Annotated in this window: 66 protein-coding genes and 1 pseudogene (1 of these 67 running past the window's edge); 29 read left to right on the plus strand and 38 right to left on the minus strand. The window is 64.7% G+C overall.

All coding sequences use genetic code 11. The features are described from left to right. Positions 1-455, plus strand: a 455-nt coding sequence (locus C8J45_RS19430) for a hypothetical protein (RefSeq protein ID WP_219907398.1), incomplete at its 5' end; no start/stop codon positions are given. On the opposite strand, the gene C8J45_RS17215 is transcribed toward C8J45_RS19430, so the two are convergent. The 3 genes and pseudogenes from C8J45_RS17215 to C8J45_RS17225 form a co-directional block, all read right to left on the minus strand. Continuing rightward, complete coding sequence (locus tag C8J45_RS17215; RefSeq protein WP_146168641.1) at positions 387-1052, minus strand: hypothetical protein; 666 nt, start codon at positions 1050-1052, stop codon at positions 387-389. The two genes, C8J45_RS19430 and C8J45_RS17215, sit on opposite strands and share 69 nt — an antisense overlap. A gap of 107 nt (positions 1053-1159) precedes the next feature. Then, complete coding sequence (locus tag C8J45_RS17220; protein ID WP_107964340.1) at positions 1160-1834, minus strand: DUF3601 domain-containing protein; 675 nt, start codon at positions 1832-1834, stop codon at positions 1160-1162. Positions 1835-2633: 799 nt separating this feature from the next. Next, positions 2634-3263, minus strand: a pseudogene (locus tag C8J45_RS17225) (integrase core domain-containing protein); the annotation flags it as partial. Between the two features lie 289 nt (positions 3264-3552). Between C8J45_RS17225 and C8J45_RS17235 the strand changes: the two are divergent. Continuing rightward, positions 3553-4119 (plus strand): DUF5991 domain-containing protein, encoded by a 567-nt coding sequence (locus tag C8J45_RS17235; protein WP_181321264.1) that lies wholly within the window; start codon positions 3553-3555, stop codon positions 4117-4119. Between the two features lie 952 nt (positions 4120-5071). Here C8J45_RS17235 and C8J45_RS17245 read toward each other — a convergent pair. The 3 genes from C8J45_RS17245 to C8J45_RS17255 all read right to left on the minus strand — a co-directional run bounded on the left by C8J45_RS17245 (position 5072) and on the right by C8J45_RS17255 (position 6906). Continuing rightward, positions 5072-5569 carry an IS6 family transposase gene (locus C8J45_RS17245; RefSeq protein ID WP_374956452.1) on the minus strand — a complete coding sequence of 166 codons (498 nt, stop codon included), beginning with the start codon at positions 5567-5569 and terminating at the stop codon, positions 5072-5074. A gap of 277 nt (positions 5570-5846) precedes the next feature. After that, a complete protein-coding gene (locus C8J45_RS17250) occupies positions 5847-6344 on the minus strand; it encodes a hypothetical protein (RefSeq protein WP_107964344.1) in 498 nt (165 codons plus the stop codon). A gap of 10 nt (positions 6345-6354) precedes the next feature. After that, a complete protein-coding gene (locus C8J45_RS17255; RefSeq protein ID WP_146168644.1) occupies positions 6355-6906 on the minus strand; it encodes an alpha/beta hydrolase in 552 nt (183 codons plus the stop codon). 547 nt (positions 6907-7453) lie between these two features. Between C8J45_RS17255 and C8J45_RS17265 the strand changes: the two genes are divergently transcribed. Then, complete coding sequence (locus C8J45_RS17265; RefSeq protein WP_107964347.1) at positions 7454-7687, plus strand: hypothetical protein; 234 nt, start codon at positions 7454-7456, stop codon at positions 7685-7687. A gap of 93 nt (positions 7688-7780) precedes the next feature. Here the strand turns inward: C8J45_RS17265 and C8J45_RS17270 are convergent, their stop codons facing one another. Further along, the gene (locus C8J45_RS17270; RefSeq protein WP_107964348.1) at positions 7781-8392 is read right to left on the minus strand and encodes a hypothetical protein; all 612 of its coding nucleotides are present in this window, start codon (positions 8390-8392) and stop codon (positions 7781-7783) included. Between the two features lie 221 nt (positions 8393-8613). On the opposite strand from C8J45_RS17270, the gene C8J45_RS19315 reads away from it, so the two are divergent. Beyond that, positions 8614-9342 carry a DUF3601 domain-containing protein gene (locus C8J45_RS19315; RefSeq protein WP_181321265.1) on the plus strand — a complete coding sequence of 243 codons (729 nt, stop codon included), beginning with the start codon at positions 8614-8616 and terminating at the stop codon, positions 9340-9342. Between the two features lie 60 nt (positions 9343-9402). Here the strand turns inward: C8J45_RS19315 and C8J45_RS17285 are convergent, their stop codons facing one another. The 4 genes from C8J45_RS17285 to C8J45_RS17300 form a co-directional block, all read right to left on the minus strand. After that, a complete protein-coding gene (locus C8J45_RS17285; protein ID WP_107964431.1) occupies positions 9403-10011 on the minus strand; it encodes a hypothetical protein in 609 nt (202 codons plus the stop codon). A 173-nt stretch (positions 10012-10184) separates the two neighbouring features. After that, positions 10185-10775, minus strand: a complete 591-nt coding sequence (locus C8J45_RS17290) for a DUF3592 domain-containing protein (RefSeq protein WP_107964349.1) — start codon at positions 10773-10775, stop codon at positions 10185-10187. Then, the gene (locus C8J45_RS17295; protein WP_107964350.1) at positions 10772-11059 is read right to left on the minus strand and encodes a hypothetical protein; all 288 of its coding nucleotides are present in this window, start codon (positions 11057-11059) and stop codon (positions 10772-10774) included. The genes C8J45_RS17290 and C8J45_RS17295 overlap by 4 nt, the downstream gene beginning before the upstream one ends. 198 nt (positions 11060-11257) lie before the next feature. After that, positions 11258-11755 (minus strand): hypothetical protein, encoded by a 498-nt coding sequence (locus C8J45_RS17300; RefSeq protein ID WP_146168645.1) that lies wholly within the window; start codon positions 11753-11755, stop codon positions 11258-11260. Between the two features lie 277 nt (positions 11756-12032). Here C8J45_RS17300 and C8J45_RS17305 point away from each other — a divergent pair, with 277 nt between their 5' ends. Continuing rightward, a complete protein-coding gene (locus C8J45_RS17305; RefSeq protein WP_107964433.1) occupies positions 12033-13130 on the plus strand; it encodes a DUF4272 domain-containing protein in 1098 nt (365 codons plus the stop codon). A gap of 49 nt (positions 13131-13179) precedes the next feature. Here C8J45_RS17305 and C8J45_RS17310 read toward each other — a convergent pair whose 3' ends face one another. From C8J45_RS17310 to C8J45_RS17320, 3 genes are read right to left on the minus strand one after another with little or no spacing between them, the layout of a single operon-like run. After that, positions 13180-14079 carry a DUF6999 family protein gene (locus C8J45_RS17310; RefSeq protein WP_107964352.1) on the minus strand — a complete coding sequence of 300 codons (900 nt, stop codon included), beginning with the start codon at positions 14077-14079 and terminating at the stop codon, positions 13180-13182. After that, positions 14072-14752, minus strand: coding sequence for an iron-containing redox enzyme family protein (locus C8J45_RS17315; protein WP_107964353.1), 681 nt, complete (start codon positions 14750-14752; stop codon positions 14072-14074). Before C8J45_RS17315 ends, C8J45_RS17310 begins: the two co-directional genes overlap by 8 nt. Beyond that, entirely contained in the window at positions 14749-15822 is a 1074-nt protein-coding gene (locus C8J45_RS17320; RefSeq protein ID WP_219907399.1) for a 3-oxoacyl-[acyl-carrier-protein] synthase III C-terminal domain-containing protein, read from the minus strand. The genes C8J45_RS17315 and C8J45_RS17320 overlap by 4 nt, the downstream gene beginning before the upstream one ends. Positions 15823-15923: 101 nt before the next feature. Between C8J45_RS17320 and C8J45_RS17325 the strand changes: the two genes are divergently transcribed. Continuing rightward, positions 15924-16703, plus strand: a complete 780-nt coding sequence (locus C8J45_RS17325) for a hypothetical protein (RefSeq protein ID WP_146168646.1) — start codon at positions 15924-15926, stop codon at positions 16701-16703. A 6-nt stretch (positions 16704-16709) separates the two neighbouring features. On the opposite strand, the gene C8J45_RS17330 is transcribed toward C8J45_RS17325, so the two are convergent. Continuing rightward, positions 16710-18257 (minus strand): M48 family metallopeptidase, encoded by a 1548-nt coding sequence (locus C8J45_RS17330; RefSeq protein WP_181321266.1) that lies wholly within the window; start codon positions 18255-18257, stop codon positions 16710-16712. Between the two features lie 242 nt (positions 18258-18499). On the opposite strand from C8J45_RS17330, the gene C8J45_RS17335 reads away from it, so the two are divergent. The 5 genes from C8J45_RS17335 (at position 18500) to C8J45_RS17355 (ending at position 21459) form a co-directional block, all read left to right on the plus strand. Next, positions 18500-18757: a hypothetical protein gene (locus tag C8J45_RS17335; protein WP_107964357.1), complete on the plus strand. Its 258-nt coding sequence runs from the start codon at positions 18500-18502 to the stop codon at positions 18755-18757. 241 nt (positions 18758-18998) lie between these two features. Further along, positions 18999-19835 (plus strand): hypothetical protein, encoded by an 837-nt coding sequence (locus tag C8J45_RS17340; protein WP_146168647.1) that lies wholly within the window; start codon positions 18999-19001, stop codon positions 19833-19835. Then, entirely contained in the window at positions 19832-20350 is a 519-nt protein-coding gene (locus tag C8J45_RS17345) for a hypothetical protein (protein WP_107964359.1), read from the plus strand. The genes C8J45_RS17340 and C8J45_RS17345 overlap by 4 nt, the downstream gene beginning before the upstream one ends. A 231-nt stretch (positions 20351-20581) precedes the next feature. Then, entirely contained in the window at positions 20582-21073 is a 492-nt protein-coding gene (locus C8J45_RS17350) for a hypothetical protein (protein WP_107964360.1), read from the plus strand. Further along, positions 21052-21459 carry a hypothetical protein gene (locus C8J45_RS17355; protein ID WP_146168648.1) on the plus strand — a complete coding sequence of 136 codons (408 nt, stop codon included), beginning with the start codon at positions 21052-21054 and terminating at the stop codon, positions 21457-21459. The genes C8J45_RS17350 and C8J45_RS17355 overlap by 22 nt, the downstream gene beginning before the upstream one ends. Before the next feature lie 12 nt (positions 21460-21471). On the opposite strand, the gene C8J45_RS17360 is transcribed toward C8J45_RS17355, so the two are convergent. From C8J45_RS17360 to C8J45_RS17435, 16 genes are all read right to left on the minus strand, one after another. After that, positions 21472-22488 (minus strand): hypothetical protein, encoded by a 1017-nt coding sequence (locus C8J45_RS17360; protein WP_107964362.1) that lies wholly within the window; start codon positions 22486-22488, stop codon positions 21472-21474. Positions 22489-22512: 24 nt separating this feature from the next. Beyond that, the gene (locus C8J45_RS17365; RefSeq protein ID WP_107964363.1) at positions 22513-22821 is read right to left on the minus strand and encodes a hypothetical protein; all 309 of its coding nucleotides are present in this window, start codon (positions 22819-22821) and stop codon (positions 22513-22515) included. Continuing rightward, on the minus strand, positions 22822-23049 hold the full coding sequence (locus C8J45_RS17370; RefSeq protein WP_107964364.1) for a DUF2628 domain-containing protein: 228 nt from the start codon (positions 23047-23049) through the stop codon (positions 22822-22824). Positions 23050-23088: 39 nt separating this feature from the next. Then, positions 23089-23499 (minus strand): hypothetical protein, encoded by a 411-nt coding sequence (locus C8J45_RS17375; protein WP_181321267.1) that lies wholly within the window; start codon positions 23497-23499, stop codon positions 23089-23091. Beyond that, positions 23499-23798 carry a hypothetical protein gene (locus tag C8J45_RS17380; protein WP_181321268.1) on the minus strand — a complete coding sequence of 100 codons (300 nt, stop codon included), beginning with the start codon at positions 23796-23798 and terminating at the stop codon, positions 23499-23501. Before C8J45_RS17380 ends, C8J45_RS17375 begins: the two co-directional genes overlap by 1 nt. 124 nt (positions 23799-23922) lie before the next feature. Beyond that, positions 23923-24414, minus strand: a complete 492-nt coding sequence (locus tag C8J45_RS17385; RefSeq protein WP_146168650.1) for a hypothetical protein — start codon at positions 24412-24414, stop codon at positions 23923-23925. Between the two features lie 23 nt (positions 24415-24437). Next, entirely contained in the window at positions 24438-25952 is a 1515-nt protein-coding gene (locus tag C8J45_RS17390) for a class I adenylate-forming enzyme family protein (RefSeq protein WP_107964371.1), read from the minus strand. After that, entirely contained in the window at positions 25952-26809 is an 858-nt protein-coding gene (locus C8J45_RS17395; protein ID WP_219907400.1) for an SDR family NAD(P)-dependent oxidoreductase, read from the minus strand. Before C8J45_RS17395 ends, C8J45_RS17390 begins: the two co-directional genes overlap by 1 nt. Positions 26810-26836: 27 nt before the next feature. Further along, positions 26837-27664 (minus strand): hypothetical protein, encoded by an 828-nt coding sequence (locus tag C8J45_RS17400; protein ID WP_219907401.1) that lies wholly within the window; start codon positions 27662-27664, stop codon positions 26837-26839. Positions 27665-27706: 42 nt separating this feature from the next. Further along, complete coding sequence (locus tag C8J45_RS17405; protein WP_181321269.1) at positions 27707-28753, minus strand: DUF1176 domain-containing protein; 1047 nt, start codon at positions 28751-28753, stop codon at positions 27707-27709. A gap of 66 nt (positions 28754-28819) precedes the next feature. After that, a complete protein-coding gene (locus C8J45_RS17410) occupies positions 28820-30991 on the minus strand; it encodes a M48 family metallopeptidase (RefSeq protein WP_107964375.1) in 2172 nt (723 codons plus the stop codon). Further along, positions 30988-31656 (minus strand): hypothetical protein, encoded by a 669-nt coding sequence (locus C8J45_RS19320; RefSeq protein WP_181321270.1) that lies wholly within the window; start codon positions 31654-31656, stop codon positions 30988-30990. Before C8J45_RS19320 ends, C8J45_RS17410 begins: the two co-directional genes overlap by 4 nt. A gap of 338 nt (positions 31657-31994) precedes the next feature. Further along, on the minus strand, positions 31995-32558 hold the full coding sequence (locus C8J45_RS17420) for a hypothetical protein (protein ID WP_107964377.1): 564 nt from the start codon (positions 32556-32558) through the stop codon (positions 31995-31997). 40 nt (positions 32559-32598) lie between these two features. After that, the gene (locus C8J45_RS19435) at positions 32599-33006 is read right to left on the minus strand and encodes a hypothetical protein (RefSeq protein ID WP_107964379.1); all 408 of its coding nucleotides are present in this window, start codon (positions 33004-33006) and stop codon (positions 32599-32601) included. Between the two features lie 219 nt (positions 33007-33225). Further along, a complete protein-coding gene (locus tag C8J45_RS17430) occupies positions 33226-33975 on the minus strand; it encodes a serine protease (RefSeq protein WP_181321271.1) in 750 nt (249 codons plus the stop codon). Between the two features lie 136 nt (positions 33976-34111). Then, positions 34112-34567 carry a hypothetical protein gene (locus tag C8J45_RS17435; protein ID WP_107964382.1) on the minus strand — a complete coding sequence of 152 codons (456 nt, stop codon included), beginning with the start codon at positions 34565-34567 and terminating at the stop codon, positions 34112-34114. A 214-nt stretch (positions 34568-34781) separates the two neighbouring features. On the opposite strand from C8J45_RS17435, the gene C8J45_RS17440 reads away from it, so the two are divergent. Both C8J45_RS17440 and C8J45_RS17445 read left to right on the plus strand, forming a co-directional pair. Next, positions 34782-35516: an SIMPL domain-containing protein gene (locus C8J45_RS17440; protein ID WP_107964383.1), complete on the plus strand. Its 735-nt coding sequence runs from the start codon at positions 34782-34784 to the stop codon at positions 35514-35516. Positions 35517-35568: 52 nt separating this feature from the next. After that, entirely contained in the window at positions 35569-35979 is a 411-nt protein-coding gene (locus tag C8J45_RS17445; RefSeq protein WP_107964385.1) for a hypothetical protein, read from the plus strand. Here the strand turns inward: C8J45_RS17445 and C8J45_RS17450 are convergent. Then, a complete protein-coding gene (locus C8J45_RS17450; RefSeq protein ID WP_146168653.1) occupies positions 35957-36253 on the minus strand; it encodes a hypothetical protein in 297 nt (98 codons plus the stop codon). The genes C8J45_RS17445 and C8J45_RS17450 overlap by 23 nt on opposite strands. Positions 36254-36364: 111 nt before the next feature. Here C8J45_RS17450 and C8J45_RS17455 point away from each other — a divergent pair, with 111 nt between their 5' ends. Continuing rightward, complete coding sequence (locus C8J45_RS17455; RefSeq protein WP_107964389.1) at positions 36365-36757, plus strand: hypothetical protein; 393 nt, start codon at positions 36365-36367, stop codon at positions 36755-36757. A gap of 459 nt (positions 36758-37216) precedes the next feature. Here C8J45_RS17455 and C8J45_RS17460 read toward each other — a convergent pair whose 3' ends face one another. Beyond that, entirely contained in the window at positions 37217-37645 is a 429-nt protein-coding gene (locus tag C8J45_RS17460) for a hypothetical protein (RefSeq protein ID WP_107964391.1), read from the minus strand. A 230-nt stretch (positions 37646-37875) separates the two neighbouring features. Between C8J45_RS17460 and C8J45_RS17465 the strand changes: the two genes are divergently transcribed. Both C8J45_RS17465 and C8J45_RS17470 read left to right on the plus strand, forming a co-directional pair. Continuing rightward, positions 37876-38277, plus strand: a complete 402-nt coding sequence (locus tag C8J45_RS17465) for an integron (protein WP_107964392.1) — start codon at positions 37876-37878, stop codon at positions 38275-38277. Positions 38278-38308: 31 nt separating this feature from the next. Beyond that, the gene (locus C8J45_RS17470; RefSeq protein ID WP_107964394.1) at positions 38309-38890 is read left to right on the plus strand and encodes a hypothetical protein; all 582 of its coding nucleotides are present in this window, start codon (positions 38309-38311) and stop codon (positions 38888-38890) included. Between the two features lie 165 nt (positions 38891-39055). On the opposite strand, the gene C8J45_RS17475 is transcribed toward C8J45_RS17470, so the two are convergent. Together C8J45_RS17475 and C8J45_RS17480 are read right to left on the minus strand one after the other, a co-directional pair. Next, complete coding sequence (locus tag C8J45_RS17475; protein WP_107964395.1) at positions 39056-39277, minus strand: hypothetical protein; 222 nt, start codon at positions 39275-39277, stop codon at positions 39056-39058. Positions 39278-39286: 9 nt separating this feature from the next. Then, a complete protein-coding gene (locus tag C8J45_RS17480; RefSeq protein WP_107964396.1) occupies positions 39287-39616 on the minus strand; it encodes a hypothetical protein in 330 nt (109 codons plus the stop codon). A gap of 714 nt (positions 39617-40330) precedes the next feature. Between C8J45_RS17480 and C8J45_RS17485 the strand changes: the two genes are divergently transcribed. Further along, the gene (locus C8J45_RS17485; protein ID WP_146168654.1) at positions 40331-40645 is read left to right on the plus strand and encodes a hypothetical protein; all 315 of its coding nucleotides are present in this window, start codon (positions 40331-40333) and stop codon (positions 40643-40645) included. Between the two features lie 434 nt (positions 40646-41079). Then, positions 41080-41949 carry a hypothetical protein gene (locus C8J45_RS17490; RefSeq protein WP_107964400.1) on the plus strand — a complete coding sequence of 290 codons (870 nt, stop codon included), beginning with the start codon at positions 41080-41082 and terminating at the stop codon, positions 41947-41949. 369 nt (positions 41950-42318) lie between these two features. On the opposite strand, the gene C8J45_RS19325 is transcribed toward C8J45_RS17490, so the two are convergent. Then, positions 42319-42618, minus strand: coding sequence for a hypothetical protein (locus C8J45_RS19325; protein WP_107964401.1), 300 nt, complete (start codon positions 42616-42618; stop codon positions 42319-42321). Between the two features lie 453 nt (positions 42619-43071). Here C8J45_RS19325 and C8J45_RS19330 point away from each other — a divergent pair, with 453 nt between their 5' ends. The 5 genes from C8J45_RS19330 to C8J45_RS17520 all read left to right on the plus strand — a co-directional run bounded on the left by C8J45_RS19330 (position 43072) and on the right by C8J45_RS17520 (position 45486). After that, on the plus strand, positions 43072-43218 hold the full coding sequence (locus C8J45_RS19330; RefSeq protein WP_181321272.1) for a hypothetical protein: 147 nt from the start codon (positions 43072-43074) through the stop codon (positions 43216-43218). A gap of 238 nt (positions 43219-43456) precedes the next feature. Beyond that, positions 43457-43666: a hypothetical protein gene (locus tag C8J45_RS17505; RefSeq protein ID WP_181321273.1), complete on the plus strand. Its 210-nt coding sequence runs from the start codon at positions 43457-43459 to the stop codon at positions 43664-43666. A gap of 17 nt (positions 43667-43683) precedes the next feature. After that, a complete protein-coding gene (locus C8J45_RS17510; protein ID WP_107964407.1) occupies positions 43684-44190 on the plus strand; it encodes a hypothetical protein in 507 nt (168 codons plus the stop codon). Positions 44191-44213: 23 nt separating this feature from the next. After that, positions 44214-44663 (plus strand): hypothetical protein, encoded by a 450-nt coding sequence (locus C8J45_RS17515; RefSeq protein ID WP_146168656.1) that lies wholly within the window; start codon positions 44214-44216, stop codon positions 44661-44663. A 25-nt stretch (positions 44664-44688) separates the two neighbouring features. Then, positions 44689-45486, plus strand: coding sequence for a DUF4303 domain-containing protein (locus C8J45_RS17520; protein WP_107964411.1), 798 nt, complete (start codon positions 44689-44691; stop codon positions 45484-45486). Positions 45487-46010: 524 nt separating this feature from the next. On the opposite strand, the gene C8J45_RS17525 is transcribed toward C8J45_RS17520, so the two are convergent. Beyond that, positions 46011-48908: a Tn3 family transposase gene (locus tag C8J45_RS17525; RefSeq protein ID WP_107964412.1), complete on the minus strand. Its 2898-nt coding sequence runs from the start codon at positions 48906-48908 to the stop codon at positions 46011-46013. Between the two features lie 94 nt (positions 48909-49002). Between C8J45_RS17525 and C8J45_RS17530 the strand changes: the two genes are divergently transcribed. The 3 genes from C8J45_RS17530 to C8J45_RS17540 all read left to right on the plus strand — a co-directional run bounded on the left by C8J45_RS17530 (position 49003) and on the right by C8J45_RS17540 (position 51935). Further along, a complete protein-coding gene (locus tag C8J45_RS17530; protein WP_107964413.1) occupies positions 49003-49632 on the plus strand; it encodes a recombinase family protein in 630 nt (209 codons plus the stop codon). A 290-nt stretch (positions 49633-49922) separates the two neighbouring features. Further along, on the plus strand, positions 49923-51089 hold the full coding sequence (locus tag C8J45_RS17535) for a hypothetical protein (protein WP_107964414.1): 1167 nt from the start codon (positions 49923-49925) through the stop codon (positions 51087-51089). A 132-nt stretch (positions 51090-51221) separates the two neighbouring features. After that, complete coding sequence (locus tag C8J45_RS17540) at positions 51222-51935, plus strand: MobA/MobL family protein (protein ID WP_107964415.1); 714 nt, start codon at positions 51222-51224, stop codon at positions 51933-51935. Between the two features lie 9 nt (positions 51936-51944). Here C8J45_RS17540 and C8J45_RS17545 read toward each other — a convergent pair whose 3' ends face one another. After that, positions 51945-52202 carry a helix-turn-helix domain-containing protein gene (locus C8J45_RS17545; RefSeq protein WP_258191515.1) on the minus strand — a complete coding sequence of 86 codons (258 nt, stop codon included), beginning with the start codon at positions 52200-52202 and terminating at the stop codon, positions 51945-51947. Positions 52203-52525: 323 nt separating this feature from the next. Between C8J45_RS17545 and C8J45_RS18985 the strand changes: the two genes are divergently transcribed. The 3 genes from C8J45_RS18985 to C8J45_RS17550 form a co-directional block, all read left to right on the plus strand. Then, positions 52526-53143, plus strand: coding sequence for a hypothetical protein (locus C8J45_RS18985; protein WP_146168657.1), 618 nt, complete (start codon positions 52526-52528; stop codon positions 53141-53143). A 27-nt stretch (positions 53144-53170) separates the two neighbouring features. Beyond that, the gene (locus C8J45_RS18990) at positions 53171-53584 is read left to right on the plus strand and encodes a hypothetical protein (protein WP_146168658.1); all 414 of its coding nucleotides are present in this window, start codon (positions 53171-53173) and stop codon (positions 53582-53584) included. A gap of 315 nt (positions 53585-53899) precedes the next feature. Then, positions 53900-53993, plus strand: partial view of a hypothetical protein gene (locus C8J45_RS17550; RefSeq protein ID WP_258191516.1) — the 5' portion only. 158 nt of this gene lie beyond the right edge of the window; 94 of the gene's 252 nt are visible here — the first part of the coding sequence; it begins with the start codon at positions 53900-53902; the stop codon falls past the right edge of the window.

The following is a 53993-nucleotide window of genomic DNA, read 5'->3' on the forward strand; positions in this document are numbered from 1 at the left end:
GCAATAATGCGCAAGCTCATCATCCTGGCAAATACGTTGCTCAAAGCCGACCGCAAATGGATCGAGAAGCCCGCTTGATCACAACGGATACTCTAGAAGGCAGTTTGGTAGCGGCAGACGATGCGCCCGGATATGAGGAAGCGACTGGTGCCGTAGCGACCGAAGCTTCTCTCGCTGTCGAAAGAACTACAGAATTTGTCGATTCGACGGTGGAAGAACTGCCACACGCGCATGGTAGAAGAGCAAGCGGCAGGATGAGGCAGAACGCACGGATCATCTATAAACTCCATAAAAGAACAACCCTGATTCCGCTTGCGTCGGGCTGCGAGGCTATGCACAACCTTGGGAACGTAAGCATTTTTTTCTCGGGCTATCAACAAGCTTGGTCAGTCTGGAGTACCGTTGATCTGGCATACAAGCGTAACGTTATCGCCACCTCTGTCGTCCAGATATAATTGAGTAGATGGGTTGCCAGCAACTCGCTTACTGTAGTGCCGTATCTTGTACTTCTTATAGGATTCAAAATCCGCCTGCAGACGGGCGGCCTTGACGACCTGTTTCACAGTAACGCCGTTGCCGAAAACCGTGACGTACATCGCGTTCGCATCGCCGATCATGCCATTCAACTCCGCCGATTCCGTGGGCAAGCCGAGAACCGTTAGGCCGGAGGGTGCCGTGATCTTGCCCCCCACGCTCTCAAGATCGCCGTCGCGTCCTTCCCGCGTGAAGCCAAGCGACTTGAGCAGCGTTACGTCGCGTGCGCGCTCGGCTCGGCCCGCTGCCGTCTTGTGATAGCTCTGCACGGCAGAGGTAGGCTTCTCGTCGAAGTCGCACGACAAGGCCTTCACGTATTTCGTCGGGAGGTTCTTGCTGGCTACGGCCAACGCTCGGATCGTATCCTTGCCCGGTCGCGAACTCGCTGCATCTGGGCTCGCCGCTTTGGTGGGAAGGTCCACGTCGGGTCGGTCCTTAGTTGAGCCGCACGCGGTCAGCGCGATCGTGCACAGCAGGAAAACCTTCATCGCCGGTGTGTCCTTCATCGCGAGCAGCAAATGGTCATCCAATACGGCTGAAACAGCCTCGCTTCCAAGCCCATAGCATCGTAAGCCAATAGGATACCGATCCACGCCTTTCCAATCAGCCGTTTCAGGAAGCAGAACTACTCCGACGAAAGTCTATCCGGCTGACCCAATTTGCGTTCCTTGAGCATCTGAATGACTTCTTCTGGATCACTTTGCGCGTGATAGAAAACATGGACCTCACGTAAGTCTTGCGCGCGGACATAGCCGGACCACGGTTCAGCAACCTGTATAAAGCGGCGCAAGTTCCGCCGTCCGAAAACAACATGGTCGGCACCAATGCTGATCCGCCATGTCATTCTCGTCCCTACCGACACGAGGCCGCTCGAGGCCATGATAACGCGCGCGATGTCCCGGGCATCTGCATCCCCATCAATCTTGATTATGCTAGCGTGTGGGGCGTACACATCATCAGCGAGACAGATGCTGTCACGCGTGATGGCAAGCGATAGCCTTGAATTGGCGGGCGAATCCTCGGCGATATGGCTTTCGATCGCGTCAATCATAGGGCCTTCAGCATCGGGCCTCCTTTGTAGCCGGATCGTCCGTTGCAGGCCGTCTGCCCAAACGACGTCAAGAGTCAGTCCGTCCTCATAGGGCAGGAAGGCCGATCCCACGAACGTCCACATCTCACCGTTTGAGTGGCAAATCCCATCATGGTCGATAAACGGTTTTACGACGTGGTAGCGGTGTCCGGGGCGCAGATGCGCAAACGCTCTAGCCGGCTCGACGCGTTTACCCGAAAATGGCCACATCTGCGATCCTGTTTTCTGACCTTGGCAACCAGTGTCCCAGATCGCGTACGTGTGTGCAATTACGCTCCAACTACGGCAATATCATCAAGGTCAGGTGTCCTGTCCATCGAGTCCTATTCGATATGAGGATCGTATACGGCGAGCGCCTGCATCGCGCCCCGATCGCGGTGATATGCTCGCTTCAGTCGGGCCAACTCCGCATCGGTACCATCGCACGAAGCATCTAGTTGGCAATCACGGTCAGCTGCGCGCGTCGCATTATAGGACTCCTCACCTCTGAAATGGTCGCACTGCGTCCGTCGGACAACAAACATTTGGAAGTCTGCAGGCACATCCGCGCCCGCCTTTACATGCTTGCCCACAGCAGTGGCTCGTGTCCGTCCGCGGCATTCCGTGGCAAAAACTGCAGTAGTAACACTAAACAAAATCGAAGCCTGGATCATGCGTCTCAACCTCTCCTACAGAATTGTAATTTTATCTACGCGTTCGCCGGCTGCGCGGTGAGATAAAACAGACACGGCCTGCCCGTGAAATGCAATGTGATCGCCGCTACCCAACTCGTGGGGCAGATGCTGGGATACGCAGCTCTAGGCTGAATGTTAACACAGCACGTTCTCCGCAAGCCTCCGCAGGCCTATCAGCGACCAAGTTTAGGATCGGCATAATGAAACTGGAAACACACGAAGGCGGCAAGCAAAGGCGTACGTTTCGGCTACTTGGCACTTTCACCGCCGCGTCATTAGCGCTGTCAGTCATATCGCAAGGCTACATGGTACCGTTGGGCTAATGTTGTTGCCCCCTAAAGGCCTGACAGAGCCTCGCAGGTTTGCGCGATGAACTCGCGGGGTGATCGATAGCGCAAAGCGCGGTGGGGACGCACGTCGTTATAATGGGCGAACCAGCCGGGCAGCTGGTCGATGACACTCTGCGCATCTGGCCTTGGGTTCACGCGGACATAATCGCGCTTGAGGGAGCGAACGAACGCCTCCGCCATGCCGTTCGATTGAGGACTGCTCACTGGGGTCTTGCATGGGATCAGTCCAATGCCGCGGCCGCAGGCGCGTGTGTTGCGAGCGGCGTAGCAGCTGCCGTTATCGGTGAGCCACTCGATCGGTTCGGGTACGCGGTTCACCTGTCCGTAGCGATGCTCGACCGTGGCAACCATCGAGTCCAGGACGTCCTCGGCGGTGATGCCGCCCGTTGTCGCCACGTGTCCCATTGCCTCGCGGTCGCAGCAGTCGAGTGCGAAGGCGACACGCACTTTCTCACCGTTGTCACAGGTGATCTCCAACCCGTCGGAGCACCAGCGGGTGTTGTGGAGGTCGACGGCAACCCGGCCATCGTGACGCCGTTCCTCACGGCGTTCGCCGTCCCGCTGCAGCAGCAGCCCGTGCACTTTCATGACGCGGTAGACGCGTTTCGGATTGGGCGCTTCGCACCCGCAAGCGACTGCACCGATGAGGAATGGGCTGTCGTCCGGCCGTTATTGAGGCGAACCTCCAGGGTAGGACGCCCCCGCAAGCACAATGCGCGGACCCTTTGGGTTGCGATCCAGTATATCGCATCGACAGGGTGCTTATAGCTCACTACATATCGCGGCATCACGCGACGGATGTCACAGGGATCGGCATTTGCACCTTAGTGGCCTCTGGCGTATTGAAGGAAAGCTTCCAGAAATTCTGTTCTTTGGCACTTTATTGAGAAGGGCGCCTGCGGGGATGGTTATTAAGAAACGGTTCACCGCCTCGGCGTCGTTAATGCTGCTCGGCGGAACCGCAGCTTGTAGTCGATTGCAGGATGCTGGGGCGTCGCCAATGGTCTCGGCAAACTCGGCTGCCGCCGTCTCAGATGCTTTACCAAAAACTCAAGCTTCGCCTACGACGGTTGCGACTTCAGACGCCGTCACAAAGACGGTTGAACCTTCGTCCGACTGGAACGGCAGGTACTCGTACGAGTTCGGAGGCTGGGCCAATGCCGCGGGGACCGCCGCTACCGTTGCTTACACTCTTACTCTCACAGCATTGTCCTGCAAATTTTCCGCAGAAGGGTATCAGATCGACGAGACGATCGCGTGCACTACCAAGCGAGGTGCGAGAGGCATCGACATAGCATTCAAGAGCTATTCCGATGGCGGCACGACGGACAAGTACGGCAATGCCGTCTACGCAGTAGGAGATCCGCTGTTCTCCTTGGAGAATAAGGAGGGGAAGTTGATCACACGCTGGAAAGGGTACGTCCTACCGGACGACAAGCCGCATGGCCCCGCCGTTTATTTCACTCGCTGACAAAGTAGCTCGCATGTCGATACTGCAGCATTCGGTAGGACGGAACGGCGTCAACCACAGGCGGAATACTCGACTGATACACAACCGGCTCAATCGGCATCTGCCACCCAGAGCGGTACTGCTAAAGTTGGATGGTGTCGTGGCGCCGAAGACGCTAGCGACGTTCACAAAAGGGAACGATTCCGAGACGAGGATGGCCGTCTCGATCGTCGTTCCTTGGGAGAAAGCCGGATCGGACAAGAACGCCCATTTCCGCTTTCCGCTTTCTACGCTAGTATCAACTTCATGAGGTTCATCGACAGCAAGGTGTCGCGAGAACACCGATATTCGTTGGGGACAAATAGCGAAAGCTGGCGACCATATTTAAGCATCCTGTCAGCAATTGAACTGTCGATTAGGAGGATTTTTACTTGGTCACAGATCCCGAATATAATGCGTTTACTGCAGGCCCGATGCTAGCGGCTAAGTTTGCAGCACGGTGTGGATGCAGGGCATTAGACAAGCGTTTGATAATTGTCCCTGGAGCGGACCGAGGCAGTTGCTGACCGCGTGAACGGTTTCCTTCCCCCAACCCGGACATTTCCGAAATTCGATCGTTGATTGAGAACGCGACCCGCTTCCCACAACCCGTTGAACGATAGGAGAAACGGGAAACGACAGGTGTCGATCTCGACATGCAAACAATGGTAAGTCTGCGGTCCGCTCCCGGCGATCTTTTCGAGAGGCACGCCTTTGGCCGTCACTCCGCTGACATCGGACCCTTAAAATAGTGAAAGGGCAACCAACTCGATACATAGGTCCAGCCAGCCTTTTTCATCTCGGTCGTCACTGCGACCGCAATGATCCCTCGCCGATATTCCCAAGGATAGCTGGTGGGGCGGAATGCCATCTTGAGGGCGCCCGTCGCGATCATTTCGTTGCCCTTGCTGCCCTCCACGCGCAGTATGGCCCTCTAGTCAAATGCGGTTGCGCCAAGCCGGACAATCGTCTCACCTTCGTAGCCGGGTAGGTCATCGCTCGTTTCCGCTGGCTTGAAACGTTGCTGAGCAGCTTGCTTGGAAATGCCAAGTGCGTTCCCGATGTCAGTCCAGTCGGTTGTGATCGCCTCGGGCGAGCCATGGCGCTTGAGCGCCTTCTTCATGAACCTGAGTGCAGCGTCCTTGTCGCGAGTCCTGGTTATGTAGCTCTCGAGGATCTCGCCTTCCTGGTCGACCGCTCGCCACAGGTAGACCATCTCTCCGTTCGGCTTCACGTACATCTCGTCCAGGTGCCATCGCCACTGGCGAGGGCCCCGCATGCGGCTCACACGCTGGCGACGGATGTCACCTGCGAACATCGGGCCGAAGCTGTTCCACCAGTGACGTACCGTCTCATGACAGATGTCGATCCCGCGCTCGAATAGCAGGTCCTCCACGTTCCGAAGCGATAGCGGGAAGCGGACGTACATCATCACTGCCAACCGGATCACCTCAGGCGAAGAGTTGAAGTAGCGGAACGGGCTGCAGGCTTGCGGGGGCGGGGCATCGGGGCCGCCTACCCGCCCCTGCCCTAACGAGCCGTGCATTTGGTCTGACAGGACCCTCCGAAGGGCTGCGGCCCGCGACCTGAGCCGCTCTGTTCGCCGACATTGATGGTCAGTGGACCCTAGCCCGGGGCGCGCGGGCGAAATCGGGTGGTGTGTCCTACTGGGGCCCGACACGGACCGTGTCGGACCAGAGCTTTCCCGCTCACATGCTGCCGCCGTCTAGCGCGAAGCAGAGGTTCTCAACTTGGCGCGGGGTATCCGATGACCGATGCTGGCCTGCCGGCATTGCCTCACGCGGATCGTCGAAGACCGCTCGATAACGATATCGGCGTGGTGCTTCGCCCGGCGTTGCCGGCAAGGCTCGGACGCGTCCTTCGTCCGGGAAATAACCGGCACCCTGAGTAACGACTTCTCGCGCGATGCGGTCGGTGTCGTCGCAGCCCGACAAGGTAGCGTTGATGAAGCCTGCACCCTTGTCGTTACGAACGGCTTCCAGGGGCTTGGGCACCGAGAAGACAACAACGATCTGATGCGGCGCGGCTCCGGGGTTCGAGGGGCCGACTTTGCGTTTCAAATACCGGCTTTGCTCGACCTTGACGTCGTGGATCGGTCCCCACGGAAACAACAGCCACAACGCTATGATGGTCGCCGAAGCAATAAGCAGGAGCAAGGCGAGCAGCCAGCGGATCCAGTGCGCCATGTTTCTTGCCTTACCCGACGCCATTGCCGCCCAACAACGATCGGCCGCTGACCCCCTGTTTGTTGGCAAGCCGCATCATCGTGTCGAACGCGCCGTGCGTTGAGTCCGGGTTATAGGCGTAATTCGGAGCGCCGGGTTCTCCGGGCTTTGGCGGCGTTGGGTACTTGCCGCCAAAGCCGGCTATCGTGTCATCGAAGGACCGGTTCTTTCCAGACGGTTCGGCCCTTACATTGAGCCATACGAAACAGCGCGAACGGATCGTCGTCCAGGACGGACGCAAACGGGCGACCGGGTCCATCGTAATCAGAGTGGTGACCGGACGACCTCGCTGGATCTCGGAAAAGACCGTGTCCGCGCCGTAGCTGTGACCGACCACCGTAATATTGCTGCCCTGTGGAGGGGCGCGCAACGCGGCTGGGATTGCAAGATCGGCTGTCCAGGCGAAATATGGACATTTGTAGCTTGGATTAGTCTTCCGATACCGTTCCGCATTACTTTCGACGATGTGACTGAACCAGTCATCTCCGCCGCCACCGATGAAAGTCTTGTGAACTTCCGCCATGGATCCTCACCGATAGTGGTTCTGGAGAACTATCCTATCTTGCACCGGGCTCTGCTGCAAACGCTCCTGTCGATCGCCGTATCTCCGATCCAAATCAAATCCGGAGAAGCGAAGCAAGGCGACGCGCGTGATATGCGCATCGCCGCCTAGCCCCGAGAGCCTACTCCGCCTCAACCACGTCCGAGAACATGTCGCCAAGCCCGCATCCTCATTCGCCACGAGCCGCGTCAGTAATGTCGAAGCTAATGCACCGCACCTAACCAGCTTGGTTCGGGCAACCGCAAAGCCTCGTAAGACCTCGTTGCGTTCACTGTACGACGCCGAATTGTTTCGTGTCGATGCTGGGCTAAGGCAGCCGCTTTCGACAAGCCAGATCCAGAACGAACCAGATTTTAATTAATCTGACAGTACCATCCGGACCAGTCGGTTTCCACCACGCCGCGCTTCCCCAACCGGACACTCGTTTACCTCAATCCAAGATCCGAATTAGCGGGTTCAGAGGACAGACAGCACAAAGCGATGCGTACGAGGCGGATTCGATCTCTTAATGGTTACGCTCGGCCTGCCCGTCACGCGGACGCTGAGCGACAGCTGCCTCGCTCGCTTCCTCGGCTCAGGCTCGGCGATCGCGTTCCTCCGGCGCAAGGGCAGACGGCTGGTGCTGGCGGACGAGCTGGCGGCACGGCCGGGCGATGCGCGCGATGAGGCTGCCAGGCGTCGTGCGTCGACTGGTACGGCAACGCCCGGCCGATCTTCCTCGGAACGCGCATCCTTGCGTTGATGGGGTACGAACTGGTCGAGGGTCGGCTGGAGCAGGGCCGCATCGTGGAGGTCAGCCGCACCGACTATTCGCGACCGGCGGATCGGTGATCCGTCACGGCCGGGTGCCCCGCAACTCAGCGGCGATCGCCGCCAGCACGCGCGCGCGTCGGCACGGCCACGCGGCGAGGATGCGCCGGACCAGCGGCAGATGTGCCTGGAACCCGTCAACGCGATGGGTCGGCAGCCCCTGTGTCGCCAGCCATGCGGTCGCCAGTGGCAGCCCCGCCGAGCGGAGCCGCCAGCACCCGAGCCGCCGCGTGATCGGCTCCGCCAAGGTCGGCGGCAGCGTGAGCCGCGCGAGCAGCTCCGCCGCCCGCCTGCGCGCGTCCGTGTCGCGCGCGTCGAGCCAGGCGAGAACCGGATCGAGATCGCGCGGGTCGCGGGTTAGCGTGAACAGCGTCTCGCACAGGACCAGATCGCGGTCCGGCGCACGCAACTGGCCGTTGCCCGCCGCCGCGCGCAACGCCGCGATCGCTGCCGCGTCGCCGACGTGAGCCAGCCCGGCCAGATCGGTCGTATCGCCTTCGAGCGCGCGTTGCAGCAATGCGGCGCGCGCTTCGGACCGCTCGCCTGGATCCATGTCCGCGAACATCGACGGATCGTAGCCGTCGCCCTTCTCCCGCCCGGTCGCGTGGTACTGGCGGAGGAAGGCGGTGAGGCTCATGCCCGTGCCGCGGACGGTGTGGTCTGCGCAAGTTGCCGGATCATCACAGATTGGTCCGGCAAGAGGCGATCGCGGGCGACGCGAACACACTTAGCAGGACCTGCCGAACGGTGCGGATGCGAGGCTGGTCGGACGAGGTCACGCGTGTGTAACGCAAGAGGCTTGCGCGGGTTCGACGGCTCGGACTTGACGCGAACTTTCGAGGGGTGTGTCTAGCAGCCATGTTCGCCTGGTTCCGACGCAAGCCCGCCGACGCGCCGCAAGGATTCCGTCACCTGCGGCGGGGCAAGCGCTACTGCGTGGTGCGTGCGTTCGTCGACTACGACCAGGTTGGCCATCCGGTCGGCGAGTGCTGGACCTTCGTGCGCCACGCATTCCTCCCCTATGAGAACAGATTGACGCTGGTCTTGGCTGCACCCGATGGACGCGAGGTACCGCTCCGGCTCCAGTGGCGCGCGAAGGCGCAGGGCCCGACGAAGGCGCAGGGCCCGATCGTCGACTCGCTCGACCGCTATCTGTCGCCGGTCGAGCCTGCGCTGCCCAAGCACCACATCGCGACCACCCGCGACAGCGTGTGCCCGCCCGAGGAGGCGGACGCTCCGCATGCGGGCGTCGTGGCGGTAGACCGGACGGCCGACATGGCTGCGCTCGCGCAGACGCTGCTGGCGGCGGGCGTGCTGCCCCATGTCGGTGCGGACGCGGGCCGCTGGCGGCTTATGTTGCCTGCGAACAGCGGACCAAACCGGTTCCACCACATCCATACCGTCTCGTGGCAGATGTTGGATCCCGCGCTTGAACAGCAGATCCTCGACATTCCTCAGCGACAGCTGAAAGCGCACGTACATCAGCACCACAAGTCGGATCACCTCGGGCGACGAGTTGAAATAGCGGAACGGGCTGGCTGGTTTGCGCGGGCGGGGCATTCGTGCGCTCTACCCTCCCTCCCCTAACGGTCGGTGCATTTGGTCTGACAGTGCCCCACGACCCTCTAGCTGCACCGTATCGCGCGATCAGCGCGGACGATAGGCACCAAGTCGTATCGGGTGCCTCGGGTCCGCACGCGTTACCTTTCGCCCGTTGGGAACCATCGCCGGAGCACTAGGTCCGGCGCCGCTGTTCAACCGTGATGACTCGAAAATGCGGTTCTGCCAAACGAACGACCGCAGCGCCGGGTCGAAACGGAACGTCGTGAAGTCCGTCCAGTGCTGGCCGCACGCGACACCGCTCTCGAGCGTGAAGTAACGACCCTTGATCGCGATCTGTCCCGCGTCCTCGACCGGGTCGCATTGTCCGCCCTCGTCGCGGTGCAGCACGATCCGGTCGTTACGATCGATCAGCGTTGCGACGCCGCCGGCGAGGCGATAGACCAGCAACGGACGAGCGGACGCTTTTTGCATCGCCGACCGCCCCTCTCCGCCTTCGTCGGGACGCGCGACGACGACGATGCAGATCGGCTGGGGCGGGTCCCAAGTGCGGCTGCAGGACGCCACGCGCGCGACATATCCGGTTGGCAGCTTAGCCTTGACGGCGGCGGGAAGCACGACCGGTTCCCACGCCGCCGCCGGACGGGCGCCCGTCACGAGCAGGATGACAGCGGCAAGGTGGACACGAAGGCTCACGCTACGTGCCGTTCGCACAAACGGAGCCTCATTCGGATTGCTTGCGAAGGCGAGATAAGGGTTCTCGGTCATAGCCTCGGTTATGCGGCACCGATCGACTGAACCGAAGCCCGATCCCCACGTTCCATCGTGCCGGCCGGCCGACTTGGCCGCCGCGCGGCGAGCGGACCCGATCATCGCCCGTTTCGCGCGCGGCGTTCCCGCAATGTCGAGACAAGCAGCACAATGTAGCCTGCCCAGGCAGTCGCCAGGATGACGAAGACCAGCGCCATCCAGCCGATCGTTTCGGTCAGCGGGTGCCGGCGGTGAACCGTGCCGCAAAGGTTCAGCGCCGCCAGCGAAGGATGCAACGGATCATACACGATCGGCACCGATGACGGGATGCGCACGATATTCGCTTCGTGTGCGGTGATATCGGCTTCGTCCATGATCGGGCCGGGCAGCGAGCCGATGCGGAACACGAAATTGAGTTTGTAGGTCGGGCCCGAACGGGCGCTGCCGGGATACTTAATGATGCGCACCGCCTGTGCAGTGGTCACGACACCACGCGATTGAAGCGTCGTGGCGTCGCGGTAATCCTGTAACATGATGGGGATTACGAAAAAGATCGTGCACAAAGTGACAGCAATCATGACGAGGATCATCCAGAACACACCGTGCAGCGAGAATTCGCTTGCGCCCAAATTCGCCTTCTTGGCCGGACGGTGGTCGCGCGTGCGGTTTTCCGTAACGGGGCCGCGGCCACGGCTTGGGGGCGGGGTCACGGGAACGGCCGAGCACCGTGCGAATAGCCTACCGACGCGGCCCGCATCGTTCGTCGATCGAGCGGGAGCTGCTCGACATACGATCCGCCGGTCGAGCAGCATTCGGCGTTGTTCGCTTCCACAACGCGCCGAACGTGCGGCCAGTCCATCGCGTTGCCGTGCCATTGCTCGACGCCATTGCGAATCGCGACACGCCAGCCGTAGGTCGCGTCGATCGCCCATGTCCCGCCGATCACGCGGAGCACGACATCATTCTGCACGACGAACGACACCGGTGCGCTCATTGGAATGCAAACTCGAGGCGATGAGAACCGGCACCGTTTCATAGGCCGCAGCGGTCGGAAACCGACGCGATGCCCCGATGATCTGCCCGCGCTGCCGCAACGTCAAGCGACCTGGATTAGCGTAATAACTTTTGCCGAGACATCGTCGAAGAACAGGTAGACCTGGGCGTTGTCGTGCATCAGATGGCCGAGACCCACCTAGCCCACGAACAACAACGGCCGCTCGTCGACGCAGATCCAGTTCGGCGACTGTCCCCATCGGGGCGGCTTTTCTAGACATCGGAACGACGTTGTGATTTCGTTTTTGACCATGACCGCCAGGGACTTTCGGTCCAGTGCATCCTTCGCGTGCTTAACAATCCGGTCCACAAAGAATTCCGGTAGGCATAGCCATGCCGGCGTGTAGGCAAGTATCGCCTCGTAAATCTGCAGCGGGGACCTATCGAGGGTGTGGTCTCTGCCTTTGACATGCAAAAACTGCGACATCGCATCTTGCACCGACACCTGCGCCGCAAGCGACGACCAGTCCTGTTGCAAGATGTAAAGCATCAGATTGCCGGCGTCAGTATAGGGGCGGATCGTGACGTCTTCTTCGAGCACCGTTCCAAGGGCTTCGTTCTCCCGTGATGTGCGGACGAAGTCACGTAGCGACGTATGTCCCTCGACGAAGGCGACGATCTCATCTAACGGATTCATAGGGTTCCCCAACTGCTCGTGCGGGGACGATAGCTGCAACGACAGCTTTCCGCCAAACCTCACAAATCGTTGCCGCCGAGCGAGGGTCTCATCTCGCGATCGGTTGCCCGATTGCAGCCGGAACTGTCATATACCGACGCTACTGGATGGAGAAGCAATTAGGGGAGCGGAAGCTCCTGTCCGTTCACCTGCGCTTCTATGCCGCTTGAAGCGAGTCAGCCAATGCGAGGCACCCACTACTCGTCAATCGACCCGTCTGGCAGAACTTGGAGGAATGATGAGCTTTCTGAAACGTCTCTTGGGAAAGACCGAGCCGGAGGAGAGGCCATCTACCGCCGCCAAGCCGCTGCTCGTCAACGCGTATGCCACGGTGCGCGATCTGCCGGCGATGGACGTCCCGCACACCCTTATCGGTCATCGCGACCTGTCCGATCCGGAACTCGCGCCGCATCTTCAAGGCTTCGTCGGCTATGTCCTGGGCCGCGGAGATGGCCAGATGACGGCGGCGCGCTACCATCTGTGGCGCCACCTTCAACGCGTTCGCCACCACCTCAGCTTCGAAGTCGCCGCAGACGACCTTGCAGCGCTCGCGCTCTGGGCCAATAACGCCAACGTTGTTTTCTTCCTATCCGACGGATCGGTGCGCGCGCCGAACATGGCGGTTCTTCTTTCCTCCGATGGGGAGAGTGATCCGACCGCGACACTACCGTATCAAGCCGACGCCGTGGCACGCCGCGAGCGTACCCGCGCGAGGCTCATAGGCCTGGAACCCCAACCGCCGGTAAGCATACCGCCTGCGATCGGCGAGGCCGAGCTTGCATTGAAGCCTCTGCCGGAAATTCTCCGACGTGCCCTCGCGCTGCTTTACATGGCGGCTCAGGGCCAAGTGCATGAAACCGACATGACGCCGATCCCAGCAGGACAGCGCGCGTACAATCCTGTCGGTTTCTCGGCGATCACGCCAAAGGAAAGCCTGTTCCTGGAAAGCACCGCGATCGATCCGGTCGCTGCGGCATCAATGACGTGGCGCTACGAGGCAGCGAACACCTTGCTCTGGGCGCTCGGCATCGATGCTGCGAGCATCGGCGACAGCGGCCGGATGATCGATGTCGACATGCTCTGGTCTTCCGTGGAGGTCTTCGCCCGAAGCGGCGATACGGCCGGCTTACAACTGCGTGCCCCCGGTGAGATCCTGGATGCGTTGGATCGCAGTTGGCTTGAACACTGGATCGTACGGCAGGCGCATCAGAAAGAAATTTTTCTAAACATTCTCAATGGCGACGTTGTCATGGAACGCCACAACGCCCTGAACTGGCTCACCGGCTTCCAGAATGATTTCGACATTTCGTGGGATGATATCGACACCCCGACCTGACGGCCCACCTCGACGACCGAGACGGGCGGCATTTGCGTCGCTCGAAGCCTTATGCGGCGGTCGTCGCAGAGGGCATTGCCGGCTGATCGCGCTGGCGCGCCTTGAGTTCACGCAGAAAGCCGTGGAGCACTTCGGTCGACAGTCCGTGCAACACCAGCCGGAAGCCCGCCCCCAAGGTCGAGAAGGGCACGAGCGGATGACGATTGTTGATCATCGCTAGATGCTTCTCCTCGCCCGTCAGCCGCGCAACGTAGAGGCCGATCGTCTCGTCGAGCTGAAGCGAATTAGCAGCGCGCCAGAAATCGCGATCGGTCAGCAGCATCGCGTAGGCAGGCGTATAGAGCTCGATCGCCGTCTGCAGGTCGACGACGTTGAGGCGGCCATTGGGCAACGGATCGAGCACGATCTCGTCGGTGATCGCGGAGAAGTCGATCCTGTCCACGCGCGCGACGCTGGCGCCGCGTCGTTCCAGCTCGCAATTGAGGCCGATCAGGTAATTGTAGATGTTGAGATCGTGATTGAGGAACAGGTCCTCGCGCACATCGTCGATCCGGCGCGGCGTCATGGGTTTCAGCGGCGGATGGAAGCCTGGCGTGGCATTATCCGAAATGAACCGCAGGATCTGTGCGCCGAGGTGAAAATGACGCAGGATCAGCAGATTGGCGTCGCGCGACAGCAGGTGCTTCATGCCGAGTGCGATCGACCGGTGCAGGAATCGCGGCGCATGGGGCCAGCGCGGACTGACCGTATGGATGAGCTGGGCAACGATGATCGTCAACCGCGCGAAGGGGCGAACCAGCGGAAGCAGAAACTGGCGACAGCGCGAGGATTGATCCCGGATCAACGCCGCCTTGGCGATCGGCTCGAACGGCAGCGATCGATCGAGTGCCAGCGCCAGCCAGGGATCGGGATCGTTCGGATCATGGTCGCGGACGGCGTACTCACCCATTGTCCAACTCCTCGAGCTGCAGCCGGTACAGCCGCGCCACGATCCGCGCATGGCGGACGATCGCCGCAGACGCCGCCGCGCCGCCCGACTCGACCGCTAACGTGAGGGCATGGTCGAACTCGTCCATATGCGCGGCATCGTTCTCGCCGTGATAGCGCAGGAACGTCAGTGCATCGGGCGCGAGGTCAAGCTGCGCGGCGATCTTGTCCGCCCAGGGTCCGGCCAGGCGATTGCCCAGACTTTCGATGACGAACATCGCGCCGAGCAGACCGACGGGGTCAGGCTGCGAGGCCACCTGATACATGAACGCGCTCAGCGCCTCGGTCCCGATATTCTTGGGCGCGGAGCGTATGTCCTCGATCGTACCGCCGGCGACGACATAGTTCTGTTCGAGCAGACGATAGTCGCGATGCTCGGCGGCGGCGTGGGTGATGAACATCGAACGCAGGTCCTCATGCGCTGGCCCGAAGCTGGACGCGGCGCGACTGATCCAGCGCCCCCCCTCGACCACCTGTTGGCGCAGGTTGCGCAGCAGGCTGCGATACTCTTCGAGCCGCAGGCGCCCGCCGGTTAGCCGCGCAATCACCGGCACCTGGATCAACGCGCTCTCGAACTCTATCCACACGCGCGCCAGCCCGCGATTGGTCGCTTCGATCTGGTCAGTCACGCTCATTTATCGCCCTCCACCACGGTCAACCCCGCATACGCCATCACGCACTGGCCGCTTTCGGGCACGGCGCACAGGATTCGTTGGCCGGGCACGAGCCGTCCCGAACGCATCAGGTCGTCGAGCAGCAGGAACAACGCCGCCGCACCGACATTCCCCTTGTCGTAAAGGTTGGTGAACCACCGGTCCTCGGGAATCATGCAGCCTGCCCGCACGGCCAACCGGACCATCTCCTCGCGCAGCGAATGCGCGGAGAAATGGCACAGGAACCAGTCGACCTTGCTGATATTGACCTTCCCCTCGTCGACCAGCCGCATCAGTTCGCCCAGCCATACCGGCAGCATCCGGTGCAGCGCGTCGACGTCCTGCCGCAACTGGAACGCGCCGGCGCGCGCGGCTGCCTCGGCGCCGTCGTGCAGGCTCCACGGCAGCACCGCGCCATCCGGCCCAGGCGCGCTGCCGCCTGTCATGCACGGGCCGAAGCGATCGGCGAAGGAGCGCACCGAGATCCAGTCGATGCGCAGCGACAGCCCGCGCTGAGCCGGTCGATCCTCGACGACCAGCGCGGCCGCGCCGTCGCTCAAGGTCCAGCGCAGGAATTCGGCATCGGCTGGCAACGTGCCGTCTTCGCCCAGCGAAGCGGTGCCGCGATACTGGCCGGGGCGGAAATATCGGCTGGCGAATTCGGCGCCGACGACGATGCCGGCGCGATGCTCGCCCGCACGGATCTGTAGCGCGGTGGTTTTCAGCGCCATCATCGCGCTGGCGCAGACGCTCTGCAGGCTGGCGATCTCGAGCGGTGGCAGGCCGGACGCGGCGTGCACTCCGCTCGCCAGCCCGGGCACCAGCAGGTCGTTCTGTGTCGTCGCGGTGGCGAGATAGCTGATCGCCCGCCTGTCAATCTCCGCGTCCGCCAGCAACTCGCGCACCGCCTCGGCAGCAAGCGTTGCCAGCGTCCAGTCCGTGGAACCATCGGGCTGGATCGCATAATGACGTGTGCGAATGCGGTTCTGACGCAGCACCAGCCGTCCCAGGCGGTCCGATTGCGGCGACAAATGTCCGATATGATCGCCCATCGTAGCGTTCCCGATCGGCAGCCCAGGCAGGAACTGGGCCGTGCAGGTAATGAAGGCTTGGGGCATTGCGGCAACATGCCGCGGTCGCTCATCTTGGGTCAATGCGGCAATTCGCGCGGGCGAGTGTTGTGCCGGTCGGCCTCGATGTGCGAACAGCCTTCAAACGACAGGGAAGTCTCCTTATGAAAATCGTTGGGTTCGCTGCGGCGGTCGCGTGCATGGCGTGGCCTTCCATGACGTCGGCAGGCTGCGTTTGGAGCGATATCGTCCAGCCGGCGGTTCGGGTCGCCGCGGTCAAGCCTGAAGCGCCCCGCGCCTATTTCGTGTCCGACGCGGCCCTGAAGCCGGGCTGTCCCGACGTAAACGCCCGCTGCAAGCTGGCCTCCTATGTCGTGCCGGGGAACGTGGTGCTCGTCGCGAAGGCGCAAGGGCCGTTTACCTGCGCCGGGTTTCAAGGGCCGCGTGGGATCGGAACGATCGGCTGGCTGCCGACGGCTGCGCTAGCCCTTCTGCCACCGGCGGCGCAGCGCCCCGGCGACTGGTCCGGGCACTGGTCCGCCCCCGAGCAGGACATCGTGATCACAACCCGGAAGGACGGAATGCTGTCCGTGAAAGGAAACGCGACATGGGGAATGGGCGATCCAGGCCGCGTGAAGATTGGCGGGGTGCATACCGGAGAGATGAGCGGCAAGGCGCGCCCGCTCGCCGGCGTGCTGTCCTTCACCGACAATGAGGGCGTCACCCTGCCCTACACCAAGGGTGACGAGTATCTCTGCCGCGTGCGCATGTACCGGCGCGGTCCCTACCTGCTCGCGCGCGACAACAACAATTGCGGTGGCATGAATGTAACTTTTTCGGGGTTCTACGCACGAAAGAAGTGATCGCGTCTAGAATATGGGGTCCGCGGTCGGGCCCTGTTTCTCCAGCGCCGCGCGGGCGTAGGCGGCGGCGACGTAGCGGTCGAGCAGCGCGAGAAACGCGTTGGCGCGCATGCCGCGTATCCCATAGCAATAGACCTGTACCCAGCGTTTCTTCGTAACGACCTGGGTTCGCGGCGAAAACCGCATCACCTGCGGCAAAGCCACATCGTCGACGATCGCGAAAACTGTCTTCAGCTTGCCGCCGGCACTGATCTGGTAGGCCTCGATGTCGAGCCAACGCAGCGGACGAGCCAGCCGGCGCAGCGTTATCGTATCCCGGCTCAAGATGAAAAGCGGCTCGCGCCGGACCCGGTTAAGGATCAGCACGATCCATAGCACTCCCGCCGCGATCGCGCCCAATACGCCTATGGTGATCAGCGCCCCGGACCGGTCACTCGCGAAATAGGGGTCTTCGAGGAACAACAGCATCGCGCCCGCCCCTGCCGCAAACAGCGCCGCGACCACGCCTAGCAGGCACATCATCGGCACGCTGTTCTCGTATATTTCGAGCTTTTCGTCGCCAACCGCCGCCGCCGTGCTTTCCAGATTGGCGCGGTGCTCGGCATAGGCGTTACGCGCCGTGGCCGCAAAGTCCTCGCTGAGCGTCCGGCGCGTCGCCAGCCAGTCGGCGAACAGCGTGTCGCCGGGTGTCGTGCCGGGATCGGCGGCGGGGCGCGTGGCGGCGGCGATCACCTCGTCCAGCCGTAGGTTCAGCGCCTCGATCCGCTGCGGGGTCGGTGGATGGGTATCGGTCGGGTGCGCGGGTCGGTCCTCGATATGCGCTGAGACGTCGGGCCATCCATGATCGCGCACCAAGTCGACCATCGCGGATACCAGATCACCCTTTGCCGTGGTGGGCTGCTCGAATGCGCGGGTCAGTGTGTCCGTCACGACGGGTCCGATCACGCTGATGCGGACCAGCGACCGGGCGATCGCATGCGGGCCGTTGGCGGCGCTGCTGAGCCGGTCCGCCTCGAACTCGCGCAACCTACTCCAATGCATGACGGCATGGTCGAAGCGCTCGATCGCGTAATGGCCTAGGCGAAAAGCCGGATACATCGCAAAGCCTTTGGCATTCGCCTCGCCCATCACGTTGAGCGCCCTACCTAGCCCGGTATAGATTGGCGAGAAATGGCGGGAATAGGAGGTATCCTCGCCGACGAAATGTGCCAGTTCGTGCCCAACCACGCCGACGATTTCCTCTTCGTCGAGCAGTTCCAGATAGGGCGCCGGAATGTACAACGTCCGCCCGTCCAGATTCTGCCCGCCCGGCCGCAACGTAACCGGGTGTTCGGTGACGTAGAAGCCGCCGTCCATGCCGATGACGATGGTATCGGGCACTAGCGCGTGCTGACGCGCCGCCACGTCGTGGACCAGCCGCCATAGGCCCGGTGCCTCGGCTTCGCTCATGACGCGGCCGGCTTCGTGGATCGGATCGGGGGTGTTGAGCGTAAAAATGTCGCGCATGCCGCGGAGTGCCGAAAACGCACCATAGGCGGAGTGCCGAAAACGCACCATAGGCCGCCATCGCGGCGAGGATCAGTCCGAAGATCATAAGCTTGATGCCGCCACCGCTTATACGGTCCCAGAACCACATGCCGATCGTCTCGAAGGCTGCAATGGCGACAACCGACACGGCCAGACCCAGCACCATGAGCCCGAGCATGAAGGGTAGGATACGATGCACGCGCGAGAAACTGGCGATGAGCTGCGGGCGAGACCGTCGTGCAGCGGCGCCGGCCTGGAATGCGTTTCCCATGCCCACCGCTGCAGCCAGGAACGCCGCCAGTCCGCCGATGATGACGATATCCGCAAGCGGCCCGCGGATGCGCGACAGCATCGCGCCGCGCTCGGCGAGGGGAAGTGAGCGCTCGACGTCGGCGACCGCCATCGCCGCGGTGACACGGCGCCGTTCCGCGCCGTCGACCTGTTCGATCATCGCCATAGGATCTTGCGCCGCGACGCGCCGCAGTTCGTCGAGCACCGCTGGCATCGATCGTGCCGCCTCGCCGTAGATTTTCAAAGTTTCGGCCGTGCGCCCGCGCTCCCAGACGCCGACGCCGATCAGCAGCAGCGGGAGCAGTAACACCCACAGAAACGCGCCGACCTTTTCGTCGATGCGCCGCCAAATCCGACCTGCCGCACCGTTCGACTTCGCAAAATGAGCCACGAACTTCCCCCGTCGTTCTGCCTACGTGCGGACAGTAGAAGGGGGCGTCTAACAAAAGCTAGCCTATTACAAGAACGACAGCGATAATGACCATCGACGTCAATCGATTGATCCGGCAAGACTGTATGGACGGGATTACACCATTGAAAAGATTACTATTGTCGTCGACGTTGATCGTTCTGGCTCTATCCGGATGTAGCGAGCAAAGCCGTGATCAAAGTGGGGCCACGCTGAGCGGAGGCGGCACTGCGGCACAGATGTCCTATGGCTATAGCTACCACTTCACGCTGCCGGGCGATGTGGTCACGCAGGCGCAGGATCGGCATATAGCGATGTGCGACCAGCTCGGTCTCTCACGGTGCCGGATGCAGGAGATGCATCGCAGCGCTGGCACGGGAAGCTCCGATGGATCCACCCGTTTCGTCGTCGCCAGCGGTGACGCGCGGAAATTTGGGCAGGACCTGATCGCGCCCGTGGCCAGCTTGAATGGCACGATGACGTCGCGCGAATTCGAGGCCGAGGACCTCTCCAAGCAGATCGCCGACGCTCAGGCCAAGGCCGGCGAGAAGGACACCGTCGCCAGTCGTATGACACTGGCAGAGGCGCAGAACCGTGTCGTGACATCGGCGATTTGGGTCTATTACGACGGCAAGACCGCGTTCGGGGAACAGATCGGCGCGGCATTCGGAGACGCCGGAGAAACGATGCGGTCGAGCATCATCGCGCTGATCTATTTCCTGTCCGCTGTCCTGCCATGGGCATTGGTGCTCGGCCTGATGTTCTTCGTCCTGCGCGCGGGCGTCAGGCGATTCCGGGATATGTTTCCGCGAGCGCGCGGGAGCGGCTTGCAGCACCAGGAACGGAACCGCCTGGACGAGCGATTCGCGCATGATCCTCAGGTCCCGCCGGATGGGTTATCGTGATCGCCGCGCTCGCCGTCACTCTCCTCGCGGCATCCCCGCAAGCAACCGCCTTTCCGCTCAATTGCACCTACGTAGCGCAAGGCGGCGAGCTGGAACCGCACGGACCGTGCGCGCGGATTGAGAATGACGTGCCGCATATCGACCCAGCGCATCTTGCCCGCATGACCTTCGACGGCGGCCTGGCAGAGGTCAGGATAAGGGGCGCGGGGATCGCCTATGTCCGACGTGACGGGCGAGCCGTCAGCGTCTTCATCCTCGACAACAGCGCCGACCCTTTCCAGGAAGGTTTGGTGCGCGGACTGAAGCACGGCAAGCTCACCTATTATGGTCGCGACCTCCGACCGGCGATCGTGACCGGGTACGACTGGGGGTATCCGTTCGACCATGGTCGCGCCGAGGTCTGTACCGGGTGCAAGCTTAAACGGCTCGACGACGAACATCACACTATGGTCGACGGGACTTGGGCGGTGATCGACCGCAAGGGACACGTGATCGCTGCAGCGCACGGCCAATGAAAGTTACGCGGTCTAGTCAAGCATACCAGCCGTCCTATCCCCGCAGGGATAGGACTACGCATCTACCCAAAAGGTTAAGTCGGCGGCGACCGGTCTTTGCGGCCTGCACATGATCGATTTCCGATGCCGTTCGACACCCGTGCCGCCGATGCGGAAACGCGACGGCAGCCTGACGATCGCACGGCCGCATGACACGCCGCCCCGACATCACAACCCGGCGCACGGCTAAGCATGGCCACGACGAAACGCCCGCGATCGAAACCGCGCCGCAGGACACCGGATACGCCCCTGCCCCCGACCCCGGCTTGGAAGCGGTGCCTGACCGCGATCCTGTTCCTGGCCGGGGGCGGTGGCTTCGGGGCCTGGGGGGTGCACGATCTGGTGATCTGGATCCGCGCGTTGCGCACGGACGCAGCGACGATCGAGACTGCGAGCGCCTTGCTGGGCATCGTGCCGCTCGGCGCCGGGATCGCCGCGATCGGGCCGTTGATGCTGCTGCCAGCGCCTGTGCCCGGCTGGCACCGCAAGGCGGCGGAGGTGACTGCGGTGACCATATTGGGCGTGTCGCTCGTGGGTGCGCTGCTCGCCACGCTGGGCAACCTGGGCGTGAGCGCGGTGATGCGGCATCACGACTATTACGTGTGCGATGTATGGCAGGGGACGCGCATGTCGGTGACGACTTGGGCGGCGCACGGTCGCGCGTGCCCCGTACCCGACGCGTGAAGGACGAACCGCCCGCCGGGGTCGCACGTCTGCTCAAGCGTCGTGCCCGCCGCGTCCCGGCCACTTGGGTCATGGGCCACGACGCGTCCCTGGCGCTCGTCCCCAGGCTCGTCGCGCGGTTGATCTCCGCCTACGAGCGCGCACCGGCACGCCATGTGCTCGATGTCCTCGATCTGGACATCTGGGCGATCGACGGCCCGTTGCTCTGGCTCGCGCGCCGCCTCACCTTCGCGATCGCGGGGCGGCCGCGCGGCGACGACGATCCCACACTCGACATCTGCGTTCCCGGATCGGGATGGCGCGGCTCGCTGCTGGTGTTGGCGATCTGGGCTGCGCTTATCGCTGGTGCACTCTGGCTGTTGCAGCGCTGGCCGGATCAGCGCTGAGAGACGCCCGGGTCAGCGGGCCGGCCGCATCGCACGCAGCGACCGCGTCGATATCCACGCCATCATCAGGCAGGAAAAGACCAGCGCGCCCCCGACTATCAGCGACAGCGCCGGCCCCGCCGGATCGGTCCCGGGCATCCGCCCGTCGAGCCTCTGCCGCCGAAACACCAGTGCGTCGCGTGCCGGTTCGAAGCCATGCTGGCGCATTCGCGCACGCATCCAGGCCGGCAGGCGCGCGGCGGACAGCGTGCCGTCGAGCGGGGGCACCGGGGGATCGGCCTCGATCCCCTCGCTGCTTTGGGGATAGCTTGCCAACATGACGACCGCGACGGGATCTGTTCGCACCTGTCGGGGCGCGTACAGCGGCAGATAATAATCCTCGTACGCGCTGGTCCGCATCCGCCAACTCCGCCGCCAGGCTCGATCGTAGCCGGGCTCGGCATCCACCAGCCGAACAGGGCTGGGCAGGTCCGCCACGCGTGACCGCGTGATCTCGGCCAGCGTCACCCGCGGCAGCGGCCGACCCGCATCCGCGGGCGCCTGTCCGGTGAGCCGATAGCCCACGATGGCAGCCATCGCTACGCCGGCCGCGGCGACGAGCGCGATCCGCCGGCCACGTCGCAGCGTTCGCCTGCGCGCATCCGACGAGGGCAGCCGCGTTTTCCAATTCGGATTGCGTTTCGGATCGATCGCATCCTGCATGCCGCACAGGAAGGCGCGTTCGGGGCGTCTCGGGATACGCCCCAGCACCGCGATCGGCAGCCATAGCGTCAGCGCGACCACCGGCAGCCCCGCAAGAACGATGCTGTCGCGCTCGAACAGGCGATCGACCAGCCCCTGGCTCCACGCGAACGGCCCCACCTCGAAGATCGCGCCCCCGATCAGCGTCGACACGCTCACCGCGATGCCGAGATAGAGCGCCCAGGCGCCAAGCCGCGCGCGCGATGGATCGAGCGGGTCGCCCGGCATCGCGTCGCGCGAGGCCGCCGATCGCTTCCCGTCGATCACAGGCTTGGTGCCAGAACGCATGATCGTCGCGCCGAACGCACTGTCCTATCGCGGGATCGGCTCACCGGCCTGGACCAGCAGGACGATCGAGACGATCGATATTAGGATCAACAGCCCATAGATCCCGCCACTTATCCAGCCCGCTATCCGCGAGCCGCCGCTGGCCTGCGCGATGTCTTGCGGATCGATCGTGCCGTCGCGCCGTCGCGCCTTGGCCAAGGCGCCGATCGCATGCTGGACATAGACACGGTACGCCATCAGCCCCAGCGCGATCCCGATCGGCAGGCCCGCCCGCGCCGCGCCCGGGATCAGCGAGATCGCGACCATCGCCGCGACGATCACGCCTGCGATCACTCACATCTTGCGATACAGGAACCAGACCGGCCCGAACAGGAACGCGGGCACGCTGAAACCGCCGCCGAACAGCCGGAATTTCAGTTTGCCCCCAGCGGCATCCGCCTGAAGCGTGTCGTACACGGCCATGAACTTGTGTGCGTTCGGACCGAAAACCCGCTCCAGTTCCGCGCGGCGCGCGGCCCGGTCCGGGTCCAGCAGGAAAGCCTGGTATGCGTTGGCAGCCATGATCGCGTTCTCCGGTACGTCGCTGAAGGTCCCTGAAAGTTACTGACTCCACGGGCGACTGCGGCATCGCCGGCAATAGAGCGTGATACGCGCGCGACCCGGACGATCGAGCAAACCGTTACCCGTGCGATCAACCTGCCAGCGGCCGCTGCCCCCACCGACAAACCGCACCCGGCCCCGCGCCACGCAAGGCGATTCGGGCAGCGTCATGTGGACGTCATGCGGGTCCGCGCTGCCCGCATGCGCGAGGAACCAGCGGATATCGGCCGGCGTCGGGCGGAAGCCGGCGCAACGCGGCTCGCCATCGGTCTCCTGCCAGCGCGCGATGCCGTCACGCTCGATCTGCACCGCGGTGACCCTCGGCAACCGTGTGGGGCACAAGCGGGGCTGGAACTCGCCACCCGGCGTACAGCCGGTCATCGCCCAAAGCATGACAGCCAGTCCGAACATCATCCGCCTCTTTCAGTCGCTGCGTCCGGGGGTGGTGGGCCGTTGCAGCCGACGGCGCGCGGCGTGCGTTTCGCGGGATCGTAGACAAGGCCGATGACCGAACACCCGCCGTGGTCGATCATCGGCAAGTCGTCGATGCTTCGTACCCATCGCCGCGTCCCGTGCGGCCATTCCGGCGGAGGCAGCCCGACGTAAACGCCTGTGACCTCGCCACCGGGCCCGTTGGCGTAGAAGCGCGCATAGCGATCGAGCGGCTGCGCGCCCGGCGGCAGCACGACCCGCCGTCCGATCGCGTCCATGATCGCGCGCCGGTCCGGCCTCGCGGGTTCACGCCGCGACGCCCCGTCCGCCGCCGCCTCCCGCCGATCCGGCGCTGACTGCGTATCGCACGCTGACGGCACGGTCAGCGCCGAGCGCATCGCGTCAGAAGCGCCGCGCGGGAAAGCTGCTGAAATATTCGCGGCGGCAGGTGCCATCGGCCAGGCTGGCGCCTGATCCGGACCAGCCCATCATCGCGGCCTCGCTCACCGTGCCGCGGGTGAGCGACAGCTTGAGTTCGGTATCGGGAGGCCCGCCGATCGCGGCGCGGCTGTCGGAGATGAGGATCTCGTCGGCGGTGATCGAGCTGATCTGCGCGGGCGCCTTGCATGCGCCGCAGCACCAGCACTTGGCATCGAGATCGATCCGGGACCGCTCGGTCCATGCGGTGGCTGGCACGCCGGTGCGCTTCTGCTCCTTGCCCTTGCAGACGAGATCGAACTGGTTCGACGATGCCGCGACCGCAGGCGAGGTCAGGACGATCGCACCAAGCAAGGCGATGGTGAAGGCAGGCTTGGATATGGGATCCCCGACAGAATTGACCCGGCAGATGGTGCCAGTCCATCGCCGCTCCGACAATCCGGTTCTTTCAGGCATCGCGCGGGATCTGGCCGGACGGATCAACTGCCCTCTCGCACGAGCGCGCGCCGGTCGACCTTGCCGATCGCGGTCAGTGGCAGCGCAGCGCGGATCACGAGGCGGCGCGGCCGCTGGTGACGCGCAACCCGGGGGGTCAGCCATGCCAGCAGGTCGTCCGCGTCCAGCACCCGATCCGCGCACGGTACCACGAAGGCGAGGAGCCGCTGGCCGTATTCGGCGTCCGCCACCCCCACCGCCACCGCGTCCGCGACATCGGGATGCGTGAGCAGCACCAATTCGACGTCCGAGGGCGCGACGTTCTCGCCGCCCGAGACGATCATGTCGTCGACCCGACCATGCAGGAACATCCGGCCCCCGCGGTCGCGGCTGGCCCGATCCCCCGTCGCGATCCAGTCGCGCGGCGCGATCGAGGCGCGATTGCGGACATGGAGTTCGCCTACCTCGCCCGACGCGATCGGCGCACCGTCCGCGCCGCGAACCGCAATCTCGGCACCCCAGACCGGCCGACCGATCGTGTCGGGCACGCTGGCCAGATCGCGCGGCGTGGCGAGCGCGGACAGACCGGCCTCGCTCGTCCCATACAGGTTGAACAGGATTTCGCCGAACCGATCCCGCGTCGCGTTCGCCAGCGTCGATGCGAGCGGCGCACCGCCGGTGACGACGCAGCGCAGCGGCAGTTCGCCGGCCGTGACGTTCAGCAGCCGTTGCAGCATCGTCGGCACCACGACGATCGTATCGATCCCTTCGCTGACGATCAGCGCCGCCGCTTCGGCGGCGTCGAACCGCTGGCGAAGATGGATCGTCCGCCCCAGCGTCATCGCGATCAGCAGCGCGGACAGGCCGAAACCGTGAAACAACGGCACCGCGACATGGACCGAACAGGATTGCTCGAGCGGCAGCGCGGCAATCAGGTGCAGGAACAGTCGCGTCACGCCGGGCGGGCTTGCTGCACGGTTCGCGGCCTTGGGCAGGCCGGTCGTGCCCCCGGTCAGGACGACGATCTCTCCCGATCCTCGCCGCCGAAGTCGAATCCCCACCCGCAGCGGCATTCGTAACAGATCGGTCGGATCGCAAACCGTGCACCCGCCAGGCAACGGCACGTCCGTCGCTCCGCCGGGCGCCAGGACGAACGCCACTGCGTGTCGATCGAGCAATGGCCCGATCCGGTCCGCGGGCAGATGCGGATTGAGCAGGATCGTGCGCGCGCCCAGTCGCGACGCGGCGAGCAGGCACCGCACCAGCGCGACGCTGTTCGCGCCCAGGATGCCGACCGGCTGTCCCCGCTGAATGCCGTGCTCCTGCTGCAAGACCACGGCGAGCCGATCCGCCTGATCGGCAAGATCACGCAGCGCGACGCGCTCGTCCTCACCCACTAGCATGGCCCCCGCCTGCGCCCCGCCGAACCGGGTCAGCGCGACGAGGCTCGTGCCCGACGCGCGCATCGCGGCGGCAAGGGCGAACAACGCGCGCGGACGCAACAGGCCGGAGCGGAGTACCCGCCCCAGGATCCAGCGCCGCGACGGCCCGTCCCGCATCAGCGCGGCTCGCGACGTTGCCGCCGTTCCGCGAGGACCTCCCACGGCGTCCGCGACAGCGACGAGGCGAACTGTACGGGCGGCAGCCACCACGGCGCCCACCGACGCCGGCGGGTCAGCATCGCGGCGACGATGTGCCGGGCGGCCTGTTCGGGCTCCATCGCGGGTACGTCGTCATAGGACCTGGTCGGCGCGATCATCCGCGTGCGCACCAGCGGCAGATACACAGACGTCACCGCCACGCCGCGTGCGCGCAGTTCGGGCGCGGCGCTGCGCAGCCACTGGTCGAACGCCGTCTTGGACGCCTGGTACGCAGCCCAGTTGGGCGCGGGCTGGAGCAGGACGTTGACCGCGGACACGTTCACGATCTGCCCGCCCCGCTCGATCAATCCGGGGATGGCGGCGAGCGCGAGGCGGGTCGGGGAAAGGAAGTTGATGTTCGCCGTCCGCGTGACGTCGTGGAAGCGATCGAGCGATTGCAGGAGTGGACGCCGGATCGACTTGCCTGCGTTGCTGACGACGATGTCGGGCGCGAGATCTGGCAGACCGCGGGCCAGTCGGTCGACCGCGTCGGCGTCGTTCAGGTCGCAGGACAGCGCGAGCGCGGTGCCGCCCGCGTCTGCGATCTCGCTGGCGATCGCTTCCAGCCGGGACGTCGTTCGCGCGACCAGCAGCACGCGGGCTCCCGCGGCCCCTGCCAGCCGAGCGACCTGCTCGCCGATGCCGAAGCTGGCGCCGGTGACCAGAATCGTCCGCCCCGCCAGCGTCTGCCGCAACGCCGCGGTGTCGACCGCGGCGGTTGGAAAGAGCAGTCGTTCGAGCAGGGTGGGCACCGCCATGCGCGCGAGCATGGCCATGTCGGCGCGCAAGTAAAGCGGGGTGGATCAGCCGGTACCATCCGACCCGGCAAAGCGGATCGGCGGCGTATCCGGCAGATAGAGGCCGTAATATTCCCCCGCGCGTTGTTCGGGATGCGCGATGAAGTCCACATAGGGTGCGCTGCAATGTGGGCAACGAAAGGCATTGCGCCAGGCGAACCGGGTGCCGTCCGGCGCGGCGGGCAGGCGCGCCTCAAGCGCCGCCAGCGCTACGGGCTCCGGATCGGACAGCGGGACGGGCGCGCCCTCGATCGCACCGTCGACGATCAGCGTGTAGCGCCCGGACTCCGAGTAGAAATAGCCGCTCTGCGCAAAGCCGGCATGGAACGAGCGCGCGACGAACGTGCGGGCGCACTGGTCGCACTCGCACGACAGCAGGATGTTGCCCGGCGTCACGAGCCCGGAAAAATGCAGGCCGCGCGCGAACAGCCCACGTCCCGCCAGGTCGATCGGGGCGCCGCCGGCAAGGACGAAGGGCTGGAAGCGTATGCCGATCTCGTCGTCTTCGATCACCGCGCCCGCTGTATGTTCGGGTTTCGTTGTCGCTACGGCATCGGCTTGGCAGCCGAGGTTCGGGTGGACGCGGACGTTCAGGTGCAACCACCCGCGGTAGGCGGGCGCGTGATGGCGGTGGACGACGCCGGCAGCATCTTCGAACTCGATCGTGGCCGCGCCATCGATTGCGAAATCGCGCTCGATCTCGCACGGCACGTCGCCCGCATCGACCATGGCCACCTCGACGCCGTCGACGCGAACGACCAGCAGCTTGCGCTCGTCCCGCACAGGCGACGGCGGGGCCGCTCGACGTCCGGGGATCAGATCTCGAAACCGCATCACTCTCCCTTTCCGATCGACCCGGCGATCGACGCTTGTCGCCTATTGCCGTGATCGGAACAGCGTCGGCCATTCCCCCGCCGCCATCCCCCCGCACGCATTCTGCAAGGTCATCTCGGCAAGCCGGAACGCGCCGCCATCCCAGATCCAGCTCGCGCTCATGCCGCAATCCGCCAGGCCGCGGCCCTTGGCCAACATCGCCAGCATGCCCGTCTTGGGATCGAAGTCCGCTTCGGTGAACAGGTCCGTCGTCGCGGCATCGGGGCTCGCCCCCAGATAGGGCGTCGGCGCGACGACCCGCTGTTGCGCGGGCCCGCCGCGTTGCGCGACGAAGGCGACCGACGATCCCTGATAGGCCCCCATGAGGCAAGGCACGAACACCAGCGCGCGGCGATCGTCGAGCGCGAACGCCTCCGCGGTCAGCGACCCCGTGCCGCCGGTGCAGTCCTCCCGCACGAGCACCGCGCGCTGCGCCTTGCGGACCGCCGCGATCAGGCGTTGCGCCTCGCCCGCGCCCAGCCGCGCGGTGACGGTTCGGATCGGGATATGCGGAACGGGCGGCGCGGGTGGCACGCGCATGGCCGGCATCGGGCCGGATCGCGCCAGCGCGGTCGTGCCCCCGATGCGACCCTGTCGCTCGTCGATCCGGAGCAAGGCGGCCGACAGACCCGCAAGCGGCACGGCCGCGTTCTTGCCGAGCATCAGGCGGGTGCCCTGCCGCAACCGGTTCAGCAGCGCGCGGACGTCGGCGGGGCGCTTGCTGGTCAGCGTGGCCCCGTCCGTGCCGCTCTCCAGGGTCCAGCCGGCCGGCGCCAGCGCTATCGGCGCGCCGTCGACAGCCAGGTCCCGGATGTCGAACCGGCTCTCCGCCGCGATCGATACCGAAAGCGCGCCTTGGGGCCCCGCACCTTGCGTGACGACGATCTCGGCACGCGTCGCGCCTTCGTCGAAGCCCTTGGCCACGCAGGTCAGCGTGTTGTCGCAGGCGACGAGCCAGGACTTGTACGTATCATAGGACTGAACCGGACCCGCCGCCGATGCGGGAGCGGCCGCGATGGCCAGCCAGGCCGCGGCAAGAAAACGAAGCATTCGAACGACGCCCCTTTGAATACCACAGGACCGCGAATCCGATCCTGCTCGCGCGATCATGAACCGTCAGCGCCCGGAGCCATAGTCATTCTGACCCGCCGCCCGCTCCGCGATGGTCTGCCGCGCGTGACAGGCGTGGAAATAGCGCGCGACGAGGTGCGGCACTTCGTCGCGGGTCATCCCGACGGGCGGCGGTACGGCCAAGGTGATGGTCCGTCGCTTGCAATCGCGCGTCATGCGCCGCCCCGGCGGGCGTCCTGGAAACGGCGCGCCGGGCGCGATCTCGATCACCATCCTCGTCGGGGCGGGCCCGGTCGAGAGGTTCATCTCCTCGATCTCGTCCCACCCGATCGACCGGTCGAGACCTGCGATCGCCATCGCGTCGGGCCCAAGGATCAGGAACGGCGCCCGGCCGCGGCTGAAGGCAAAGAGTGCCAACGGGATGTAACTCAGGCCGCACGCGCCGGCCGTCCCTACGCAAATCCATCGATACGGCGTGGGGATACCCGCAATGGGATACAGGGCGAACGCCAGTGCGACGAGGAAGAAGACGCCCGACGCGTACATCAGAAAACGCCCGCGCGGCGCGCTGTTCTCGTACAGCGCCACCGGATCCGGGCCGACCGCGCCCGCCGTGTCCACCAGGTCCGCTTCGAAGGCACGTGTTTCGACACGCGCCGCGGCAAGGAAATCCCAGGTCAGGCGCTCGCACACCCGCCGCGGTTCGGCGAACAGCGTATCGAGCCGCGCCAGCGCGTCGGCAGGCGGTGGCGCGACCGCCGCGACAAGGTCGGCCAGTGTCGGCACGATCCCGAGTGCCGCGAGCCGCTGGTGCGTGGTCGGGTGGCTGTCGGTCGGGCGCGGCCCTTCCTCCGCGTCATCGATCGCGCCCGCCAGCTCGCCGGCCAGCGCATGATCGACGACCGCCGCGACGATGTCCCCCGGCGTGGTCTCGGGCCGGTCGAAGGCGTGTGCCAGCACGCCCTGCGTCAGCGCCCTGACCGGGCCGACGCGCAGGAGTGCCCGGGCGGCGGCATCGGCCGAACACACCTGCAGGCTTGCCGCATCCGCGGCCAGTTCGCGCACCCGGCTCCAGTGCTGAACGGCATGGTCGAACCGCTCCATCACGAACAGGATCAGCCGCACCGCCGGGACGATCAGCAGCGACAGCGTGCCCTGGCGGGTGACGCCTGCGCGCACGATTGCGTCCTGCGATCGCTGCACGCCCGCATAGATCGGCATGAAGCGCCGGCTGTAGTCGAGGTCGCCGCCGGCGAAATGCGCCAGTTCGTGCGCGACGATCGCGCTCGTCTCGTCGGCGCGCAGCAGCGGCAGGCTGGTCATCGGGAGATACAGCGTGCGCCCCTCGATCCTGTGGTCGCCCGGCTGGAGCCCGATCGCGGCGTCGGAGACGAAGAAGCCCGGCGACAGTCCGACCACCACCGCATCCACTTGCGAAACGCCGAGCCGCGTCGCGAGCCCGTCGACCAGCCGCCACAGCCCCGGTGCCGCCTCGCGCGACAACGACCGCCCGGCAAGCGTGAAGGGCACAGGATCGAACAGGCCACCCAACCGTCGCAGCCGTGCGACGGTCTTTATCGCGGTCCACAGGCTCGCCCCGATCGCGAGCGCGACCATCATGAACAGATAGGGCCGGAACGCGGCATAGTGGGTATTCGGGATTTCGAACGCCTCGAAGCCGACCGCCGCCCAGAACGCCGCCGCGCCGAGCAGGACCTGCGCGGCCATCAACGGCGGGAGCGAGCGGCGGATCGCGTCGAACCCGCGAATGAGCATCTCGCGCGAGCGGCGCGCGGCGCGGGCCAGCACGATCGTCGCGCCCAGCGCGAGCGCGGAGAGCGCGGCGAGAAGCCCTGCGCACGCCATCGTCACCGGCGGCAGCACGCGTCGCACGCGGGCCAGCACGATGTCGCGATCCAGCGCAGCGCATTCCTCGCGCGCCTGCGCCAAGGCCAGCTCGCCGCCATAGAGCTGGCCGTCGCGCGCGAACTGCGCGGCGAAATCGGGCATGGCGCTCGTCGGGGCGGGTCGCGCCGCCAGCGCCACGACGGCGCGCTCGACCTGCGCCTTGCGGGCGACGAGCGCCGCTTCGGCTGGCCCCGCACGCTGCCACTCCCACACGCCGAGTGCGACCAGGAGCAACGGCAGCAGCACCGTCGTCACGAGGAGGCTGCGCATCGAGCGGTTGGGATCCTGCTCGCCCACTATCGTCGTCATCGCTTGCGCGCGTAGAAGCCCGAGAAGCTCACATTCACGCCGCCGCATCCCATGTTGTCGCGCACCAGCAGATAGGGGCCACGCCGGATCATCCTGATCCTGCACGAGAATTCTTCGCCCTTGTCATAGGGCAGCATGCGCCCGTCCTCGCCCTCGGCAAAGGCGAGCACGCCGTCGACCGGGCACGCGGTGCCGTTCACCTCGCCGGTGTGGACGCCGCCGATCGCCGCGCGTGCCGGATCGCCCGCACCCCAGGTCGCGTCGCCGGACACCTTCAGCGCGCCGCCGGGCGCCGTAGTGATCGTCAAATCCTGTTCGGGCGCGACCCAATGCCCCGCCCAGTCGCCCGGGCGCTGCGCCGCCGGGGGCAGCAGCGACAGCGCGGCGACGGGCAGCCAGTCGATGGTTCCGCTCCCGCGCGGCCCCTGGAAGCCCGCGCAGACGAACGCGCCCTGCCGGTGCCCGACCAGCACGACATCACCGGGCACGACGAACGACCGCAGCCGGCAGGCCGCGTCCGCGCCGGGACATCCGGGCCGGAGCACTTGATCCTGAATAAAATGAACGCGCGGCGTGCCGGGCTTGACCACCGCGACACGCACATCGGCCCGGACAAGGTCGCTCCACACACACCCCGCCGACGCCGTGGCGGGCCATGCCAGCATGCCGCCGAGCGCGGCCGGTATCTAGGCAACCCGCCGGGTCCGCCGGCTGACAAGGGGCTTTGCGCGGTCGACCATCTGCCTTGCACCTTTCCCGATCTGTCGTCCGTCGGACGGGCATGGCGCCCGGCCCGACCTTAGGCACAACTTCGTCTGGACGGAACCGGGTCGGCGTCTCCGTACGCACCAATCGATCGCGTCGGATCTCAAGGCACCGCAATGAAATGCGACCGCGTGGCCACGGTTCGAGCGGGTGTCGTGTGGATGCGTCGAGCGACGCTTTGCCTGCTTCAGGCGAAACCGCCGCTTCGCCCGCGATTCTCCGCCTCGGCGAGACAGGGTCAGAAGGGAAGCCAGGAAGGCCGGCGCGCGATGAACCCGATGTCGCGGGGCTCCTGCGGCATCGGCACGCGCAGTGTCACCGTGCTCCCTGCCGCGAGGGCGGTCGTGTTCGAAAAGGGGCTGAGCTGCACGTCGACACTGCGTCTGGCACCGGCCGGCAGCTCCAACCCGCCCTCGATTGCGCCGTCGCGGTCCCGCTGAAGAACGACGCGGGCGTCGTCGTTGTCCGTGCGCGCGTCCATGAGATCGGTGTCCGTCACGTCGGCCGCGGACATCACCACCGCCTGCCCCGCCGGACCGGTCATCGTCAGCGTGCCGAGCCCGATGCGGACCGCAGTACGACCGCGATTGTCATAGGCCAGCATGGCCGACTGTCCCCCGCTGTCCGACCAGCGGGCAGTGACCTGCACGGACACCGCGCCCGCCCGAACCGTAGCGGCACGGTCACCCTCGGCGTCCTTTGACAGCTGCACGCCCGGTGCTTCGAGCGCCTCCAGCGGACCGCCCGTGCTTCGACCGCACGCGGACAGAAGCAGCGCGGCCATTGCGAGCGAACGGATCATCCTGCGCACGCCGGCCTGGCGGCGGCCATCGGCGCAATGCCTAGTCCGCAACCGCGACCTCGATACTCGTGCCTGTCTCGTCGACCGGATATATCGATGCACTGAAATTGCCTTCGACATAAAGCACTTGTCCGCCGGGCATGTCGGCGACGAACCTGCGTTGATACTGGTCGAGCCTGCCCCAGCGACCCAGCGCGTCGAGCGCGGAGCGGCTGACCATCCTTGCGGTGACGGACGCGCACGGCTCTTCCCAGAAGACATCCTCGGGCTCGCGGCCTGCATAGACGAAGTCGACGTCACACACCTGCGCGCCGTCGCTCAGGGTGCGGTCGTGCTTGCTCAGGACCTTTGAGGCCGTGTGTTCGGTGGAGCTTCTCGGGGCAGGCGCGGGAACGCCGGTCGGGCGGAGACCGGCGGCGGAATTCCCCGGTTCGTTCGCGGAAGCCACCGCCGTGGGTTCTGGTGTGGAAGAGGTATCGGAACAAGCGGCCTGTGCCATGAGGCATAGTGAAGCCAGAAGCGCCCGTACGCGGCAACGCGGAATACGCGCGCAGGCGTGGATCAATCGACGGTCTGCAACCACGGGCCTGCCTCGCTCCGCACCCGGATGTGCGACTGTCACGCGGAGCAGCGCGAAGGGCAACACGAGCAACGATCGCATCTCGCCTTACCCGGGCAGCGCCGAGAGCGCCTTCCTCACCACGTCGAGGCTGTCGGCCGCGCCCTGCACGTCGCTCGACCCTTCCGCGGTCGTGCCGGCCAGGTTGATCCCCACGAGCTTGCCCGCGGCATCGACGACGGGCGCGCCGGAGGTCGCCTGCAGCTCGATCCGCTTGTCGTCGAACGCATAGATCAGCGCGCCCTGCTCATGCCCCACCACGGTCGCACGGTGGAGCAGTACCGCGGGGTCGCCGCCCTTGATCTGCGCGACCAGCCACACCTTGCTGCCGGTCGCGGGCTCTTTTTCGGCAAGCGTCAGCCCCGGCGATCCGGCCGCCTTCCCGGCAAGCGGGAACGCCGCGATATCCCGGTATTCGGCGGTCGAGGTGGCGGAGACCGGGTGCGCGCCGTCGATGGCAAGCGCAGCGCCCGTCGTCCACTCGGCCTTGCCCTTCACTTGGCGGCATCGCACGGCGGTCGCGCGGGTCGGCATGTCCTGCCAGCGTATCTCCTCGTCCAGCCCGCCCATCTCCCCGAACAAATGATGCGCGGTCACCAGCAGCGGCCGCGGGCCATCGACGACGAACGCGGTGCCCGCCTCGTAGGCCGTGCCATCCACGGTCAGCTCGGGGCGGCAGATCGCGGCCTGCGCGGCGATCGCGCCTTCGAGCGGCACGTCGCTGCCGCGCGGCGCACAGGATGCTAGCCCCCACAAGGAGGCCGACAAAGCCGCCACCCGCCACGTCGCCGTCGTCATGCGCATTCGCCCCCGCCCGTTCGTTCGATCGCGAAGCCCGGTCCGCGCCCATGACGGCTATAGCAAGCCCGACAGTGTCGAACAAACTCCCGTCATACTGGCCATGGCGACATGCCCCCCGCCGGTGCCCGGTCCGCTACGAGCCGGTTGGCGCCACGTCGCGCCAGGGCGAGCCCGGACGGACATAGAGCGCGCTCAGCGTCGGATGGTTGTGCGCCATGACGGCAGCGGGGTCGCCCCGCAGCGTGGTCACGCGGTGGCGAACGAAGCCCGGGCGGATCGCCACCACCGCATTGTCCGCCTCGATCGTCCAGCCCCACGCATCGCTCGGCATCGGCAGATAGCTCGACGCCGCAACCCTCGCGGAGATGTCGGCCAGCGTATCGGCGGCAGTCACCGCGAACGTATCGTCGTGGGGTGAATCGATGTCGTCCGCCAGGCAGACGCTGTCCCGTGTCATAGTGATCGTCAACGGCCGCGCCGCGGCGTTGCCGGCTGCCCTCCAGCGTCGCAGCGCAAGCCACGTCGCCGGGATCGCCGCCATCGCCAGCGCTCCGGCGATCAGGGCAAGCGCTGCAGGATCGCTGAACATCGTGTCGCCCCTTTGGACGGTCACCCGACCCTGCCGGCAAGGTTCAGGGCGACGCAAGGTTCGGCGGGCCGAACTGCGGTCTGTTGTTCCATTGTATTCGCAACGACGCCACGGAGCGATGCGCATCCGGGCCGGTGGGCCTCGCCTGCGGATTGCAGATGGGCAGGCCGTTCAAAGCCTTTGCGCGTTTCGTCGTGCGCGCTAGACCCACACCATGCCCGTTCGAACCATCCGCCCCGCGCGCGCCACCCTCCCCGCCCTGATACTGGCGATCGGTCTCGTCGGATGCAGCCGGGAAGCGCCCGACCCGCGCGGCCTGCTCGCCGGGGAGACGCTGTTGACGGTGTCCGGCACCGGCCGGCCCGAAGCGGTGCCGGATCAGGCGTTGTTCACCGCCGGCCTGTCGAGCATCGCCCCCAGCGCCGAAGCGGCGAGCGCGCGCAACGGCGCGACGATGAACCGCATCACGGCGGCCCTTGCTAAGTTGAACGTTCCGGCGCGCGACATCCAGACGCGCAACCTCTCGCTCGCCCGGATCGATTACGGCCGCAGCCGCAGCCAGTTCGAAGCCAGCAACAGCGTCGCCGTGCGGGTCCGCGACGTCAGCAAGGTGGGCGCCGCGATCGCGGCGGCCACGGCCGCCAACATCCTGTCCGGCCCGGACCTCACCGTGACGAACCCCGAAAAGGCGAACCTGGGCGCATATGGCGTGGCCTACAAGGCGGCGCGCGCGAAGGCGGAGAGCTATGCCGGGGCCGCCGGCCTGCGCATCGTGCGCGTCCTGTCGATCCGGGACGGCGGCGATGGCGGCACCATGGCGCCGATGGGTCAGGCGGAACGTCGCGCGGACATGGCATTCAGCTCGGAACCCGCCGCGCCACCGGTGATGGCAGGGACCAACGCCAACGTGGTCACCACCAGCGTGGACTTCGTGCTGGCGCCGCGGTGATCCGCGCGTGCGGGCGTTGCGATATCTAGCGGTAGCGGCCGCGCCCCTGCTCGTGGTCCTGTTGACGGGCTGCGGCGGGGTGGCGGAGCGCGAAACGCTGGACGTGCGGTCCAGGGGTGCGCAGCAGGCGATCGGACTGACGCTACCCGCCAATGCCAGGGTCACGTTCGCCAACCGGATGCGGGGTCTGGACGATGCAGCGCAGGTCATCGCGGTGATGCCGGTCGCCGACTGGCGGGACCTGGAGCGTCGGATCCTGGCGACGATACCCGATACCGCCCCGCCGACGCGCGAAGCCGCCGCGCATCTCGGCACCGATCACGACGAGTGGACGCCGGGCAGTCAGCCGCATCTCACCGCCCGCCAGCTTCCCTGGCGGGGCGGCGTGGAATCGCTGACCATCGGCGCCGCGCCTGCCGGACCTGGCATGGTGAGGGTCTTCATCTTCTGGTTCCAGACCTGAGCCGTGTCAGCACCGCCCGCACCAGCAGGATCAGTGGAAAGGTCACCGGCGTCAGCCAGCCTGCAACCTCCAGCGCCAGGACGAACCGATACCGCCATTCCATGTACTCGATCGAGCCATTGTCCTCGAAATAGGGATCGATGCTGATAAGGGTCAGCGCGGCGACATAGGCGATGCCGACGGCAAGCAGCATGGCCGCGGCGATCGATCGTCGGGTTTTGAACCAGGCAATCAGCGCCATCAGGGTGACAGGCAGGAGCAGCATTACCATCATGGCTCACGCTCCGTCTTGCATATTGTTTGTATCACGCCCGTGGTGGTTGTCGATGCCGCCCGGCCGCCGCGATCGCCAAGACGGGCATGATCTCGTCCCGGAGCCGCCGCGATGAAGCCCGGGCCGATTCTCGGTTTCGTCATGGACCTGTTCGGTCTGCGGCCCGATCCCTACCCCGATGGGTTCGGCCAGAGCGCGATCGAAGATGCTCGCTATTATCTGCGTTCGCGCCAGTGCCGGAAAATGCAGGTAGAATGGCGGCGCCCGCTGCCGGAGGATCGAGAGGCGTGGGACACGCATCCCCTGGTCAGCCGCTTCGCCGACGATCTCCTCGCGCTCGCCGATGTCGACGGCCGCGCGTGGATCGTGAAGGACCGGATGTGGTCCGGGTGGCCCGATCCCCCCGAATACGCCTTCTTCGTGATGGAGGGCGACACGGTCTGGGCGGTCGCCGACTTCGATCGCTGGCCCACGAACTGGTTCCTGCCACCGATTGCGACATGAGGTCGGACCCGTGCGACCGGCCCAGAATTTCTGACCCGGCAGGCCGCTGAAATCCTCGCGCACGCACTTGCCTTCGGCAATTCCGAAGGTGGATTCCGACCAGCCTACGGCGACGGCTTCGCGAATCGTCCCGTTCATACGGGAAAGCGTCAGCTGTACGTCAGACGGCCCGCCGGTATTGGCGCGGCTGTCGTATATGGAGATTTCGTCGGGCGTGTCTGGCCAATCTATCCGGCGACCTTGCACGCGCCCCGGCACCAGCGCCTGTTCACGAGATCGAAACGCAACCGCTCCTTCCAGACGATTGCAGGCTTGCCGGTCGCGATCTGCTGCTGCCCGGTGCACACCAGGTCGAACAGATCGCGGTTGGCCGCATGGACGGTCTACGACACCGCACAGACCGCGATGACGAACATCAACTTACGAATGAATAGTCCCCGTTCACGTCTTGTCGTGCGATTACAGATTCTCCTGCAGCCAACGGACCACCGTCGAAGGGCTGTGACCACTGTAGGGGACCGTATAGGAGAACACACCGTTCTTCAGCACCATCGACTCCGCGCTGCCGTGAGAAACGGTCACGCTACGGATACCGGTACGCACCGAAGCCCTGCCCTCGTCGCTGCTGCACACGCGCTTCAACGCGTCGGACACGTTGGCAGCATAGGCCCATGGCGGCTGGTTGTTCACGTCGTCCATGGCGCCGGCATAGGTCGTGTAGTCCACCTGAAACGCGATAGGCGTCCCGCATGCATCACTGGCTTCCTTGGCCTCTTCAGCGACCTTGGCGCGATCGCTCGCGAACATTTCCCGCAGCTTGAGGCTTTGCGCACCGACGCTCGTCCCGATCACCGAAAGCAGCGCCGCTACGTACAGGCTAGGCTTCATGAACAGTCCCTCATCGCAAGACGGGATAGGCAGACGCTGCCGGGTTCAACATTCAGGCACCCGCCTTGTTCCGCTCCATCGGACTCGCCAAACCGCACCGGTCGGTCGGTGGTCTGGCGGACACGCAATGCTCCCGGTTCGCCGCATGCAAGCGTGCTGCCCGCGGCTGACGGATTGGCATCGCTGCCGCTCCGTTCTAGCGTTCGGAACGTCTAAGCGAGGAACCAGCGATGATCTCCTGCCTCAAGCTGATCGCGCTCGCCGCGGCGCTGGTTGCGGTGCCCGTGTGGAGTGCGCCACGAGTCGCCGCCGTGCCCGTGCCGGTCGGGGGCGAGCGCGACGGGGACGCATGCGGATCCCTCGCCCGGCCGATCGGACTGAAAGCGCGCGGCGACGGATTCCTGTCGCTCCGCGCCGGCCCGGCCGCCCGCTACCGCGAACTGCTGCGCCTGACCGCGCGGGACGAGATGTTCCTCTGCACGTCCCGGGGCGAGTGGGCGGGCGTGGTGGTGCGGGACCGCGGTGGCAAGGATTGCGGCACCGGTTCGCCCGCGCCGACCCGTCAGACCTATCACGGGCCGTGCCGGTCCGGCTGGGTAGCGCTGCGTTACCTGCAAGTCATTGCGGGCTGATCGCGTGGCCGATGCGGCAAGAACACGGGGCATGCGATCGTCATGGCTGCTCTCGTTTGCGCTGGCGCTGGCGGGCTGCCAGGGCAAGCCCGAACCGCCGGTCGATACGCGCCCCGAATGGACGCGCGCCGCGATCGACGGCATCGCCCCGCTGATGTCGCCGCAGCAGGTGGCGGCGGCGCTGACGCAGCACGGCTACGTCCAGATCCCGTGCACGAGCAAGGACACGCTGCTGGTCGACCCGCTCGACCACGGCGACGACTCGCCGTGTTACCAGGCCCCGGACAGGCCGATGCGGGTCAGCCTGTTCTTCCTCGATCTCATCGAAGGTCGGAGGCTTGCCGTGGTGAACTTCGGCAATCGCTGGGAGAAGGACGAGTCGCCCGCCACCCTCCTTGCCGCAGGCGGTGCGCTCGCCCGGCAGCTCCGCTCCCGTTTCGGCCCTCCGTTCACGTCCAGCAGCAGCCCCGATTTCCAAACCTTCTATTGGCGGCGTCCGGGGGGACAGGCGTCGCTCCCCGACATGGTCAGCACCACCGTCGGCAAGCACTTCGGTCGCAACGTGACGATGACCAGCATGTGGGCCTATGGCCAGCAGCGGCCTCGGCCTTGAGCGCCCAAATCGACGCTGCTTGCTTCGTCCGCGGACGGCTCCACCCGCAGAGAACGAGGGTTGCGGACCCGACCTGCTAGCCCTTGCGCCGGATCCAGCGCAGCGCCGCCCAACTGGCCGGTATGCCCAGCAAGACCATCCAGAATGCCGCGAACATCCCGATCATCAGGTAGACGGCGATCGCCATGCCGCTCGCGTCGATCTCGCTCGGGGCGGCAGGGCCGACGCTGGCGACCCCGACCCGGCCGCCACCAGCGTACCGATCGGAAGTGGCAGATTGGTCGGCGCGACGATCCGGATCGTCCGCCAGTCAGGTCGCATCCTTCTCACCAGCAGCGCGACCGCCGCTATCAGCACCGGATAGCCGATGAAGAACAAGGTCAGCATGGCAAGCCTCTACGCGCGGGGATTGCGATCGGCCGCGCCGACCTCGCGCTCGATCTGCCTGATGATGTGCGCGACCAGCGGCTTGATCGCGGGGGGCAGCCGCTCGTCCATCGTCGCCAGGTCATGATCCCGATCCGCGGCGAGAACCGCGACGCTATCGATCGGCAGCGTGCCCGGGGCGAGATACCAGCGAGTGCCGGTGCCGCTTGCCCGCACCGGCGTGGTGAAGAGCACTTCGTAGGCGCCCCGCCGTGCAATACGATGGGCGGCGGGCACGCCGCGGGAGAAGGCGTCGGAGATCCCCTCCCCCTCGACCTCGGCGACGAACCTGGTCGTCACCGGGAACAGACGTGCGGCAAAGGCTGCGACCTCGAATCGGCCCGACGTCGACCCGAACGACGTCGATCGAATGACGGCCGGACCGGTGTAGCGCGACGTGTCCTTGTCGACCGCGCAGGCCTGCGCGGTCGGCGCGACGATGAGCGTCGATCCGTTGGAGCCGTAGCGGCCGAAGCAGCGCCAGCCGGGGAGCGATCACGCGGGTGCCGTCCGCCATCGCATAATAGGCCAGGCTCGCCGCGTCCTTACCCGGGACCGTCGGCGTCGGAACGGGCCTTGGCGGGCGCTGAGGCCCCTGCTGTCCGTCGGAGGCGCAACCGACGAACGACAGATTGCCCGGCATGGCCGGACCTGCCCAGGCGCCCGGGATCGCCGCGGCGAGCGCCTAGGGCACGATCGATAGCGATCGGGTAACCATCATGCAGGCGCTCCTTCTAGCCTGGACCGCATCATCGATGCCGTCGGATGCGTCTCGCAAGGCCTGCCGCCATATGATCGTCCGGCGTGCGCGGCGGTGGCGGAAGGGCGGGCGTCCTCCATCCGATCAGCATAGCCGATCGCATCGCGCCTGCAAGCGCTCGCCGGAACAGGCGAGCCACCCTCTCGTTCGGCTCCAATGACCAAGGCACCCAAGATCGTCGCAGCGCTCCTATCGCAGCCTCCATGGGGTGCAGCGCACCCGTCCCGGCGCAGGCAGAGGCTGAGGCTCCGCCTTTGCGGCCGCTGATCGCCAGGATCCACGTCTTCGGCGCCCGCATCGGCATGACTCGTGCCGAAGTGCTGGCCCATATGCCGGCGACGGCGGTCCGCGGTGTCCGCTGTACCACGTCCCCATCGGAAGATCCCAAGCTGCTCTTCCTCGAATGCGGCCGCCACAACCTCACCGTCGATTTCACCGCGGCCGGCAAGGTGTGGCAGCTTCGCGGCTCCTACGACTTCACCGACACGCCGCTTCGGATCGGGGACGCGCGAACTGCGCTCATCGACCGATACGGGAAGCCGGCCGCAACGCATCCCGTCGCGGCCTGACCTGGCCGCCCCCGGTACGCCCGCGGCAAAGGCCGATCCTCGTGCGGGCGGCACCACCCTGTTGTCCGCCTCGATCGAGCTACGCGGCAGCCACGGGGGAGCCGCCGCGCCCCTGCCGTCGGTCGATCCGGCTGCCTGCCGATCCGTACCGCGATCCTGGCCGGGCATGCCAGCCATCGCGGCGGGTCGTCAAAGTTCAGGATGCCCGACCGCGGCTTGCGGAACTTGCCCCGCCCTCGGGCAACGGCGCTTACAAGCGCCGCTGAGCGCTCGTGCAGGCGCACACGTCCCGGATCGGTTGGGTGAGGGCAGTGCCGGTCGATCCCATCCGCTGCGCCGTTCGCCGCCCTGGCCGAAAAACGCGGGAGATTCGCGTTCGGCGGAACCGCACCGTCCACTGAGGCTTGATTGCGTTCACAGGTGGAGCAACGATCATGGGTTGGCGCAAGCTGTTCGGCATGGATCATTCGGTGGAGCCCGCCTCGCCACCCGAGCCGGCCGGCACCCGGTTCGCGATCGATCTTAAAAGGATGTTCAATCTCGACCTAACCAGTCGCCTCCACCAGCTGTTCGACGTTCCGCGCGAGCTGCGCGACGCGGAGTGGACCACCGGCTTCTTTGCCAGCGTGTGGAACGCATCGCTGGAGATCCCGGATTTGCCCTTCTTCGAAGGCCCTGATGGTTTCGTCTACTGCCGCTTCCACCTGCCTTGGCCAGATGCGCCGTTTGACAGCAATGCACTGGCCAACCAGGCGCCGGTGCTGGTCGAGCGCGGGTACGGCGCCGCGATCTTCGCGTCGCGCGATGCGACCGAGCCGGAATACGTGCTGCCGATGGGCGTGATCGACTCGCTGCTGCGCTTCGACGGGTGGGACGGCGATCCGCTCGACCGGCAGGACCCGACGCATGCCCCCGACCCCGTGTTCGTGGCAGACGATGGCGATCTCGGCAGACTGGTCGCGACCCGCGATCACGAGGTGCTGATCGGTGCGCCATCCGCAGCGATCCTGCCGCCTTACACCGCACGCGCGCTGCACCACCATCTCACGCGCGGCTGGGGCATCACCGATCCGCGCATCGCCCTGCTGGTCGATCCGAGTGCGGCGACACCGCGCTCGCTCATGCTCGATCGCGGGCCGGAGGATTTTCCGGACGCGGCCCGAATCGAGCCGCAGGTCAGGATGCTGTTCTGGTATCTCCCACCGCACACTTCGGTGGTGCTGCGGCCAGACACGGTCGATCCCGATGAGATGACGCCGCTGCGCACCCTGTTCCCGGCGGTCAACCCGGAGGCCGCGTCGTGATCCAGCACGCGCGATCGGCGTGCCGGCACGCCGCCGGGATCGCGGCGACAGGTCTGTGTCCTGAGGTCCGCATCTGTCGGTGCAGGACAACGGCAATTGCGGCGGCCGGAACGCTCGCTTAATCGGCTTCCACACTCGGAGGCGCCGGATGATGCGGGGATGCCAGGAAGCTCTTCGCACGAGACAGCGATGGTCGGCTTCGGTCATGGCGGCTGCATTGCTGCTGATGGCAGGACAGACCGGTGCCGAGCCGCCCTGCCGTTTCAAGGTGCCGGCTGACCTCGACGCCGCGCCCGCCCGCTGGCTTGGCGAATGCGGCAAGAGGACGGCGGAAGGCCTCGGGATCCTGCGCGCTGGATCCGGAGAGCCTTATGCCTTCTTCGCCGGCCGAATGAAGGGCGGAGTGCCGGTGCACGGCCTGCTGCTGTTGCGGAGCGGCGGCTGGATGGTCCCCGCTTCGATGCGGCGCTGCGCACCGTCCCGCAAGACGGCCTCCACCCCGAACAGGACGACCGCATCTTCGCGGATGCTGAGGCCGCCGCCCGCGCCAGCGCTGCGCGCTTGCGCGGGACGGGCAACGCCGCGTCGGCCGCGTATTACGTGCGGTTGGCGCGGCAGATCGGCGATGGCCGGCCGGAGTAGCGTTTTGAATCTGCGATGATCCGTCACGCCTGGTGCCTACGGCCCCACTCTCGTGGCTTCCATCCGGGCACGACGGTTGCACCATCGAACTGGCGTCCCCGGGGCGGGGGGCTCGGGGTGCTCGCGCAGGCGTACGTGCTTGCCGACGGCATTATGACCCGGCCGGACGTGCGCAGCGAATGGATCTCTGCCGCGACGGTGCAGCGCGAAAAACGGCAACGATCCGCCAGGCGCGATGGGAGGTGCGGTCAGACCTTCGTCCCGGCTGCCGCACGCGTCGTTCGCTGGCTTGTGCTTTCCGGTCGTATCGGGCCGCCGTGCCCACCAACGGTCGCAGACGGGAGGGCACGCGCATGAACCCCAATTCGCGGAGGCTCCTATACAGAGGTTGCGGGCAGGCCCGAGACGCGGCAGTCTGCGGGCATGTCGAGGGTGCACGGGAACATGTCGGGGCGGCCTTACGGCGCGATCGGATGCCTGGTGGTGTTCCTGCTGCCGGCCACTTTGCTGACCGAATGGATGAACGGAAGCCTGACATGGTTCGGCGCCGCCACATCAATCGTCGCCTGCGTGCTTGTCCTAGCGGTACCGCTTTTCCTCGCGAGCCGGCGGGGAAGCGACGACTGAAGACGCGGGTGCAATGGGCATGCCGCTCTTTCATCGTTGGGCGCGCAGATCCACCGGCTGACGCTCGCCGCCACCGCGCGCGCGCAATGCGACGAAAGCGCATGTTTTGCTTGCACACCCGCCTGATCGCACGAAACGGTCCGACGACTGTCACCGACTGGGGCTGTTTCGATGCGATGAAGTGCGACGTAACCGGTGGACAGGCCGCCGACTACGAGGTTACGATACGCTGATCACGTTGCCTGAGACAGAGCCGACCGCCTTGCTGGCCGACGAGCGATATGATGCCGACGCTATCCGCGAGGATCTGCGCCATCGCGGTATCGATGCTGTCATCCCGAGACGCTCAAACCGCGAAAAGCCGATCATTCACAATCGCACTCTCTACAGGGAGCGCAGTGCGCTGCGCGGCGACATTGCCAAACGGTTCAGACTCACCGAAACCTAAGGACCAGGAGACTTGCCATGCAGCACACCGCCGCCCTGCTTGCGACTGCACTGATTGCGACGCCGGCTTCCGCACAGCAGCCAGCCGCCACGCACAAGCCGGCTGCCACCACATGTCACGTCCTGATCGACGATGCGTACCGACCTGCGGGAAAGTGGAGCGGATACCATCCAATAGGCCGCTGGGGCGGATCCTGCCGCGGTGACCTGGCCGACGGGCTCGGTGCCATCCCGGTGCGCACCTCCCAAGGCGATGAAGGCGTCTTTGCAGGGCGAGCCGAAGCAGGGCGACTGCGCTCGGGCATCATCAATATAAATAAGGGCGGGTTCCAGATGATCGCGCCAGAGCAGACCGAAACACCGGAAGGCATCGATCCGGCTGCTTGGGCATCGAACCTCGCCTTCAACAACGCCTTCGCCGGTGCCGCTGAAGCGTCCGCCAGGTACCGCGCCGCCGGGAACACGGCGTCGGCGAACTATTATGCCCGGCTTCGCGCAAAGTTGATTGCGGGACAACCAGAGTGAGGAACACAGTCCTAGCCGCGTTGATGGCGATCGGCGCACCCGCATTCACTACCGAAAATATCGATTGGCTGATCGCCGAGGCCGATCGAACGAATGGTCCCGAACTCAAGTCAATCGAGGAACTGCTAGGAATCCGACTTCATGAGGTGAACCGTAGCAGGTCGTTCGTGACGTCTCGAGGCCGGACAAAACAGGGTTACATGATCGAAATGCGAACCGATATTCCAGGGTCGCATGCGACCGCGGGAGCGCTGCTCCTGGTTGACGGCCTCGACGGCTGCATACGCGTGAACGACATCCGGGCCAAATACGGAAAATTGCGCCTGAAGCAGTCGCCGAGCGGACACTCACTCGACCAGTTCGTCGGTTGGACAATAGACCGACCATGGGGCGAGGTGACATTCGGATTCAACGAACGAATATCGGACTGTCTGTCCAGACTTGCATTCAGCGCGGCCAACCCCAAGTCCTAACATGTGCTGGCCGGACTAAGGCGGCGTGGACGAATTGCAGCCGTTTTGGTGGGCGCTCGCCGCTGTCGCGATCTGGCTGAATTACGATCATAGCCGCGCACTCATTGCCAATGACGTGTTGCGCTCGATGGTGGCGACAGTGCTGCTAATTACGGGCAGCGTTTTGGCAATCATGGTCTATGCTGGTAGCGGGTTATCTCTGGACGCGTGGACACTGACCGCCCCGCACGACCAGGCTACGATCCCGGGCGCAGCAGTTGCGGACGATGCTAAGCCTGGGCGGAAGGCAAATATGGACTGGGACGATATTGCCGAGCAGCTGGAACAGGCCGTTCTAAGCGCGTTTGATGACCTAGCCATCGCTGTGGAAGAACGATGTCTCTATGCGCTGGCCCTCGTTACGGAAGACGGTGCCATGGGCGTGGGTATTGCCGCGAATACAGAAGAGGCCGTCCAAGAGCGTTTTGAAGCCGAGCTTCAGGAGAATGCCGACTTCTCACCACAGGACGGAGCTTGGTTGCGTTGGAGCGTGGGTGAGTGGGAGCATGAAGGATGGCGGGATGACCTGTTCGCCGCAGTCAACCGCCGTCTCACCGCAGAAATAGTGGGAGGCAGGATCGACAATATCGACACCCATCTTGCCCGGCTTGTCGAGGTACTGACGACGGCCCTTACTCGGCTACGCGAAAAACGGGAGATGGAGAGCACGATCCTGTTCGTGACCTTGACCGACAGTGACGAGGCAGAAGTCATCGAGAATGCCTCGGCACAGCGCCTGAACCCCCCGGCGCTCCTTGACCTCTTTCATGCTCGATATGCGTAAGGCCACAGGCGCTATGTTTAACAACCGTGCGGAATGTGTCTCTCTGGGCTTGGCCGTTCGCAATGGGGCAGATCAATGCCGAGAAAAGTGTTTCAGGCCACTCAACGCACACGATATCCCTGTCGGCGCACCGATTCTGCTGCCGTCGTTTCCCGATCGGGAACGCTGATCGAGAAGGCGGTGGCCTCGGACGAAGGCAACCGCCGTGAGTCCGGACGAGTCTTTTCTGCGGTCGTTGAGGGACTGCCGCTATTTGCTGCGGCCCGTCGATCAGAATGGCTGGCGGCGAAACTCCCTGTAGTGAAGCCAGACTTTGCTCGCGAAACCTATCCGTTCCGACGCTACCGAGTGACTGCGCACCGACGGGCCTCGCTGCCGAAGCACGCAACGCACCCTGGTCTACAGCCTCAGGCTCGCCCCCGTGCCGAGCGGGTGGGCAGAACGAGGTGGTCGATGAAGTTGCGCAGCTCCGTCATGCGCTTCGTCTCATCGGGGTCGGTTCCGGCTGAGGGCGAAATGACACCCTAAGCTGCGGTGTCCTTGGGCCAGAGGTATTCGCCGGTGAGCAGGATGTGCGCCCATCCCAGCGGCGAGACATGGGCGAGCAGACGGTCCGGCGTATCCAGCCCTTCGCGACGCCGGGCCTCGACGGCGTGGCTGAGGTGCAGGGTGTTCCAGTAGACGATGATGGCAGTGAGCAGATTTAGGCCCGCTATCCGGTAGTGCTGGCCCTCGGTGGTGCGGTCGCGGATCTCGCCCTGCCGACCGATGCGCAGGGCGTTCTTGAGCGCATGGTGCGCCTCGCCCTTGTTGAGGCCGACCTGCGCGCGGCGCTGCGTGCCGGCATCGAGAATCCATTCGATGATGAACAGCGTCCGCTCGATCCGGCCGACCTCGCGCAGCGCGGCCGCCAGATCGTTCTGGCGCGGATAGGCGGCGAACTTGCGCAGGATGCGGCTCGGCGCGACCACCCCTGCGCTCATGGTGGCGGCGCAGCGGAACAGGTCGCCCCAGTTGGAGACGATCAGCGCCTCACGCGCCTTGCCGCCCACCAGCGGGCGTAGTTTGCTCGGCGTGGCGGCGGGATCGAACACATACAGCCGTTTGGACGGCAGGTCGCGGATGCGCAGCACGAGACGATAGCCGAGCATGGCGCTGATCCCGAACAGATGGTCGGTGAACCCGCCGGTGTCGGCATATTGCTCCTCGATCCGTCTGCCGGCCTCGTTCATCGTCAGCCCGTCGAGCAGATAGGGCGCCTCGCTGACGGTCGCGGGGATGGTCCGCGACGCGAACGGCGCGAAGCGGTCGTTGACATGGGTATAGGCCTTGATGCCGGGATCGTTGCCGTTGCGGGCGTTGACCGTGTTCATCGCCTCGCCCTGTCGCGCGGCAGGGTAGAACTGGCCGTCGGCGGACGCCGTGGTGCCCATGCCCCAGACCCGCGCCATCGGCAGGTCGCCCTGCGCGGCGACCACGGTCGCCAGCGCCTGGTCGATCGCCTCGCTCTCGACATGCCAGCGCGCGAGGCGGGAGAGTTGCCAGTAATCGTGTGTGTTGCAGGCCTCGGCCATCTTGCGCAGGCCGAGATTCAGCCCCTCGGCGAGCAGGACGTTGAGCAGGCCGATCCGGTCGCCGCATGGAATACCGGTGCGCAGATGGGTGAAGGCATCGGTGAAACCGAGTGCGGCATCGACCTCCAGCAGCAGGTCGGTGATGCGGACGGGCGGCAGGCGACGGTACAGGTCGAGGAGCAATTCCTCGATCCCGTCCGGCGGGTCGGCAGTGAGGCGGTCGATGCGCAGCGTGCCGTCCTCGATGCTGCCGTGTGGGATCGTCCCGTTCCGCGCGGCGTGACCGAGCCAGGCGAGGCCATCGGCAAGCCGCACCTTGCGATCCGCCAGCCAGACATACGGGTCCCATGGGACCGCCAATTTCATGGTACGCGCGACCGTCATCGGCACGAGGACATGGCGCAGGTCGCCATAGCGATGCGAGCGGTCGAGCCAGATGTCGCCCGAGCGCAGCGCGTCGCGCAGATGGAACATCACCGCAACCTCGCGGAGACGCGCATCGTCACTGCCCTTCATCCGCAGCTGACTCCGCCATTTGGAATGTGGGCGCAGGAAGTCGTCGGTCACCGGGAGCTCGCCCCTGTCGGCGATGGCGGTCACCGCGTCGAGCAGGGGCCGGGCGACCGGTGCGGCTGCGAGGTTGAGGCAGCGCAGCATGCGCGGCGCATAGCGGCGGAAGCGATGATAGCCCTGATCGACGTGCGCCAGCGGATCGTCGCCCAGCGTGTCGGTCAGCGTCCTGGCCATCGTGACGAGGCGGTCGACTTGGTCCCATCCCGCCGCGCGTGCGACCGCATCGTCCAGCGACGCGCCGTCGCCATGCGCATCGAGCAGCGATCGGCCGAGCATGGCGAACCCGTCCAGCGTCGCCGTGACCGCCCCTCTGGTTTCCGCGGCGCGGGCATCGTATACCTGCTTCGCCTCGCGCCAGGTACGGCCAACGATGCGGTCATGCGTCTCGATCACCGCATCGGCGGTCGCGGCAGCCCACTCGATGGTGCAGACCGCGAGGATGGCGCGACGCCGGTCGGCGTTCAGATCGCGCAGGCCATCGGAGAAATAACGCTCGCCCTGCCGGCGCAACCGGACGACACGGTGCGGCGGTACGCCGGCGAGTAGATCGGCATCGAGGTTCATCGCCTGCAGGAACTCCAACCGGTCAAGCAGCCGGTTCGCCGCAGCCGAATTGTTGCCCGGCTCGATCCGACGCAGCCAGACGAAGCGGCTGATCGCGCCCGGCAGCATCTCGGTCGTCAGTTGGTCGAGCCGTGTGCAGGCGACGCGATCGAGGCGCGCGGCGATCCGCTTCTCGATACCGCGCTCGGCCGCGACCAGCGCGTTGGCGCACAGCCGCTCGATGGTGGTGATCGCCGGCAGGATGGTCATGGTGTCGCGGCAGTAGGCGATGAAGCGCCGGGCGAGATCGTCGTTGGAACGCGCTTGCTCGGCTTGCGTAAGCAGCCAGTCGCGGAACGCCCGTGCCGGTGCGCCCTGACCGGGGAACGTCCTGTACCCGTAGATTCGTCGCAGCACCTCCATGTGCTGCTGGCGGGTCTGACGGCGGACGGCATAGCGGACGAGCGCATGACCAGCGATGCCGAGCTGAGCGCCGAGGAAGGCGGACACCGCGAGCGGGATCACCTCGCCCGGTGCCAGCATCCGGCCGGGATAGCGTAGAGCGCAGAGTTGCAGTGCAAAGCCGATCCGGTTTTCCGGCCGGCGTCGCCGGTCGATCTGTATCAGATCGTCATCCGCCAGGATGTAATGCCGGAGCAGCGACGCCTCGTCAGTCGGCAAGTCCAGCAGCGCTGACCGCTGCCGGGCGCTCAGGATATGGCGTCTCGGCATGCGGCATTGTCCCTGTTGAACAGAAGTCTGTTTTGGACAACACTGACCCCACGCAAATCAAGGCTTTTCAGGGCTGGTTTTCGGGAAGGTTCAATTGGGACAACGCGCCGCCATCTATGCCCGCGTCTCGACTGCCGACCAGTCGTGCGAGCGGCAGCGGCGCGACCTTGCCGGTTTCGCGGAGCGGGGCGGCTATGAGGTGGTCGAGACTTTTCGCGAAACCGCCTCCGGCATGAAGGCCAACCGCTCGGCACGCGGCGAAGTGATGAAGCTGGCCCAGGCACGTCACATCGATGCGATCCTAGTCACCGAACTCAGCCGCTGGGGACGCTCGACGCAGGACCTGCTCGATACGCTCAACCGGCTGTCGGGCTGGCGGGTGTCGGTAGTCGCGATGAGCGGCATGACCTTCGAGGTCGATACGCCGCACGGCCGGATGATGGCAACGATGCTGGCTGGCATCGCGCAGTTCGAGCGCGACATGCTGAGCGAGCGAGTTCGCTCCGGACTCGCCGCAGCCCAAGCGCGGGGCCGGAAGCTTGGCCGGCAGGTTGGCAACCGCCCTAAGTCCGACCGCTTGGCTTCCAAAGTGCTGGCGCTCGTTGCCGAGGGCCGCAGCTACCGCTGGATCGCCCGCGATCTCAGTCTCAGCAAGAACACCGTCACTGCGATCGTCGGGCGAGCGCGGATGGAGACGGCTCCCGATATCGAAACGGCGGAATAAGCGGTACCCTCCAGATATCCTTGAGAGCGGCATTCAGACACTTCTCGCCCTTTGAACTGACCCGAAGTTTGGCCAAAAGGAGTCCTTTTATTGACCTATCAGCAACAGCTTCAGGCAGGGGCCAGTCGAGACAAACTGATGCCGACTAGACGTGCGTTGGAAGACGATCCATCTTCGGCATCGGGATTATGAGGAGCAGCCGAATGAGAGTGGCTATAGGGCTGGCAATCATCTTTGCTACGCCGCTTTGGGCGCAAATGCCCCAGCCCGGTGGCCCGGTGGTTACAGCAATGGCTGCGTACAACAATGGTCGCTATTTAGAAGCAACCGACAAACTCGCCGCTGCCGCGTTCGATACGCACGGTAAAGCCACTGACGAATACGCGTTCCAGATGTGGGAGCAGGTCAGCTCGGCGGTCACCAACGAGCTTGATCTGGCAACGCTCGACAAGTCTCGGCCGCCTAGACCTGCTGACACCGATTGGGACAAGGCAATCGCGGGTTCAGTCGGGCGTGACGCGATCGCGGAGATTGTTCGCCGCGCGCGAGACACGGGCATTGTGATCCTCAATGAAGCGCATAGCCACCCGCGCGATCGCGCCTTTGCCTGGCGGGTCGCGCAGGCGCTGCGCCCATTGGGCTATTCGGTGCTTGCGGCGGAGACGTTCGACAACGAACCCCCTTATGCTGGTAAGCCGACCCTTGTGGAACGGCTCGCCCACGATCGCTTCGTCCGGATCAGCACCGGCTTCTATACCCGTGACCCGGTATATGCTGCGTTTCTGCGCAACGCTCTCGCTATCGGTTACGAGCCGGTGTCATATGAACAGAACAGCCTACAGCGGCCCAAGGGCGATCTCCCACGACGCCAAAGCATCGAAGCGCGAGAACAGGCCGAGGCGGATAATCTCGCCGCGATCCACCGGCGCCTGCCTACAGCCAAGCTTCTGATCTATGTAGGCCACAGCCACGTTGCCGAGGCAGCGCTTGATGAAGAAGACGGTGGCAAGATCGAGTGGATGGCCGCACGGCTAAAGCGAATGACCGGCATTGACCCGCTGACAATCGATCAGACCACCGTGACCGAGGTGCCCGCCTCTACTCGCCAGTCTTATTATATGGCAGCCGCGCGCGTGAAAAATAGCGACGGTATCCTGTTCGAGGGCGACCGGCCGTTGGTGCTCGGACAATATGCCGGGGCGGTTGACCTGCAAGTCGTTCACCCTCGACGCACCTATCGCTATGGCCGTCCTGCCTGGTTAGGCGATCTTGGTGGCAAACCGTTGTCCATTCCCAAGACGCTTATTCCAACCGATGGACACCGGCTCGTCCAAGTTTTTGTTGCAACCGCACCTACCGATGCGGTTCCGCTAGATCAGTTTGTCGTCCGCGCCGGATCGCCCCCCGCCATGCTAATTGCCCCGCCGGGGCCGGTCCGTTTCGTCACCCAACCATGACAGCGACGGATCTATTCACGTGTCTAGACGGGCTCGACCGGCCTACCATTCCGCTTAGGGTGTCATATCGCCCTTAGCCGGAACCGACCCCTGGTTCGTGCTTTCGCGGAGGATATCCGCGACCGCTAGGGGGTGGCGGTCGATGCGGCGATCCACGCCCCCCATGATTACGGTGACGATCGCAACCACCATGCGCACGTCATGACGACGACGCGGGTGGTGGACGCGGAGGGGCTGGGGGCGAAGACCCGCCAGCTCGACGTGCGATCGTCGGCGTCGATCGAGGTGGAGGCGATCCGCGAGCGGTGGGCCGAACAGGTCAACGACGCGCTGGAACTCGCCCAGGTGGCCGAGCGGGTCGATCATCGCAGCTATGCGCGTCAGGGCGTCGAGATGGAGCCGACCGTGAAGATGGGTCACGCCTCGGCTGCGATCGAGCGGCGGGCCGAACGCGAGCAGATCGCGGCCGGCGAGGAGCCGCACGCCGTCACGCCGCGCGGTCAGATGAACGAGGCGATCCAGGAAGCGCGGGGGCTGGGGTACTACATCCAGCGCGGTAGGGAGCGGATTCACGAATGGAGCGACCAGCTACGCGAACGGGCCGAGCTGGCAGCGCAGAGCATGTCGAGTTTCGTTCAGGGTGCAGCGCACGCGATGCGGTTGGGGTTGCACGTCAGTAGCGGTGACGGGTTCGACGCACTGCCGGCGCTCGATCGGTCACCCCGTCATGAGCAGACGCCGGCGATCGAGCTGGACCAGCCGGGCCAGGGTGGGGGCGATCGGCAGCGAGAGGCGGAGCGGGAACGACAGCGCGGACACGAGCCGGATATCGGCTTTGGCCGTTAGGGCTACGCGTCAGGCTGCTTCCGCGACCTGAATATGCACGGCCAGACCCGAGGCAGTGGCGAGGTTCACCAGCGCATCTAGGGAGAACTTGGCCATCTTGCTCTGCAACAGGTCATTGAGGCGAGGGCGGGTGATACCAAGGCGGTTAGCTGCAACCTCCTGTGACAGGTCCCAAGCCCGCACGTGCGTTTTCAGCACCGACAGCAGCTCGGAGCGTGCCTTGAGGTTTGCGGCCTCGGCCGGAGTATCCGCCAGTGCGTCGAACACGTTGTCGAAATCTGAACGTCCATTATTTCTGCCTCCATGCATGTCGCATTGGCGCTAACCATCGCTACAATGTTTAAGCTTATACCTTGACCAGGTATATTTTATTAGAAATACTCATTCTTAATCATCAAAAATAAAACGACGCGTACATTTTTCTAGCGGCTAACTGCTCACAATCGAGTATAGGGGGTAGCTTTCGTATGCTGATTCGGCACGAAAAGATCTTCATTGGGCTACTATGCGTCGCTGCTCAATCTACGCCACTTTATGCTCAGCAATCTACGCCTACGCCTACGCCAGCACCTGGGCCAAACGACATCGTCGTGATCGGAATCCGCTATCCGTCGCCGAGAATTTATGAGGTGATGTTGCCTTCACTCAACATAGTAAACGGACAACCTGAATTTCTTGCGCCACCCAGCCCGCTAACTTCGCAACACGTATGCTCTGAGCAAAATGCAAAGAGGGAGGCTGGAAAAGATCAGCTAGCGCAAGACTTTAATAGCGCAACAAAGATACTATACTCGGACACCAACGAACGAGAATACGCAGCAGCCCTTATCATGAATGTGGGAGATGGCATCCATTACTCATTCCGGTTAAGTACAATTACTGCTGGTATGACATGGGCTGAGGCTAGCCATGCTGGCCTTCCGGCTCCCGAAGTGAGATTTCAGATCGGAGCGCTTGGCCTCGGGGATTATGTTGTTGGCGTGATACACATTCATCCGCCAAGAGGCGATCCAAACCCTGATCTTAATAAATTGCCGTCAAATAATGACTGGCAGGTTTACAATGCAATTAAAGCGACAGGAGCACACATGGCACCTGAATACGCTTACAGCTCTTACATCGTGGGACCTGACGGCACGATACGCGAATATCGACAAGATGCCGGCTTCCCAAGTCGGGCAACATCCGGTATTAATAATCGCTGTTAATAGATAAGATATTGAAGGGGACTTTTGATGAAGTCAATAATAATATTATTTGCCCTTATAGCAGCTGCTGATAGTAAAGCTTTTGCTCAATCAGTATCAGATACTCCTATTATTCTAGGAGGGGATCCATTGCCTGCTCAGCTGAACGCTCAATATCAGGTTGTATGTGGTAAAGATCGCGTCTTTATTCAACTTCATACTGACAAGGGTGAGCCTTCTATTTTAACCGATGTAATAATAAATGGAAAAAACTGGGTAAATGATACTTATTTTGCGGAGTTGAAGGCATTTGTTTCCACAATAGATTTCCCATATCTAAGCGGCGCTTCGTGTCCTGCAGACCAATTTTCATTTATCGTAAGCGGTAGGCCGCGTAGTGGAAGTGACACATTCTACAGAGTGACGTTCCCGCGCATGATGCCGAAGACGCTTGTACGATGAGCGGAAGAGAGAACGCCCATTCTCCAAAAAATTATCACGGGTAATTGGAGGCTAAGCGCGAGCTTAGCCAGACTGGAAGACCGTAGATATAATCATATCGTGCACGTTCACACTGTCCGCTACCAGCGATTCATGATGCAAAACTCAAAAGTTTTGCATCAGCCCTGATCGTGAATTTGCCAGCCTGAGCGGCGATAGCCGGTTGCCCAGCCACCCGTGCGATCGGAGGCAAGGGCCTCTGGACTAGCGCCCATCTGCGACCCATGTTCGACGGGAAAGGGGATGACGATGGTTAGTACATCCAACGACGGCATCATGTCCGAATACCTCGTGAAGTATGGCTTAGCCAAAACGAGCGAGCGCGAGCGTCCGACAGATTTGCTTGAGACACTTTACATGGCCGAGCGCT

It is taken from the genome of Sphingomonas sp. PP-CE-3G-477, assembly GCF_003050745.1.
Classification (GTDB): Bacteria; Pseudomonadota; Alphaproteobacteria; order Sphingomonadales; family Sphingomonadaceae; genus Sphingomonas.

Coding starts and splice junctions, on each gene's coding strand:
- C8J45_RS17220 (WP_107964340.1), bottom strand. CDS start 1,834: ATGTGGCCATTTTCGGGTAAACGCGTCGAGCCGGCTAGAGCGTTTGCG.
- C8J45_RS17235 (WP_181321264.1), top strand. CDS start 3,553: ATGGTTATTAAGAAACGGTTCACCGCCTCGGCGTCGTTAATGCTGCTC.
- C8J45_RS17245 (WP_374956452.1), bottom strand. CDS start 5,569: ATGATGTACGTCCGCTTCCCGCTATCGCTTCGGAACGTGGAGGACCTG.
- C8J45_RS17250 (WP_107964344.1), bottom strand. CDS start 6,344: ATGGCGCACTGGATCCGCTGGCTGCTCGCCTTGCTCCTGCTTATTGCT.
- C8J45_RS17255 (WP_146168644.1), bottom strand. CDS start 6,906: ATGGCGGAAGTTCACAAGACTTTCATCGGTGGCGGCGGAGATGACTGG.
- C8J45_RS17265 (WP_107964347.1), top strand. CDS start 7,454: ATGGTTACGCTCGGCCTGCCCGTCACGCGGACGCTGAGCGACAGCTGC.
- C8J45_RS17270 (WP_107964348.1), bottom strand. CDS start 8,392: ATGAGCCTCACCGCCTTCCTCCGCCAGTACCACGCGACCGGGCGGGAG.
- C8J45_RS19315 (WP_181321265.1), top strand. CDS start 8,614: ATGTTCGCCTGGTTCCGACGCAAGCCCGCCGACGCGCCGCAAGGATTC.
- C8J45_RS17295 (WP_107964350.1), bottom strand. CDS start 11,059: ATGAGCGCACCGGTGTCGTTCGTCGTGCAGAATGATGTCGTGCTCCGC.
- C8J45_RS17300 (WP_146168645.1), bottom strand. CDS start 11,755: ATGAATCCGTTAGATGAGATCGTCGCCTTCGTCGAGGGACATACGTCG.
- C8J45_RS17305 (WP_107964433.1), top strand. CDS start 12,033: ATGAGCTTTCTGAAACGTCTCTTGGGAAAGACCGAGCCGGAGGAGAGG.
- C8J45_RS17310 (WP_107964352.1), bottom strand. CDS start 14,079: ATGGGTGAGTACGCCGTCCGCGACCATGATCCGAACGATCCCGATCCC.
- C8J45_RS17315 (WP_107964353.1), bottom strand. CDS start 14,752: ATGAGCGTGACTGACCAGATCGAAGCGACCAATCGCGGGCTGGCGCGC.
- C8J45_RS17320 (WP_219907399.1), bottom strand. CDS start 15,822: ATGGGCGATCATATCGGACATTTGTCGCCGCAATCGGACCGCCTGGGA.
- C8J45_RS17325 (WP_146168646.1), top strand. CDS start 15,924: ATGCGGCAATTCGCGCGGGCGAGTGTTGTGCCGGTCGGCCTCGATGTG.
- C8J45_RS17335 (WP_107964357.1), top strand. CDS start 18,500: ATGCCCACCGCTGCAGCCAGGAACGCCGCCAGTCCGCCGATGATGACG.
- C8J45_RS17340 (WP_146168647.1), top strand. CDS start 18,999: ATGACCATCGACGTCAATCGATTGATCCGGCAAGACTGTATGGACGGG.
- C8J45_RS17350 (WP_107964360.1), top strand. CDS start 20,582: ATGGCCACGACGAAACGCCCGCGATCGAAACCGCGCCGCAGGACACCG.
- C8J45_RS17360 (WP_107964362.1), bottom strand. CDS start 22,488: ATGCGTTCTGGCACCAAGCCTGTGATCGACGGGAAGCGATCGGCGGCC.
- C8J45_RS17370 (WP_107964364.1), bottom strand. CDS start 23,049: ATGGCTGCCAACGCATACCAGGCTTTCCTGCTGGACCCGGACCGGGCC.
- C8J45_RS17375 (WP_181321267.1), bottom strand. CDS start 23,499: ATGTTCGGACTGGCTGTCATGCTTTGGGCGATGACCGGCTGTACGCCG.
- C8J45_RS17380 (WP_181321268.1), bottom strand. CDS start 23,798: ATGGACGCGATCGGACGGCGGGTCGTGCTGCCGCCGGGCGCGCAGCCG.
- C8J45_RS17385 (WP_146168650.1), bottom strand. CDS start 24,414: ATGCCTGAAAGAACCGGATTGTCGGAGCGGCGATGGACTGGCACCATC.
- C8J45_RS17390 (WP_107964371.1), bottom strand. CDS start 25,952: ATGCGGGACGGGCCGTCGCGGCGCTGGATCCTGGGGCGGGTACTCCGC.
- C8J45_RS17395 (WP_219907400.1), bottom strand. CDS start 26,809: ATGGCCATGCTCGCGCGCATGGCGGTGCCCACCCTGCTCGAACGACTG.
- C8J45_RS17400 (WP_219907401.1), bottom strand. CDS start 27,664: ATGCGGTTTCGAGATCTGATCCCCGGACGTCGAGCGGCCCCGCCGTCG.
- C8J45_RS17405 (WP_181321269.1), bottom strand. CDS start 28,753: ATGCTTCGTTTTCTTGCCGCGGCCTGGCTGGCCATCGCGGCCGCTCCC.
- C8J45_RS17410 (WP_107964375.1), bottom strand. CDS start 30,991: ATGACGACGATAGTGGGCGAGCAGGATCCCAACCGCTCGATGCGCAGC.
- C8J45_RS19320 (WP_181321270.1), bottom strand. CDS start 31,656: ATGCTGGCATGGCCCGCCACGGCGTCGGCGGGGTGTGTGTGGAGCGAC.
- C8J45_RS17420 (WP_107964377.1), bottom strand. CDS start 32,558: ATGATCCGTTCGCTCGCAATGGCCGCGCTGCTTCTGTCCGCGTGCGGT.
- C8J45_RS17430 (WP_181321271.1), bottom strand. CDS start 33,975: ATGACGACGGCGACGTGGCGGGTGGCGGCTTTGTCGGCCTCCTTGTGG.
- C8J45_RS17435 (WP_107964382.1), bottom strand. CDS start 34,567: ATGTTCAGCGATCCTGCAGCGCTTGCCCTGATCGCCGGAGCGCTGGCG.
- C8J45_RS17440 (WP_107964383.1), top strand. CDS start 34,782: ATGCCCGTTCGAACCATCCGCCCCGCGCGCGCCACCCTCCCCGCCCTG.
- C8J45_RS17450 (WP_146168653.1), bottom strand. CDS start 36,253: ATGATGGTAATGCTGCTCCTGCCTGTCACCCTGATGGCGCTGATTGCC.
- C8J45_RS17455 (WP_107964389.1), top strand. CDS start 36,365: ATGAAGCCCGGGCCGATTCTCGGTTTCGTCATGGACCTGTTCGGTCTG.
- C8J45_RS17460 (WP_107964391.1), bottom strand. CDS start 37,645: ATGAAGCCTAGCCTGTACGTAGCGGCGCTGCTTTCGGTGATCGGGACG.
- C8J45_RS17465 (WP_107964392.1), top strand. CDS start 37,876: ATGATCTCCTGCCTCAAGCTGATCGCGCTCGCCGCGGCGCTGGTTGCG.
- C8J45_RS17470 (WP_107964394.1), top strand. CDS start 38,309: ATGCGATCGTCATGGCTGCTCTCGTTTGCGCTGGCGCTGGCGGGCTGC.
- C8J45_RS17475 (WP_107964395.1), bottom strand. CDS start 39,277: ATGCTGACCTTGTTCTTCATCGGCTATCCGGTGCTGATAGCGGCGGTC.
- C8J45_RS17490 (WP_107964400.1), top strand. CDS start 41,080: ATGGGTTGGCGCAAGCTGTTCGGCATGGATCATTCGGTGGAGCCCGCC.
- C8J45_RS17510 (WP_107964407.1), top strand. CDS start 43,684: ATGCAGCACACCGCCGCCCTGCTTGCGACTGCACTGATTGCGACGCCG.
- C8J45_RS17515 (WP_146168656.1), top strand. CDS start 44,214: ATGGCGATCGGCGCACCCGCATTCACTACCGAAAATATCGATTGGCTG.
- C8J45_RS17525 (WP_107964412.1), bottom strand. CDS start 48,908: ATGCCGAGACGCCATATCCTGAGCGCCCGGCAGCGGTCAGCGCTGCTG.
- C8J45_RS17535 (WP_107964414.1), top strand. CDS start 49,923: ATGGCTGCGTACAACAATGGTCGCTATTTAGAAGCAACCGACAAACTC.
- C8J45_RS18990 (WP_146168658.1), top strand. CDS start 53,171: ATGAAGTCAATAATAATATTATTTGCCCTTATAGCAGCTGCTGATAGT.